Source organism: Ruegeria sp. CH10 (assembly GCF_056537125.1).
This window is the reverse complement of the sequence record NZ_JBQFQY010000002.1, coordinates 668158-724827: the sequence shown is the minus strand read 5'-3', so window position 1 is coordinate 724827 and position 56670 is coordinate 668158. Positions and strand designations below refer to the sequence as shown.

The window sequence follows — 56670 nt, the reverse complement described above, 5'->3', positions numbered from 1 at the left end:
TAGGGGGTGATCCCTTTTTGCGCAAATAAACTTGCTCACATCCGGCGAATATATGATCAAACCGGAAACCGTTTGCGTCAACGGTCGAGTTTGCTGTAAATTCAGAGTGTTGGATTTGCGGCACTTTCGTCACGATAGGATCGATGATCCATAGCAGGGGCAGGTTCCATAGAACGTTCGATTTTCCAGTTCATTTGGAAGTACTCAAAACGCGATCAGTTGATCCTGCTGGCCGTCACGTCAACGCTTTTTCCGCTGTTGTACCTGACGCTGGAACTGCCAAAGCGGATCATCAACGACGCCATCGGTGCCTCCAGCCCTGTTGTCAGTGTCATGGGCTATGACCTGCCGCAGACAACCTTTCTGATTCTGCTCTGCGGTGCGTTTCTGCTGGCCGTACTAGCGCACGGTTTGATGAAAATGCGCATCAACACCATGAAAGGTGTCCTGAGCGAGCGGATGCTGCGCCGGTTTCGCTATCAGTTGATCAACCGCGCCCTGCGTTTCCCGCAACCCTATTTCGAGCGGGTCAGCCAGGGTGAAATGGTCTCGATGGTCACCGCCGAAAGCGAGCCGATGGGCGGTTTGATGGGCGATGCAATCAGCCAGCCGGTGCTGCAGGCCGGGCAGATGATCACGATCCTGTCCTTTCTGTTTTTGCAAAGCGTGTGGTTCGGGCTTGCCGCCGTGGCGCTGATCCCGCTGCAGGCGTGGCTGATCCCCAAGCTGCAGCGCCAGATCAACCTGCTGAACAAGAAGCGTATTCAGGAAGTGCGGATTTTGGCCGCGCAGATTGGCGAAAACGCGGCCGGGGCCTCGACCCTGCGCGCCAATGGCGGTTGGCGGTATCGCCGGGCGATGATTTCGGAACAGTTGGGGCGTTTGTTCGGCATCCGGTTCGAGATCTACCAGAAAAAGTTCTTTATGAAGTTCATCAACAACTTCATCTCGCAGCTGACGCCTTTCATGTTCTATCTGGTGGGCGGTCTTCTGGTGTTGCAGGGCTCGGTCTCGCTGGGGGCGCTGGTGGCGGCCCTGGCGGCTTACAAAGACCTGAGCTCGCCTTGGAAAGAACTGCTGACCTATTACAACCAGACACAGGACATGTCGCTGCGCTGGGATGTGGTGATCGAACGGTTCGCGCCGCCGGGCATGCCGGATGAGACATTGTTCGAAGGTGAACCCAAGGCGCGCCCGCATCTGAACGGGGACATCGTACTGGATCAGGTCTCGGTTCGGGATATGGATGGCAATCAGGTGCTGGACGATCTGAACCTGACCTTCGCGGGTGGCCATACCATTGGTATCTCTGCCCCCAGCGAAGAGGATCGCCGCGCCGTGGCCGAGTTGTTGACACGCGAAATCCTGCCCAGTTCGGGCCGGGTTGAAGTCGGGGGCGAGAACCTTGCGACCCTGCATCAAAGCGTGGTGGCCGCGCGCATCGGATATGCCTCGTCACGACCGATCATGTTTCAGGGGACATTGGGCGATAACGTGATGATGCCGATGCGCCTGAAACCGCTGGCCTCCCAGGCCGAGGACCCCGACTTTGCCGAAACGCAGCGCGCAGGTAACAGCGCCGATCCATTTCGCACCGAATGGCTCGACCCGTCTCTGGCCGGTTTGAATACCCCGGATGAGTTGCGCGACTGGTGGCTGCATCTGATTGATGGGATGGGGTCCGGGGCGGCGTTGTTCCAGCGGGGGGCTGAACAGGTCTTTGACGCGGATGCGCATCTGCATCTGGCCCGCAAACTGGTTGAGCTGCGCCCTCTGGTTCAGAACGCGGTGCGCGAGGCCGGGCTGGATCAACAGGCGCTGGTCTTTGACTGGTGCACATACAACCCCGCTTTGCCGGTTGCGGAAAATCTGCTGTTCGCCACGCCGCGGGTTCCGGTCACGCAAGAACTGCTGGCCCAGCAGACCGTTTTCCTGGGTCAGCTGCGCGAGCTGGGCTTGGATGAAACTCTGATCAACCTTACGCGGGATGTGACCGAAATGCTGCGCCAGATCTTCGGACTGGACGGCACGGATCACCCGCTGTTCCGCAAGCTGGGGCTTGAGGCCAAGACCTATGAGACCGCGCTGGAACTGGTCGAGAAAACCCGGAACGAGGGCGTTTCTGGGCTGAATGACGAACAGCTGGCCAACCTGCTTGCGGTGCCCTTTGTGATCTCGGCGGAACAAATCGGGCCTGCCTTTACCGATGAGTTGAAGAACCGCATCCTGGAGCTGCGCCACAGCCATTCGGCAAAACTGCTGGACAGGTTGCTGGACGTGTTTGTGCCACTGGACAAAGACGCCTTTGCGCCGGGTCTTACGGTGTTGGAGAACGCCTTGTTCGGCAAGGTCAGCCAGATCGGCGGCGGTCGGTCGGATGAGGCACGCAAGGTGATCGTCGATGTGCTGGATCAAAACGGCGCGCGGCCCTTGGTGGTTGAACTGATCTATGACGTCCCGGTTGCAATTGGTGGCCAGAACCTGCCTGCGGTCTTTGCCGAACCGCTGGCCTTTACCCGCGCAACGATCAAAAAGCCGGATATCCTGATACTGGAAAACGCGCTGGCCAGCTATGACATGGCCACGCAGGTTGCTGTTTATAAAAACCTGCGTGAACTGTTGCCGGACACAACGGTCATCTACCTGAACGACCAGTTCGAAAACCCGGACGTGTTCGACATGTATGTCGAAATCCGCCAAGGTCGTGTGGTGACAGATGAACGGGATACCAAGGTCGCAGAAGACGGTGCCGCTTCGGCCGATCTGGCGCGCAAGCTGCGCGCGCTGGAGCAGACCCCGCTGTTTTCCGGCCTTGATCGTAGACAGCTGCGCCTGCTGGCCTTTGGTGCACGATGGTTCGATGCGAAACCGGGCGAGGTTGTGTTCCTGAAAGACGATCAGCCCACCGACGGTGCCTATGTGGTGCTGGAGGGCGAGGCAGGGCTTTACCTTCCGCAACCCGAAGATCCTGATCAGTTGATCGTCAAGGTCGGCCCCGGCGCCCTTGTGGGTGAGCTGGGCCTGATCCGCAAAGAGCCCCGCGCACTGAGCATGATCGCTGAAACACAATTGTCCTGCCTGCGCATTGGCGAAGAGGAATTCCTGGCCGTGGTTGAAAACGATGCCGCGACGGCGTTCAAACTGATGCAGGTGATCGCGGGCTACGTGTCGAACTAGAGCGTTTCGGGTTTTACCTGAATCACTCTGCGAAGCGAATGTCCCGAGAACGCCGCAGGCGTGGCAGGGTATTCATGTCTCAAGTTAAACCCGAAACGCTTTAGGCATCCGGCTTGCAGAACAGATCGTAAAGCAGCCCGATGACCTGCGCCGTGTTGCCATCCCGCAGCGAGTAGTAAATCGCCTTGCCCTCCCGGCGGGTTGAAACCAACCCATCATGGCGCAACCGGGCCAGCATCTGGCTGACGGCGGCCTGACGGATTTGCAGCAGCTCCTCAAGTTCGCCCACTGACTTTTCGCCTTCGCCCAGATGGCACAGGATCATCAGGCGCCCCTCATGCGCCAGCGTTTTCAGGAAGGCTGCGGCCTCGGCGGCGCTGGCTGTCATGTCCGCAGGCTTTTCGGGGCGGTCAGTCCGGATGTCTTGGGTCTGAGTGGTCACGCAGGGCCTATCTTGCAACTGAAAGTCGTTGAAATATGCCCCAGACCGTAGTTGTTTGTCACCCCTCGGTCGCCGGGGCACCGCCTTGGAACGCATTCCCGTTCGCATAGTCGCAGGGGTCTTCCTGCATTTGCAGATGTAAACCGTCGCCTGAATAAGGGTGCGCGCGGGCCAGATCTTCGTCCACTTCGATGCCCAGACCGGGCGCGGTCGGGGCGGTGACGAACCCGTTTTCGACGCGCAGCGTGCTTTTGATCAGGGCGTCGTGGAAGGGTGTCTCAATCGTCTCCAGCAGCAGCAGGTTCGGGATTGAGGCCGCCAGATGAATATTGGCCGCCCATTCCACCGGCCCGGCATAAAGATGCGGGGCCATCTGGGCGTTGAACACCTCGGCCATGGCGGCGACTTTCTTCATTTCCCAGATGCCTCCGGCGCGGCCCAGAGCGGGTTGCAGAATCTCAGCCGCATCTGCGCGCAGGACGGCACCGAATTCCGCCTTGGTGGTCAGCCGCTCGCCGGTTGCCACGGGGATGCGGACATTGCGGGCGACGCGGGCCATATCTTCGATCATATCCGGCGGTGTGGGCTCTTCGAACCAAAGCGGAGAGTAGGGCTCCAGCGCCTGACCCAGACGGATGGCCCCTGCGGTGTTGAACTGGCCATGGGTGCCGAACAGCAGATCGGCCTTGTCACCCACGGCTTCGCGGATCGCTTTGCAGAACGCCACGGACATTGAGATATCGGACATCGCAGGCATATGCCCGCCTCGGATCGTGTAAGGCCCGGCCGGATCGAATTTCACGGCGGTGAAGCCCCGCCGCACCATCTCGGCGGCGCATTCGCCCGCTTGTTCGGGCGAGGTCCAGAAATCGGTCAGGTTATGCTGGGGCAGGGGGTAAAGGTACGTATAGGCGCGGATGCGTTCATTCATCAGCCCGCCCAGCAGGGCATAAACCGGGCGGTCGCGATCCTTGCCCAGAATGTCCCAGCATGCGATCTCAAGCCCCGAGAACGCGCCCATGACGGTCAGGTCGGGGCGCTGTGTAAAGCCGCTGGAATAGGCGCGGCGGAACATCAGCTCGATATTCTCAGGGTTTTCGTCCTGCATATGCCGCTCGAACACATCGCGGATCACATGGCGCATCGCATCCGGCCCAACGGAGGAGGCATAGCATTCGCCCCAGCCTGTGATCCCCGTATCAGTGGTGAGCTTCACCAAAATCCAATAGCGCCCACCCCAGCCGGGCGCGGGCGGGGCGGTGACGATAATGTCGAGGTCCTGCAGTTTCATCCGCCATCACCCCCTGTCGAACAGGATCACGTTGCGCTTGGCCGATCCGGTCTTGGTGTCCTCGATCGCCTCGTTGATCTGGTCCAGCGACCACCGGCCAGAAATCAGCTCATCCAGTTTCAATCGTCCCTGAGCATAGAGATCGATCATCCACGGGATATCGCGCTGAATGACCACATCGCCCATTTTCGACCCGACCACGCCTTGACCCAGCGCCGCCAGCACCACCGGTTCATAGGTGGACATATCGCCCGAATGCGGCATGCCGATCATGATGGCCTTGCCACCCCGGCCCAGATAGCGGGGGGCCTGATCATAGGCTGGAATGGCCCCGACAGTGATCAGAACCGCATCTGCACCGCGTCCGCCCAGCGCTTTGAACGCCGCCTTCCACGGTTCCTTGAGGCTGGCCAGAACGCCATGGGTCGCGCCGAATTCCTTGGCGATTTCCAGCTTTTCTTCGGTCATGTCCACGGCCACGATGCGCCGGGCCCCGGCAAGGCGGGCCCCCTGAATGGCGTTCAGCCCAACACCACCCGCGCCGATGACCACCACGTCCTGCCCGGGCCGCAGTTGGGCCGCGTTCACTGCCGCACCAACCCCGGTGATCACTCCGCAGGACAGCAGGCTGGCCACGTCCTTGGGCATGGTTTCAGGTATCTTCACGATCTGACGGTGGCTGACCACGACCTTTTCAGCAAAGGCCCCGCAGGCCATCGCCTGATCCAGTGACCCGCCATCCGCTGTGCGCAGCGGGCCGTTGATCGAATCATAAGGCGTTTCGCAAATCGTCGGCTGACCACCCGCGCAAGAAGGGCAGGACCCGCAGGCGCGGATCAGGGTCACAACGACCGGGTCACCGGTCTTGAAATCACCAACCGCATCGCCGGTCGCGGTGATCACTCCCGCAGCCTCATGCCCGTAGACGGCCGGCAGATGGCCGCCCCAGGCCCCGCTGGCAAAGGTGATGTCCGAATGGCAGATCGCCACGGCATCCAGCGTCACCTCAACCTCACCCGTGGCCGGAGGGGCGATTTGTATGTCTTCGATGACCAGAGGTTCGTTAAACGCCCGGCACACGGCGGCTTTGATGGTTTGCATTCCTGTCCCTCTTTCCCTTTCGTCCACGGTGACGCGGGACGGTTTGGGCTGCAAGGCGGAAACCGTCAGAAAAGCGTCGTTCTTACGCCACGACAGGGCGGGCCCGCAAAAACAGGGCGCACCCGACGCACATCAGCAGCAACGCCAGCAGGAACGGTGCCCCGGGCAGGTAGACCGGCGCGTCCGGCTTGACGAACTGGGCGAACACCGTGGTCATCACAAGTGGGGAAATCACCATCGACAGCGCATGCAGGGATGTGAGCACGCCCTGAAGCTCGCCTTGTTGCGAATCCGGCGTGGCGCGAGAAGTCAGGGCCTGTAACGCAGGGGTCACCACGGCCCCGATTGCGGTGACAGGGATCAGCATCAGGGCGATGAAGCCATTGGTCAGGACGCTCAGCAACAGGAAGCTGATGATCTCAAACGCCATGCCGCAGATGATCGTGACCCGTTCGCCAAGATAGCGGGTCGCGGGTCGGATCAGGCCACCCTGAACGGCGGCCATGCCGATGCCGTAGACGCCCAGCGACAGGCCGATCATCTGCGGGGACCAGCCGAAACGCTCGGTGGTGAAATAGGCCCAGATGGCGGGGTAGACGTAGATCGACACGGAATACAGGAAGTAAACCCACAGCAACGGGCGGATACCGGGCAGGGCGGCGATGGCTTTCAGCGAGTTCACCGGATTGGCCCGGCGCAGGCTGAAGGCGCGGCGCGTTTTGTCGGTGACTGTCTCGGGCATCACCAGCAGGCCCGCCAGAAAGGTCAGGCCAGATAGGGCCGCCGCAGCCCAAAAGGGCGCGCGGGTGCCGTATTCGCTCAGCAACCCTCCGATCACCGGGCCCAGCACAAAGCCGATCCCGAAGGCCGCGCCCAGAAGGCCAAAGTTCGCGGCCTTTTCGTGGGGCTTGGACACATCCGCCATGAAGGCCGCCGCCGTGGCATGGGTGGCGGCTGTGATACCGCCCACAATCCGCCCGATCAGCAGCAGCCACAGGCTGCCCGCGACCGCCATTACCACGTAATCCAGCGCCATCACGCAGAGCGACACCAGCAGCACCGCGCGCCGTCCATAGGCGTCAGAGAGGTTCCCTAGAATCGGGCCAAAGATAAACTGCATCGCGGCAAAGGCGGTGCTGAGCACGCCACCCCAGATCGCCGCATCCGCCAGGGTTCCGCCCTGAACCTCGACAATGAGGTCGGGCATGATGGGCAGGACAAGGCCAATGCCCATGGCATCGACCATAACCGTGGCCAGAACAAACAAGAAAGGCAGGCGCATCAGGACCGCTCGTTGGGTTGCACCCGGACCCTAGCACGTCTGCTTTACCTGTGAAGCACCCGTGACGCAGGGTTACGCGGTGGGCAGTTTCCGTTCCAGATCATCCAGAATTTCAGCCAGATGACGCGGATGCGAGAAAAACGGGGAATGAGAGCTGTTGATCGTCGCGCGCAAAGCGTCCGGCGCGATGTGGCTCATCTGTTCTTGGTACTCCGGCGGGATGGTGTGATCGTCCGTGGCGCGGATATAGGCCTTTGGAACGCGCGCGAAATTCTCGGATAGCGACAGCGGCGTGTCCTGTGGCGCGATGGCCTGCGGGCACAGACGAGCAAGCGCACAAGGCACCGTCTCGGGCGGGCAGTCGTGATAGAACAGCGCCTGTACCCGGTCCGGCTTGACCGTATAGGACAGCCCATCGGTGGATTTCTCAACCGCATCGGTGATCAGCTGGCGCGGGGCGCGTTTGCGCATCTCGATCATCGACAGGCCGTTTTCGGGGACATAGGCGCACAGATAAATCAGTGCGCGCATGGCATCGGGCTTGGCCTCGGCCGCGGCGCTGATCGGATAACCGCCCCAGGAATGGCCAACGATGATCGTTTGCGGGGTCGAGGCCGCAAGGACCGCATCGCGGCACCCGTCCAGCGTGACATCGGCAATCGGGGTCGGGTCCGCGCCGTGGCTGGGCATGTCGATGGCGCGCGCGGTGTGGCCCAGAGCCTCAAGCGCCGGGATCAGATCGCGCCAGCACCAGGCACCATGGCCAGACCCGTGAACCAACAGAAAATCGGCCAAAACATTCTCCCTCAAATATGTCCGATATCCGTCAGAAAACCACGCAGCAGGGCGGCGTATTCTTCCGGTTGTTCGACGCAGGGCAGATGGCCAGCCCGGCGCATCAATTCAAATTTGGAACCGGGGATCAGATCGACCGTTTCGCGGACCAGATCGGGCGGGGTCGAGCCATCCTCGCTGCCCGCAATCCCCAGCGTGGGCAGGCGCAGCCCGCTGGTGGGGGTGTAGAAATCAGTGCCCGAAATGGCCGCACAGCAGCCCAGATAGCCGTCCACTGGTTGCCGCACCATCATGTTGCGCCACAGCAGATGATCCGGCGACGCGCGGAACGCTTTGGAAAACCACCGCTCCATCGTCGCATCAGCCAGCGCCTCGATCCCGCCTTGCCGCACCGCATCCATCCGGTCCTGCCAGATTGAGGGGATGCCGATCTTGGCCGCCGTGTTCGACAGCACCAGCGCGCGGATCTGGTCCATGCGTTTGACGGCCAGCCCCTGCGCGATCAGCCCGCCTATGGACAGGCCGACAAAGACGCAATCGCGCACGTTCAGATGATCCAGCAGAGCCTCGGCATCGCGTACCAGTGCACCCATGGAATAGGGTGCAGGGGGCTGTGACGACAGCCCGTGTCCGCGCTTGTCATAGCGGATTATGCGCAGGCCCTTGGGCAGATGCGGCAGCATCGCATCCCACAGGCGCAGATCCGTGCCCAGTGAGTTGGCAAAAACAACCGGCGCGCCGTCCGGGTCGCCGTCCAGACGATAGTGCAGTTGCACCTCGCCCATATCCAAGATGTGCATGACTCAATCCCCGGTGTCACACGTTCAAGTCTCAAAATGACCTAAAACGGGTCATTTGTCAGGTCAGGAATGCCAGAGCTTTGGCAAAGATGTCGGGATCGGCATTCCCGCCCGAGGCCACGACGATCACCGCGTCGCCCTCAATTTCGTCCCGGCGAAACAGGGCCGAGGCCAACGCGACCGCACCGCCCGGTTCAAGCACGATTTTCAGACGCAGGAAGGCATGTGCCATAGCCTGCAACGCCTCGTCCTCGGAAACTGACAATCCCGGTCCGCAGAGGCGGTTCAGGATCGGAAAGGTGATCTCTCCGGGCTGGGGCGTCAGGATGGCGTCGCAGATATTCCCGGCCGTGGCCGCGTTGCTTTGAACCTGCCCCGTGGCCAGCGAGCGTTTGACGTCATCGAACCCCTCAGGCTCGGCCGGTCGGGCGCGCAGGCCGGGGGCGTGCCCCTCAAGCGCCAGCGCGATGCCTGCGGACAGCCCACCGCCGCCGCAGCAGACCAGAACATCGGCCTGTTCCACACCCATCGCAGCAGCCTGACGCGCGATCTCAAGCCCGGTTGTGCCCTGTCCGGCGATCACCTGAGGTTCATCATAGGGACGGATCAGTGTCAGGCCGCGTTCTCGGGCCAGTGCCTCGCCAATCTCTTCCCGGCTTTCATTGGCGCGGTCATACAGGACGACCTCGCCGCCCAAGGCGCGGGTGTTGTCGATCTTTAGCTGCGGGGCATCCGCAGGCATGATGATCACCGAAGACGTCCCGTGCAAGGCCGCCGCATGGGCCACGCCCTGCGCATGGTTGCCCGAGGAAAAGGCGATCACGCCGCGCTGCCGATCCGCTTCGGGCAGGGCCGAGATCGCCGACCACGCGCCGCGAAACTTGAAACTGCCGGTATGTTGCAGGCATTCGGGTTTCACCAACACCCGGCGTCCGGCCAGTTCGTCCAGAAAGGGCGAAGTCAAAAGGGGCGTTTCGCGAACATGGCCTTGCAACCGTTGGGCTGCGGCCTCGATCATCTCCAGCGTGCTCATGCGGCGTCCAGTATTTTGTGAATCAGGTCCAGTGCGGGTGGTTCATCCAGAAACGGAACATGCCCGCGACCCGGAACCTCAACCGAGATAAGGCCGGGGTGTCGTTGGTGCATCTCGGCCAGAGTTTCTTTGCCCAACACGTCCGAGTTCGCACCCCGAATAACGCCGGTCGGGATGTCGCGCAGCGCTTCGAAGAACATCCAAAGGTCCGGGATCGCCCCGGCGGCGGCCTGTTCCAGCAATGCTTTGCGCAGGTTCGCGTCATAGCGCAGCGCCAAGCCTTCACCGGATTGTTCATATTGCACCTCAGCCTGTGCCCGCCACCGGCTGAGCGGTACGTCGGGAAATTGCGGGGCCATCACATGTTGCAGGGCCTGCGCGGCCTCATCATAGGTCTTGGCCACCGGCGCACGGCCAACGTAATCCATGATCTTGGCCATGCCCGAGGTTTCGATCACCGGCCCCACATCGTTCAGGACAACCGCCGACAACCTCTCGGGGTGGCTGGCGGCCAGCGCCATGGCGATCAGCCCACCGCGCGACGTGCCCAGAACGGCCACGCGGTCCAGCCCCAGATGGTCCAACAGCTCAATCGCGTCATGAGATTCGCGCAGCACGTTATAGTTCATGAAATCCGGGTCATGGTCCGACCGCCCACGCCCCCGGTAATCCATCATGATCAGGCGACGGTCGGACAGATGCGGAGCCACGAAGGAGAAATCCAGACTGTTGCGCGTTAGCCCCGCCAGACACAGCACCGGAGCCCCGGTCCCGGTGTTGCTGAAATACAGGCGTTTGCCGTCAGAAGTGGTGAAAAAAGCCATTAAACTCCAGCCAGTTGAGGGATCGTCGTCAGGTCGGACAGTACATGTGCTGGCGTCCATGGCAAGCGGTCCATCGGCTCGCCCGCGCGATTGACCCATGCGGTCACGAACCCATAGCCGCTGGCCCCGGCGGCATCCCATCCGTTCGAGCTGACGAACAGCACCTCATCGCGGGTGCCGCCAAAGCGTTTCTGCACCAGGTCATAGACGCTGGAATGCGGTTTGAAGATGCCGACGCTTTCGACCGATAGCACATCGTCCAGTACATCGCCGATCCCGGCTGATTGCACGGCGCCGTCCAGCATGGGTAGCGACCCGTTGGACAGAATCGCGGTATTCAGCCCTTTGGCTTTCAATTCGGCCAGCATCTGAGGCACCTCCGGATAAGCCTGCAACTCCCAATACAGGTCCAGTAGGCGTTGGCGCAGGGTGGCGTCCCCGTCCAGTCCGGTGGCCTCCAGCGCCCAGTCCAGCCCGTCTTGCGTCACATCCCAGAAATCCGCATGGGCGTCTGTGATTGCGCGCAGCCAGGTGTATTGCAGTTGTTTCAGCCGCCAGTGATTGGCCAACTCGGGCCATTTCTGCTGCAACTTCTCGAACCCCGGCTCGGCAGCGGCCTGCCGTGCTGCGGCGGCGACGTCGAACAATGTGCCATAGGCATCGAAAACGCATGTGGTGATTGGCATCAATTCCCCTCCCTCGGTTGCGGGCAGGTTGGCACAAGAGTTCATGGGGCAAAAGAGGGAAGGGTTTACATTACCGTGTCACCCCCTAGGGTTGGCCGCTTAACCCTTTGACGGCCGGAGGCCATTTATGACCGAGATCAAGCAAGGCGACACCGTTCGCATCCACTACACAGGCACGCTGTTGGACGGCAACGTGTTCGACAGCTCTGAGGGGCGCGACCCGCTGGAGTTCGTGGTCGGGTCAGGCCAGATCATTCCGGGGCTGGATACGGCCATGCCCGGCCTGACAGTGGGTGAGAAAAAGCGGGTCGAGATTGCCTGTGTCGATGCCTATGGCCCGATCAACCCCGCCGCCCGTCAGCAAATCCCGCGCGAAGGCATTCCGGCCGACATTCCGCTGGACCCCGGCACCCAGTTGCAGATGCAGACACCCGACGGGCAGGCCGTGCCGGTGACCGTGGTCGAGGCGGATGAGGCAACCGTGACGCTGGACGCCAACCACCCACTGGCAGGGCAGGATCTGATTTTCGATATTGAGGTTGTGTCGATCAACTGACCGGAATTGTGTCAGTCTTTTGGATCAGCCTGTGATCAGGCTGGTCCAGGATGTGAGGGCGGTGCGCACATCTGCCTGTGTGAAAAACACGAACAGCATCAGCAGCATGGTCAAGCCAAGCAGGGCAAGCCGCCCGCGCTGTCCAAGGAAACCCTGTTTGCGCCGGGACGCCCGCGAGGCGTTTGCGAGGATATTGTCAGCTTTACTCATACCGCTATCCCTGCCCGCGAAAAGTGGTCAAAACTTGGCGCGGGCGGGGAAAGATCGGGTCACATGTGATCGGGTTGTGGCATGCCCAGAACGTGGAAGCCGCCATCAACCTTGATAATCTCGCCCGAGGTGCAGGCACCTGCGTCCGAGGTCAGGTAAACGGCGGTGCCGCCAACCGCCTCAAGCGTGGCGTTCGACCGCATCGGCGCGTTCTGGTCGCAGAACTTGTAGGTCTTGCGCGCGCCGCCAATGGCCGCCCCGGCCAGTGTCTTCATCGGACCCGGCGAAATGGCGTTGACGCGGATGCCTTCGGGGCCAAGATCATTGGCCAGATAGCGCGTCGCCGATTCCAGCGCTGCCTTGGCCACACCCATGACGTTGTAGTTCGGAACAACCCGATTCGAGCCCTGATAGGTCAGCGTCAACAGCGTGCCGCCATTGTCCTTCATCAGCGGATAGGCGCGGCGGGCCACTTCGATAAAGGAATAAGCCGATACATCCATCGAATGTTTGAAATTCGCGCGGGTCGTGTTCAGAAAGCGCCCGGTCAGTTCCGATTTGTCCGAGTAGGCAATCGCGTGCACCACGAAATCGATCGTCGGCCAGCGTTCGCCCAGCTCATCAAAGGCACGGTCCAGCGAGGCATCGTCGGTGACGTCTGCGTCCACCATGAAATCGCTGCCCAGGCTCTGCGCCAGCGGCTCTAGCCGTTTTCCGAATGCTTCACCCTGATAGGTGAAGGCCAGTTCGGCGCCCGCCTCGTGCATGGCCTTGGCGATACCCCACGCGATCGAGCGGTCATTCGCCACGCCCATGATCAGGCCGCGTTTGCCTTTAAGAAGATCCGACATCACATTCACCCGTTATACTTTGACAGAACCATGGACCCGTTCGTGCCACCAAAGCCAAAGCTGTTGGTCATCACGCTGTCCAAACCTGCGTTTTCAACTACTTGAGTAGCAATTTCACCGGGCTCGATGCCTTCGGCCAGTGTGTCGACATTGATCGACGGAGTAATAAAGTCATTGTCCAGCATCAGCAGGCAGAAGATCGCCTCCAATGCGCCAGCGGCGCCCTGTGCGTGGCCGGTCATCGACTTTGTCGACGAGATTGGCGGCACGTTGCCCGCGCCAAAGATGCGGCGGACGGCCTCAACCTCACCCACATCGCCGACCGGGGTCGAGGTGCCGTGAGCGTTGATGTAGCCGACCTTGCGGCCTTCGGGGACTGTGGACAGCGCCAGGCGCATGGCACGCTCGCCACCTTCGCCGGACGGGGCCACCATGTCGTGGCCGTCCGAAGTGGCAGCATAGCCTGTGACCTCGGCGTAAATTTTGGCGCCGCGCGCAAGGGCGTGGTCCAGATCCTCAAGCACGACAATACCTCCGCCGCCCGAGATTACGAACCCGTCGCGATCCTGGTCGAACGCGCGCGAGGCTTTGTCGGGCGTGTCGTTATATTTGGACGACATCGCGCCCATCGCGTCGAACAGGCAGGACAGGGTCCAGTCCAGCTCTTCACCGCCACCTGCGAACATCACGTCCTGCTTGCCCAGCATGATCTGTTCTGCCGCGTTGCCGATGCAATGCAGCGAGGTCGAGCAGGCCGAGGTGATCGAATAGTTGATGCCCTTGATCTTGAACGCGGTCGCAAGGTTGGCCGAGATCGTCGAGCACATGCATTTCGGCACCGCAAAGGGCCCGATCCGCTTGGTCGCACCGGTTTTCAGCACGGTCTGATGCGCGGTCAGCATGGCGCTTGTGGACGGGCCACCGGACCCGGCCACCAGGCCGGTGCGCGGGTTTTGAACCTGATCTTCGCTCAGACCAGCATCGGCGATGGCCTGAGACATGGCGATATGGGCATAGGCCGCGCCGGGGCCCATAAAGCGCAGGGTGCGCTTGTCCACGTGCTCGGCCACATCAATCTTGAGCGTTCCGGCAATCTGGCTGCGAAAGCCGTGCTCGACCATCTGTTCGTTGGCTTCGATGCCGGACGTGCCAGCCTTTAGCGAGGCAAGAACCTCTTGGGCATTGTTCCCGATAGAGGAGACAACCCCCAAACCGGTGACAACTACTCGACGCATGTGCGTGCTCCTTATTTCAGGCCGGTCCGGCTCAGGCTTCGGACAGAACGACTTTCATGTCTTTGACGTCGTAAATCATTTCGCCGTCCGCTTCGACGATACCATCTGCCACGCCCATGGTCAGGCGGCGGGTCTGGATCGCCTTTTTGAAATCGATTTTGTAGGTCAGCATCTTGCGGTCCGGGCGCACCATGCCGGTCAGTTTGACCTCACCTACGCCCACGGCCATGCCGCGCCCCTGCCAGCCCCTCCAGCCCAGGTTGAAACCGGTCAGCTGCCACAAACCGTCCAGTCCTAGGCATCCGGGCATGATCGGGTTGCCGGGAAAATGGCAATCAAAGAACCACAGGTCAGGGGTGATATCGAACTCGGCCAGAACATGACCTTTGCCATGGGCGCCACCATCGCCTGAGATATCCGTAATCCGGTCCATCATCAGCATCGGCGGGGCGGGCAATTGCGCATTGCCGGGGCCGAATAATTCGCCACGGGCGCATTTCAGCAGATCATCCTTGTCAAAGCTGCTCGGGAATTGGGCCATTCTGCCGCCTCTCCTGCCAGGGGTCCGTTTCTTACATTTGGCCTCACCTAGCACCCGCATGCAAGGTCCTGCAAGAGCGGTTGCCGACATCCTGTTGTGTTCAGGGCATTCCTTGCGAATGAATTTCATTTGAAATTACCTGCCCTCAGCCCCTATATATAGGGCAGCAACGAACGGGTATCGGATACATGACACCTCAAAGCCAGAGCAGAGCCACAACTTGGTTAGTAGACGCCGGATTGCGTCCGACGCGTCAGCGAGTGGCCTTGGCCGAACTGTTGGTCGGGGATGGCCTGCACCGCCACGTCACCGCAGAAAGCCTGTTTGAGTCGGCGAAAAAGAACGGCGATGCGGTGTCGCTTGCGACTGTCTACAACACGTTGCGCGCCTTTTGCGATGCAGGGGTGTTGCAGGAAATCACCGTGGACGGTTCGAAAAGCTATTTTGACACCAATACCCACGATCACCCGCATTTCTTCTGGGAGGAAGAAGGCCGGCTCAGCGATGCCCCATCCGAGCAATTGGTGATTCAGCGCCTGCCCGAAGCCCCCGAGGGGGTTGAGATCGCGTCCGTGGATGTCGTGATCCGGTTGCGCAAGAAATAACATCACGTCACAAGCTGTGCCAAAGCGCGCTCGGCCGTGGCAATCTGTGTACCCGCCGGGCCGGTGCCGTGCCGCGCCAGCACCACGGGTTCGGCAGCGAACGGGTCCGAAATCGGCAGGCTCCGCAGAGGCATCTCATCATAACTGAACCCGGCGGGCGGGTTGGCATAGCTGACCGCGACGCCTTCGTTATTTGCGGCTAAACTGCGCTGAATTTCCAGCGACGCCGCGCGATGGGCTACTGTCGGGTTTTCCCCGATCTGCCGAAAAAGCCCCAACATATGATGGGCCGACAGCCCTTCATCGGACAGGATCAGTGGGTATTCGGCCAGGTCCTTGAGGCTAAGCTGGTCACGCGCCGCCAGAGGATGATCCGATGCAAGCAGCGCATGAGGTGCGCTTTTGAACAGGGTTTGCCGGGTGAATGTCGCGTCCATGCTGAGCCCGTAGGTGACGGCCAGATCGATTCGCCCGTCGATCAGGCCCGTGATCAGCCCTTCGAAATCATCGACCTTGTAGGATATGGCCACGTCCGGCATTCGGGCGCGCAGATGGCGCAGTGAGCGAGCCAGCAGAAAAGGGGCTAGATCAACGAAACAGCCCAGGCGCAGCCGCGCTTTGCGAGCGTTGGCCTCTTTTGCGTTCTCCAGCATTGCTGCGTTTGCCAACAGGCTCTCGGCCTCTTCGATGAAGCTGCGCCCTTGCGGCGTCAGCGCCATCGCCGCTCCGCGCCTGCGGGCAAACAGGGGATAGCCCAGCTGATCCTCGACCCGGGTCAGCGCGTTCGACAATGCTGGCTGCGAGACATTCAGGTGCTGCGCCGCCGCAGACAGGCTGCCATGCCGTCCGATGGCACAGACATATTCGTATTGGCGCAGGGAAATGTATAACATGAGCTTAAGTCTATCTTTGAAAGATATGACTTGAACAGAGGACTTTCCCGTGTGCACATCGCAAGCCTTACAGGTACGGAGACAGACATGACGCACCCTCTGGTCACGCAAGAGATGATCGGCACCTATCAGCGGGACGGCGTTGTCCTGATCAAAGGGCTGTTTGCCGATCATGTCGAAGCGCTACGCGAAGGCGTCGCGGTCAACATGGCCGAGCCGGGGCCTTATGCGTCAAACAATGAAAAAAGGGGCGAAACCGGCCTGTTCTTTGATGATTACTGCAACTGGTCGCGGATTGATCAGTTCCGGGACGTGATCGAGACCTCTCCGGTGGCCGAGGTTGCGGCAGATTTGATGCAATCGAAGACCGTGCAGATGTTCCACGATCATGTTCTGGTCAAGGAACCCGGTACCTCGATGGCGACCCCATGGCATCAGGACGGGCCGTATTATTTCGTCGAAGGGCAGCAAACGATCAGCTTCTGGTCGCCGCTCGACCCGGTGACACAGGCGACTTTGCGTTGCGTGGTCGGGTCGCACCGTTGGGAAAAAGAGGTGCTGCCGACCCGTTGGGTCAGCGAAGAGGGGTTCTTTCCCGACGAGGGTCAATACATCCCTGTGCCCGACCCGGATGCTGAGGGTATGAAGGTTGTCGAATTCGCGATGGAGCCGGGCGACGCCGTGGCCTTCAACTATCGCACGCTGCATGGTGCGCGCGGCAACCAATCGGACTGCCGCCGCCGGGCCTTTTCGCTGCGTTTGGTGGGGGATGATGCGCGTTATGTGGAACGTCCGGGCCGCACGTCCCCTCCGTTTCCGGGCCATGACATGACACCCGGCCAGCGCCTGCGCGAAGACTGGTTTCCGGTCCTGCTACGGCGTTAGGGCCTTAGAACCATTGGCCTGATTCGATCAGGCCAAGGTCCAGCAATTGGCCTGACGTCCACTGGAACGGCACCGAGTTGCGCCAGCAAAAAGTCGGTATGTCAAACGTGGAGCCGGCGTTGGTCTTCAACGCCTTGGCCGCCCTGAACGAACAGATCGCGGCGGTCATGTTGTGATGCCACGGGCAGGAATAGGTGTTGTATTCTGGTTCGTTGAACGTGTGGTCAGGGCGCCATTCCAGCCCTTTGCGCGATTTGAACAGGGCGATCCTGTCAATGCGGCGGCGTTCATAGGGGATGTGATCCTCGAACCGCCAGCGCAGGCCGCCGGACATGTCCAGCTGACGTTCAACCGGGTGGCCTTCGGCGTCGTGGCGGCTGTGGGCATAGTATCCGGTGCAGTCCAGCATCGCGCGGTCCGGGGAAACGCCGTTGGGAAAGGCGTTCAGATCGTCGGCATACAGATCGACGACATGGCTCAGCATCGCGTCGCGGCGTTCTTCGGTGTGGAAGGCCAGCAATTCTCCGACCGTGCGGGTCTCGCAAAACGGAAAGAACAGGTATTCAGCGTTGAAACAGTAATACATCCACAGGCCGGGCGCGGCCTGAATGATCCTGTTGATCGTCTCGAACACGACCTTGCCGGGCACGCAGGCCAGGGTAACGCGATGGATGCGCTCGGCCAGTTCGGGGTCCAGCGGGAATTCCTGAGGCATAAAGGCGATGACGGAGTTGAACCCCAGATGCAGGTGATGGCGCAGCGTGCTGTCGAGCTCGACCATATCCTCGGCAAAGATCAGCGCGACGGGGCCCTTGGCCAACGCCGATTTGCCTGAACTCAGGAAGGTATCGAGTGAGTCGTATTGCATCGCCTGTCCGGTTCCACTTTGCTGGAATCTGCGGCCAAAATCGGGTAATCCCCGCGGCATTGCAAGCGGCGTTCGTAAGGTATAGACGACGCCGATCCCGCGAACGCAAAGGCCATACCCATGTCAGAACCCAAAAAGCTGTACATCAAAACCTATGGTTGCCAGATGAACGTCTATGACAGCGAACGCATGTCCGAGACGCTGGGTGGGCAGGGCTATGTCGAAACCCAAAACCCCGATGATGCGGATATGATTCTGCTCAATACCTGCCATATCCGGGAAAAGGCCGCCGAAAAGGTCTATTCCGAACTGGGCCGGTTCAAGGGATTGAAAGCAGAAAAGCCCGATCTGAAGATCGGTGTCGCGGGATGTGTTGCTCAGGCCGAGGGCGAAGAAATCATGCGTCGTCAGCCTCTGGTCGATCTGGTCGTGGGGCCGCAGAGCTATCACCGTCTGCCCGAGATGGAAGCCAAGACCCGCACCGGAGCCAAGGCGCTGGACACGGATTTCCCTGAGGAAGACAAGTTCGAGAAACTGAAAAACCGCCCCAAGGCCAAGCGTGGCCCGACGGCGTTCCTGACTGTGCAGGAAGGCTGTGACAAGTTCTGTGCCTTCTGCGTGGTGCCCTATACCCGCGGGGCCGAGGTCAGCCGCCCGGCAGATCGCATCATCCGCGAGGCGCAGGATCTGGTCGAACGCGGCGTGCGCGAGATCACGCTGCTGGGTCAGAACGTCAATGCCTATCACGGTGCGGGTGCGAATAGCGACATGACGCTGGCCGGTCTGATCTGGGAACTGAACAAGGTCGACGGGCTGGAGCGCATCCGCTTTACCACGTCGCACCCCAATGACATGGCGGATGACCTGATCGAGGCGCACGGGACGTGCGACAAACTGATGCCCTATCTGCACCTGCCGGTTCAGTCGGGATCGGACCGCATCCTGAAACGGATGAACCGCAGCCATACCGCCGAAAGCTATCTGCGCCTGATCGAGCGCATCCGCGCGGCGCGCCCGGATATTGTGATGTCTGGCGACTTTATCGTCGGCTTTCCCGAAGAGACCGAAGAGGATTTTCAGGCCACCATGGATTTGGTGGAACAGGTCAAATACGGCTATGCCTATTCCTTCAAATACTCGACCCGCCCCGGAACACCGGCGGCTGAGCGGCCTCAGGTAGATCCGGTTGCCGCTGATGAACGGTTGCAGCGCCTGCAAGCCCTGATCACGCAGCACCAGCGTGAAATTCAGGACGCAATGGTGGGTCGCAAAGTGCGCGTTCTGTTCGAAAAAACAGGTCGTCTGCCCGGGCAAATGGTGGGCAAGTCCGAGTATTTGCACTCGGTCCACGTCTCAGGCGCCGATGTCGAAATCGGCGATTTGCGAGAGGTCATGATCACTGCCTCCGGGGCCAATTCACTGGCGGGTGAGCTGGTCTGATTTTCGCCTGAAAGTGCTGTCAGAAAGCCATAGTTGGCCCGTGTTTCGAATTTTAACTCTTGATTCACGACCAAAAACTATGTTCCGAGAAAGGCCAGATTTTTTCGGGTCGGGTGCGTCACGCCGGAAAGATCCAAAAACGTTCTGGCCCATTGGAAAGGTTGGAGCGATGGAGGTTACGAGTGAAAATTCTAACGCGTTTCTTTGCACCAAAGGGCTGGATTGTTTTTCCGGTTTCTTTGCTGATTTCGGTGATGTCCAGCGCCACAACCGCAGGCAATATTGAACCGGGGTTAAGCGATCCTCCGGTCATCAGCCCGATACGCTATGGCAGCGATGTGAAAGCGTTTTACCTGGGTCTGAGTGGCGGATATGCGACCGACGGAACCGACAGATTCGGTCTGAGAACACCGACCGATCTTTTCGAAGTCGGAGAGCTGGACCTGAGCGGCAACTATGGTGGTATCCGCGCGGGCTGGCGCGGGGTGCTTCCTTCCTTTGGTGGCCGCGACTATGTCTATGGCTTTGAACTGGGATATGATTTCGGAACGCTTGACGATGAAGTCATGACTCAGATCGGCAGCACCACTGTTTCCGGCGGGTCCGAGGTTTCAGACATTTTGTCCCTGCGGTTCCGCAACGGTCTGACCAACAAAAGTGGCCGGATTCTGTACTTTGTGACGGCCGGTTTTGTACAGGGCGATGTCACGACCTCAAGCAGCCTGACCTCTGGCGCGACGACACAATCATTTGGGGAAAGCGACAGCCGCAACGGGTTTTCCGTCAGTGTCGGAGCGGAGCACAAGCTGAGCAAGGATTGGTCCATCACCGGTGAATTCGAATATGTTCAATTCGAGTCGCAGGATGTTGTGTTTGGCAATGGGCTCTCGACGAAATCCACCCCACGTTACCGTGGGCTCAGATTCGGTCTGAATTACACGTTCTGACCGTTTGGCGTCTACGTGTCAGCGCCGCTCGGCGATTTTGTCATCCGTTTCGGAAAATTTGATTCTGTGGCTTGCGCCCACCAAGAGTTGTTGTCTACGCTCAGGGTGAAACGCCAAGACAGGAGAACGGATTGGCCATCGGTGCCCTGACCCCACCGCAAGATGACATGCCCCAGCGTGAGGCATTTGTTGAATTCCCTGACAACCGGTTGCTGATTGATTTGTGCGGCGAATATGACCGCAACCTCACCGAGATCGAACAAAAACTGTCTGTGCAGATCGTGCGCCGTGGCAACCAGCTGGTTGTCATGGGCGATGAAGATTCGCAGAAACAGGCGATTGAGGTGCTGCAGGCCCTCTATACCCGGCTGGAAGGCGGGCGCGACGTCGAGGCGGCCGATGTGGATCGCGAACTACGTATGGGTGGATCGGAAACCGGGACCGGCAGCCGTGATGGCGACCAGCTTGAGATGTTCAAGGGCGGCACCGTTGAGATCAAGACCCGCAAAAAACTGGTTGAGCCTCGCACAGATGCGCAAAAAGCCTATGTGCAATCGCTGTTCAACAACGAGCTGGCCTTTGGAATCGGTCCCGCAGGGACGGGCAAGACCTATCTGGCCGTTGCGGTTGGTGTGTCGATGTTCATCGGCGGCCATGTGGATCGCATCATCCTAAGCCGACCGGCGGTCGAAGCGGGCGAAAAGCTGGGCTATCTGCCCGGTGACATGAAGGACAAGGTCGATCCTTACATGCAGCCGCTCTATGACGCGCTGAATGACTTCCTGCCCGGCAAGCAGCTTGCCAAGCTGATCGAGGAGAAACGAATCGAAATCGCGCCTCTGGCCTTCATGCGCGGTCGGACGCTGGCCAATGCGTTTGTCGTGCTGGATGAGGCGCAGAATGCCACCACCATGCAGATGAAGATGTTCCTGACCCGTCTGGGCGAAGGCAGCCGCATGGTGATCACCGGCGACCGGTCGCAGGTTGACCTGCCGCGCGGGGTTCAGTCGGGGCTGCAAGACGCGGAGCGGCTGTTGAAAACGATCCCGAATATCAGCTTCAACTATTTCACATCGAAAGACGTGGTGCGCCACCCGCTTGTCGCCGCCATTATCGAAGCGTATGAGGCCGATTCAGGCCGTGAGACGGGGTAATCGTTCCGGGCTGCAGGCTTGGGACGGGATCGCATGAATCTTGAAGTAACAATCGAAGATGCGCGCTGGCAGGGGCTGGAACCCCTTGCCACGCGGGCGGTTGCGGCAGTGCTAGCCCATTGCGATCTGGATGCGGATCTGTGCGAGATCAGCCTGCTGGCCTGTGACGACGCCCGCATTGCGGAATTGAATGCCGAGTTTCGGGAAAAGCCGACGCCCACCAATGTGCTGAGCTGGCCCGCCGAAAATTTGGCCGCGGATCGGCCGGGCGAGGCCCCACTACTGCCCGAGCCGGATTTCACCGGAGAGATTCCGCTGGGCGATATCGCAATCGCCTATGACACCTGCGCGCGTGAATCGACCGAGGCAGGCAAGGCGATGGATGATCACGTCACGCATTTGATCGTTCACGGAACATTACATCTGTTGGGATACGATCACATTCGTGATGCTGATGCCAATTTGATGGAAGCGGTTGAGGTCGATATACTTGGCAAACTGGGTATTGATGACCCATATAATGTGTAGACAGGCCATTCAGGCCGATTATTTGGAACGGGAATATGGGCGATACAGACGGCAGTTCTATGGCGGCGCAGAGCGCGCAACCGGAGAACAGCGGTGAAGAGGTCAGAGAGAAAAGCGGATTTTTTTCTCGAATAGTGGATGCGTTTTCTCCTCAGGGTGAAGATGAGGAGCAAGTGGTCAATGGCCATGACGCCGATAAGGCGCAGCCGCGCGGCATGATCAACTTGCGCCGTATGCGGGTGGAAGATGTCGCCATCCCGACGGCCGAGATCATATCGGTCCCGTCAACCATCACCAAAGATGAACTGGCCCAGGTTTTTCGCGACAGCGGTCTGTCCCGCATTCCGGTCTATGATGGAACGCTGGATACGCCTTTGGGGTTTGTGCACCTCAAGGACTTTGCTCTGACTCACGGGTTTAATGGGGGCGGGGCCAAGTTTGATCTGGTGTCGATGCTGCGCACGTTGCTGTTCGTTCCGCCTTCGATGCCGATCGGCGTGCTGCTGACCAAGATGCAGACCGAGCGTCGCCATATGGCGCTGGTGATCGACGAATACGGTGGCGTTGATGGTCTGCTGACCATCGAGGACCTGATTGAGCAGGTTGTCGGTGAAATCGCGGATGAGCATGACGCCGATGAAGACCAGCTGTGGCTAGAGGAAAAGCCGGGCTGCTACATCGTTCAGGCCCGCGTGCCCCTTGAGGATTTTGAGGCCGAGATCGGACGCTCGCTGACCAGTCACGAGGATGTGGATGAAGAGGAGATCGACACGCTCGGCGGCCTCGTTTTCATGCTGTCGGGCCGTGTGCCTGCGCGGGGCGAGGTTGTTCTACATCCCGAAGGCCCTGAATTCGAAGTGATCGACGCCGATCCCCGCCGGATCAAGCGTTTGCGCGTCATGCTACCGGATCTGGCTGTATGAACCCTGTGAAGGGCTGGTCGTTTTGGGTAAGGCTCCTTCTGTCGGCCCTTTTGGGTGGGATAGCCGCATTTGGCCTTGCGCCCTTTGGCATTTGGGCGGCAACGCTGATCGGGCTGGTGCTGCTGGCGCCGTTGTTTCTGTCCACCGAGACACGTGGCCGCGCCGCATGGATCGGGTGGGCCTTTGCCACCGGGTATTTTACCCATGGCCTCAGCTGGATTGTTGAGCCGTTCTTTGTCGATGCGCAACGGCACGCATGGATGGCACCGTTTGCCCTGATTTTCATGGCAGGCGGGCTGGCCTTGTTCTGGGCGCTGGCCTTTTGGCTTGCGCGCCGGCCGGGACGGTCTGCCGTCGCGCAAGCTGTTTTCCTGTCCGTCAGCATATCCCTGTTGGAATGTGCCCGCGGTTACGTGCTGACGGGCTTTCCGTGGGCGGGTCTGGCACAGGTTTGGGTCGACACTTCGGCAATGCAGCTTTTGTCGCTGTTTGGGCCTTATGGCCTGGGGACGCTGACCTTGCTGATGACACTGCCGCTAGGTGCAGCATTGAGCCAGCGCCGTGGATTCGCGTTGCCCTTGGTCCTGACCCTTGGGTGCGTTGGGTTGGCGCTGGGCCACGCGTCAACGCGCCCGGTCGTCACCGAAACCGATCACATCGTGCGCCTGATCCAGCCCAACGCGCCCCAGCATCAGAAATGGGACCCGGACTATGCCCCGCTTTTCTTTGCGCGACAGATCGAGTTTACCGCCGCGGACCCAAGACCTGATCTGATCGTATGGCCCGAAACCTCGATCCCGGCCTGGCTGGGAAGTGCAGGACTTTATTTGGATGCGGTTGTCGATGCAGCCCAGGGTACGCCGGTGTTTCTGGGTATCCAGAGGGGAGACGGGCCGCGCATCTACAACTCGCTGATCTACCTGGATGAACAGGGGCAGCAAGCTGGCCTGTATGACAAACACCATCTGGCCCCGTTCGGGGAATATGTGCCCTTTGGCAACCTGATGGCGCGGTTTGGCATTCACGGGATGGCGGCCACGGCCGGGCATGGTTTCAGCTCGGGCCCGGGCGCCGCGCTGATGGAGGCGGGCAAGCTGGGCCGGGCCTTGCCTCTGATCTGTTATGAAGCGGTGTTCACTCAGGATGTGCTGTCTGCGCCGGGACGTGCCGATTTTCTGCTTCAGGTGACCAATGATGCATGGTTTGGGACGCGATCCGGACCGTTTCAGCATCTGGCACAGGCCCGGATGCGGGCAATCGAACAAGGTTTGCCGATGATGCGCTCTGCCAATACCGGCGTCTCGGCCATGATTGATCCCTTGGGGCAGGTGACGGAGGCGCTGGCGCTCGGGCAGGCCGGGTACGTGGATGCCCCGCTGCCTGTGCCATTCGAACCCACGATCTACGCCCGGATTGGGGATTGGCCAATTTTCGCCCTGCTCATTGCCGTTGTGGCGCTGCTTTGGCGCAACGCCCGGCGGGCGGCGGCATAAATACCGATTGACCCTTTTGAGCTTGGGGCGTATCCCCTCGCATGCCCGTCACAACGGCTTCCTGGCGTGATGGGGAAATCTAATGGAGCACATTCATGTCCCGACAGAACTACACTTTTACTTCGGAGTCCGTTTCCGAAGGGCACCCGGATAAGGTTTGCGACCGCATTTCCGACGCCGTACTTGACGCATTTCTGAATGAAGAACCCGAAGCGCGCGTGGCGTGCGAAACCTTTGCAACGACGAACCGCGTTGTCATCGGTGGAGAAGTAGGTCTGTCTGATCAGGAAAAACTGCACGATTACATGGGCCGCATCGAAGAGATCGCGCGCGCCTGTGTGAAAGACATCGGTTACGAGCAGGACAAGTTCCACCACGAAACCGTCGAGGTGACGAACCTGCTGCACGAGCAATCCGCGCATATCGCACAAGGCGTGGATGCGGCCGGTGACAAGGACGAAGGCGCAGGCGACCAGGGCATCATGTTCGGTTACGCCACGACAGAGACGCCCGCGCTGATGCCCGCACCGATCCAGTATTCGCATGCGATTTTGCGCCGTCTGGCCGAAGTCCGCAAAAACGGTACCGAGCCTGCGCTGGGCCCGGATGCCAAATCGCAGCTGTCCGTTGTCTATCGCGATGGCAAGCCCGTTGGCGTCAGCTCGATCGTGCTGTCGACGCAGCATTTGGATGAGGCACTCAGTTCGGATGACATCCGCGCTATTGTTGAGCCCTATATCCGCGAAACCCTGCCCGAAGGCTGGCTGTCGGCCGAGACCGAATGGCACGTGAACCCCACCGGCAAGTTCGTGATCGGTGGCCCGGATGGCGATGCGGGCCTTACCGGCCGCAAGATCATCGTGGACACCTATGGTGGCGCTGCGCCGCATGGAGGCGGTGCGTTCTCGGGTAAAGATCCGACCAAGGTGGACCGCTCGGCCGCATATGCCGCGCGCTACCTGGCCAAGAACGTAGTTGCCGCCGGTATGGCAGAACGCTGCACCATCCAGCTGAGCTATGCGATTGGTGTGTCCAAACCTCTGTCGATCTACGCGGATACGCATGGAACTGGTCAGATTGCCGATGCGGTGATCGAAAAAGCCGTCGGCCAGGTGATGGACCTGACCCCGCGCGGCATTCGCGAGCATCTGCAACTGAACAAACCGATCTACCAGCGCACGGCGGCCTATGGCCATTTCGGTCGTGAACCGGATGCCGATGGCGGCTTCAGCTGGGAACGCACCGATCTGGCGGACGCACTTAAGGCCGCCGTCTGATCGCTGTCAAAAGGTGCGCCCTCACGGGCGCGCTCTTCTTCTTGTTAAAAATACGGCGGGGGGTCGCAGCTGGTTGCGCCATTGGTCCGAGAAACCAATGGCGACGGGCTGGCCCCCACTTCCACCCCTTGCCACAAGGTCAAGCCCGCAGTAGAGGGCACCGACATGAGCACCCAGACACCCCAACGCCCCCGCAGAAACTTTTATGGCCGCTTCAAGGGCAAGACCCTGAAGCCCAGCCAAAAGACGTATCTGAGCGAAGACCTCGATGCGCTGTCCCCCGGCGCGGTCGATTGGGACAGCAATCCCGAACGCAAGCCGCTGGATCTGCAGAAGCTGTTTGGTGGGCGGGACGTCTGGCTTGAGGTCGGCTTTGGCGGTGGTGAGCATCTGGTGCATCAGGCCGCAAGCAATCCCGACATCGGCATCATCGGGGCCGAGCCTTACATCAACGGCGTCGCCATGCTGTTGGGCAAGATCCGGCAGGCGGGTGTCGAAAATCTGGCGGTTCATCCCGGTGACGCGCGCGATCTGTTTGATGTTTTGCCCGAGGCCAGCATCTCACGCGCCTTCCTGCTCTATCCCGATCCCTGGCCCAAGACGCGGCACCATCGCCGCCGCTTCGTGACGCCCGAGCATCTGGAACCGCTGGCGCGAGCGCTGAAACCGGGCTCGATCTTTCGTGTGGCCACAGACATTCCCGACTATGTGCGTCAGACTCTGGAAGAGGTGCCGCGCGCCGGGTTCGAATGGCTGGCAGAACGGCCCGCCGATTGGCGTGAACCGTGGGAGGACTGGATTTCCACCCGTTACGAACAAAAGGCCCTGCGCGAAGGGCGCACGCCGCATTACCTGACCTTCCGCCGCAAGGACTGATTGCCGCTGGACCATCTGGCCCCAATTCGCTAATCGGCTAAGGCACTGATAGCGAAAACAGGAGCCCCCATGTCCGGACACGGCACGCCCATCCCGATGACCTCGCATCCCTGCGGTCCGCTGACCGGAACGGCAGAGGTGCCCGGCGACAAGTCGATCTCGCACCGGTCGCTGATCCTGGGCGCAATGGCGGTGGGTGAGACGAAGATTTCCGGCCTGCTTGAGGGCGAGGATGTTCTGGACACCGCCAAGGCGATGCGCGCCTTTGGGGCCGAGGTCACGGATCACGGTGGCGGCGAATGGACGGTGCATGGCGTTGGCGTCGGCGGTTTTGCCGAGCCGGATCAGGTGATCGATTGCGGCAACTCGGGCACAGGTGTGCGGCTGATCATGGGCGCGATGGCGACCTGTCCGATCTCGGCCACGTTTACCGGCGATGCCAGCCTGAACAAACGCCCCATGGCGCGGGTGACGGATCCGCTGGCTCTGTTTGGCGCGCAGTCGGTTGGGCGCTCGGGCGGGCGTTTGCCGATGACCATCGTAGGTGCGGCGGAACCCGTTCCCGTGCGCTACGAAGTGCCGGTTCCGTCGGCGCAGGTGAAATCTGCCGTCCTGCTGGCGGGTCTGAACGCGCGGGGCAAAACGGTCGTGGTTGAAAAAGAGGCCACCCGCGACCATTCCGAGCGGATGCTGGCCGGGTTCGGCGCAGAGATCACCGTTGAGGATACCGATGAGGGGCGGGTGATCACCCTGACCGGGCGCCCTGAGCTGAAACCGCAGGTCATTGCCGTGCCGCGCGATCCGTCAAGTGCGGCGTTCCCGGTGTGCGCTGCGCTGATCACGCCCGGCTCGGATGTGCTGGTGCCGGGGATCGGCCTGAACCCGACCCGTGCGGGCCTGTTCACAACGCTGCGCGAGATGGGCGCGGACCTGACTTATGAGAATGAGCGTGAAGAGGGCGGCGAACCCGTTGCTGACCTGCGCGCGAAATACTCGCCCAACATGAAGGGCATCAACGTGCCGCCCGAGCGCGCGGCCTCGATGATCGACGAATACCCGGTTCTGTCCGTGGTTGCGGCCAATGCAACGGGCACCACGATGATGGGCGGCGTGAAAGAGCTGCGCGTCAAGGAAAGCGACCGGATCGACGCCATGGCGCGTGGCCTGCGCGCCAATGGCGTGACCGTGGATGAGGGCGAAGAATGGTGGTCGGTCGAGGGGCTGGGCATTGGCAATGTTCCCGGTGGCGGCACTTGCGAGAGCTTTCTGGATCACCGCATCGCCATGTCCTTCATGGTGATGGGCATGGGTGCGAAAACGCCGGTCTCGGTGGATGATGGCGGTCCGATTGCGACCTCGTTCCCGATCTTTGAGCCGTTGATGGCATCACTGGGGGCCAAGGTGGAACGCACGTGAGCTTTACGGTTGCCATAGACGGGCCTGCGGCGGCGGGGAAAGGGACGATCTCGAAAGGTGTCGCGGCGCATTTTGGCTTTGCGCATCTGGATACCGGGCTGCTTTACCGTGCCGTCGGGCGGCGCACGCTGGAGGGGCTGGATCCCATCGCAGCGGCGCAGGCTTTGACGGCTGAGGAACTGGAGCAGGGCGATTTGCGTACCGCAGAGATTGCGCAGGCGGCCTCAAAAGTGGCGGTTATCCCTGAGGTGCGTGCCGCCTTGGTTGATTTCCAGCGCGCCTTTGCGCGGCGGGTTGGGGGTGCGGTTCTGGACGGGCGCGATATTGGCACCGTGATCTGCCCCGAGGCCGAGGTGAAGCTGTTCGTCACCGCCAGCGCCGAGGTTCGGGCCGAACGCAGGTTTCTTGAACTCAGCGCCAAGGGTTCGGACGTGACGCGTGATCAGGTTCTGGCCGATGTGCGCGAACGCGATGCGCGGGATGCGGAACGCAGCACGGCCCCGATGAAACCGGCCGAAGATGCGGTGCAACTGGACACCTCGGACCTGAGCATTGCGGACGCTTTGGCGCAGGCTATCGCGTTGATCGAACAAAAAAAGCCCGCGACGCCGTAACGCCGCGAGCCTTCGCTTGGGGACGAATTACAGCTCGCCGACGGCGACGCTTTTGATCTTCGACCATTGGCCATCAGCGGTTTTTGCCGTGCCGGGTACGTCTTTCAAAAACGCGGCGCGGGTTTCGGCGTTCAGGAACAGATACAGTTTGCCGTCTGCAACCAGATACTGATCCGGGTCGCCGTCGAATTTCTTGCCGACCGACACGCCGAACGAACAGAAACCCCCATGCTGGGGCAGGTACGCGGCCGGGTTGGCCTCGAATGCCGCCAGATTTTCGGCGGAAGTGAAATAGTAGGACGCGCCGTCATAGGTCGCGGAGTGCGTTGCAAAGCCATCGACCGGGTTGCCGTCGTTCACCAGCGCAACAAGATCGACACCATGCGCGGCCAGCGGTGCGCCGGCAGCCGAGATGCCGTTCGATACGTTGATTTCATCTGCGGCAAAGGCCGGGGCGGCGATCAGGGGCAGGGTGGCGATGAGGGTTGTCAGAACCAGAGACTTCATGAGGATTTCCTTTCCTGTTCAGCGTTGGATCAGCCGGGCGGCCAATCGCTGAAACATAGTTAGGGGACGTGTTTTGAACGGGCTATCGCAGCAAGACCAGCAAGCCTTGCAGATCGTTCAAAACACCGGAGCTTCAGGAAATACTCCTCACCAAGCTTTGTTTGGCCAGTTATCCGCCGCGCTCCTATGCTGAACCCATTGCCTGCAGGAGAGAAGTGATGATCCGACTAGCCCTAATGCTGATTTTCATGGCCGGAAGCCTGGCGGCTCAGGACGCCCCCGAGGTCGAGCCGCCGATGGACTATGAGCGTCTGGGAAAGATACTGTTCGCGCTGGACCCCGAGGCTGAACCCAGCGGGCCGGGGTTCCAGCTGACGGTCTCGGATGTGCCGGTTCTGGTCGTCACGGACACCAATGCGGACCGGATGCGCGTGATGGTGCCGATCCGCAGCGCCGATGGGCTGACCGCCGAGGATATGCAGCGCATGATGCAGGCCAATTTCGACAGCACGCTGGATGCGCGCTATGCGATTGCCAACGGGACATTGTGGGCAGCCTATATTCACCCCCTGTCGCCTTTGCGAAAGGACCAGCTGATCTCGGGTCTGGCACAAACGGTGAATACGGCCAAGACGTATGGATCGCTCTATTCCGGTGGCGCGCATCAGTTTGGCGGCGGTGACAGCAACAACCTGCAACAGGAACTGATCGAGGACTTGCTGAAAAAAGGCGAGGAAATCTGATCTCGGTTTTTGGACCGCGACCGCTGTCCCGCGAATTCGGGGCATGTCCGGTTTGACTTGCAGCCCAAGTGCGAACCCGCTATAGAGCGCGCGTCGACAAGGCGATTTGAGCCATAAAACAATGAGACGAGCAGGGTCGGAAGCAACCGGCCCTCTTTGTTTTGTGGCATATGTCAGTTCGCCTGACCAATCCATTAAGACCGGCGGAGACAACCGCTCGGCCAGCAAAAACGTACTGTAAAGGAAAATGACGCCACATGGCTAACGCATCCATGGAGGAATTCGAAGCCCTCCTGAATGAAAGCTTCGAAATGGACACGCCCGAAGAGGGTTCTGTTGTCAAAGGTAAGGTTCTGGCGATCGAAGCCGGCCAGGCCATCATCGACGTCGGCTACAAAATGGAAGGCCGCGTTGATCTGAAAGAATTCGCAAATCCCGGCGAAGCCCCTGAAATCGCTGTTGGCGACGAGGTCGAAGTATACCTGCGCGCCGCAGAAAACGCCCGTGGCGAAGCTGTCATCTCGCGCGAGATGGCCCGCCGTGAAGAGGCATGGGACCGTCTGGAAAAAGCATACGCCGACGACCAGCGCGTCGAAGGTGCTATCTTTGGTCGCGTCAAAGGTGGCTTCACCGTCGATCTGGGTGGCGCAGTTGCGTTCCTGCCCGGCTCGCAGGTTGACGTTCGCCCCGTGCGCGACGCTGGTCCGCTTATGGGTCTGAAGCAGCCGTTCCAGATTCTGAAAATGGACCGCCGCCGTGGCAACATCGTTGTATCGCGCCGCGCCATCCTGGAAGAATCGCGTGCCGAACAGCGTGCCGAAGTTATCGGCAACCTGTCCGAAGGTCAGACCGTCGAGGGTGTTGTCAAAAACATCACCGAATACGGTGCATTCGTTGACCTGGGCGGCGTTGACGGCCTGCTGCACGTCACCGACATGGCATGGCGCCGTGTGAACCACCCGTCCGAGATCCTGACGATCGGCGAAACCATCAAGGTTCAGGTCATCAAGATCAACAAAGAGACCCACCGCATCAGCCTGGGCATGAAGCAGCTGCAGGAAGATCCGTGGGATCTGGTTGCTGCGAAATACCCGCTGGGCTCGGTTCATCAGGGTCGCGTCACCAACATCACCGACTACGGCGCGTTCGTCGAGCTGGAGGCCGGTGTCGAAGGTCTGGTGCACGTGTCCGAGATGTCCTGGACCAAGAAAAACGTCCACCCCGGCAAGATCGTTTCGACCAGCCAGGAAGTCGACGTCATGGTTCTGGAAATCGACGGCGCCAAGCGTCGCGTGTCTCTGGGCCTGAAGCAGACTCAGCGCAACCCGTGGGAAGTGTTTGCAGAAACACACCCCGAGGGCACCGAGGTCGAAGGCGAAGTCAAGAACATCACCGAATTCGGTCTGTTCATTGGCCTCGAAGGCGACATCGACGGCATGGTTCACCTGTCGGACCTGTCCTGGGACGAGCGTGGCGAGGATGCGATCCAGAACTACCGCAAAGGCGACATGGTTTCGGCCGTCGTTTCGGAAGTTGACGTTGAGAAAGAGCGTATCTCGCTGTCGATCAAAGCCCTGGGCGGTGACAAGTTCGCCGAAGCCGTGGGCGGCGTGAAGCGTGGCTCGGTCATCACCGTTGAAGTCACCGCGATCGAAGATGGCGGCATCGAGGTCGAATACGAAGGCATGAAGTCGTTCATCCGTCGTTCGGACCTGAGCCGTGATCGTGCCGAGCAGCGCCCCGAGCGTTTCAACACTGGCGACAAGGTCGACGTCCGCGTTACCAACGTTGACAGCAAGACCCGCCGTCTGGGCCTGTCGATCAAGGCACGCGAGATCGCCGAAGAGAAAGAGGCCGTGGAACAGTACGGTTCTTCCGACTCGGGCGCATCGCTGGGCGACATTCTGGGTGCCGCGCTGAAATCGGGCGACTAAGCCCGGGCGCATCCCTAAGACGAATTTCGGCCTCGCACCCCGGTGCGGGGCCGTTTTTGTTGCGAATCAATATGTTCCGATTTGCGGGCTTTATTCGCCTGTGGCACGTACATTAGGGGCTGAATTCGCGCGAAGAGGCAAGAAATCGCGTGAGTTTGAGGCAAATTCAAGACCGAATGGTCAGAGTCAACGTTCCCCCGAACCAAGTTTTTTTCTATACTGTTCAAAATAATAGAGATGATTAATCGGTCGCCTGGGAGGGTAGCGCATATGATCCGTTCAGAATTGATTCAGAAAATTGCCGACGAAAACCCGCATCTGTACCAGCGGGATGTCGAACGGATCGTGAATACCGTCTTCGAAGAAGTGACGGATGCCATGGCGCGCGGCGACCGGGTTGAGCTGCGCGGTTTCGGAGCATTTTCTGTCAAACAACGCGATGCGCGCGTCGGTCGAAACCCCCGTACTGGCGAGACCGTGCAGGTCGAAGAAAAATGTGTTCCGTTTTTCAAAACTGGCAAGTTGCTTAGGGACCGATTGAACGGTAAAGCCTAGGGCATGATGCGCTATATCCGATATGCTTTTCTGGCGATTCTGGGGATCGTTCTGATTTCGGTTTCGCTGGCCAACCGCGAGACGGTTGAACTGACACTCATGCCGGAACCCTTTGCCGAGCTTGTGGGTTTCAACCTTGGAACCTCGCTGCCGCTTTTCGTGGTGGTTCTGGGCGGCGTCGTGGCGGGCCTGATCATTGGTTTCCTGTGGGAATGGCTGCGCGAGCATAAGCACCGTCGGGATGCCACGGCCAAAACCAGCGAAGTGCGCAAGCTTGAGCGTGAGGTCAAAAAGCTCAAGAAAAAGCAGAACGAAGGCAAGGACGACGTTCTGGCCCTGCTGGACGAAGCCAGCTAAGGCGCTTGCATGACCGATACTGCTGTCAAAATCTGCGGTCTGACCGCCCCTGATCACGTGCGCGCTGCGGCTGAGGCTGGCGCGCGTTATGTGGGGTTTGTCTTTTTCCCAAAATCGCCCCGGCATCTTGACGTCGATGCCGCCGCCGCGCTGGCCCATCTGGTGCCTGCCGGGATCGCCAAGGTGGCGCTGACGGTGAATGCCTCGGATGAGGAACTGGACCGGCTTGTCGCAGATGTGCCGCTGGACATGTTGCAGTTGCATGGCAAGGAAAGTCCCGAACGTGTGGCCGAGGTCCGCGCGCGGTTCGGTCTGCCGGTGATGAAAGCGATCGGTGTGGCGGATGCCGATGATCTTGCGGCGATTGACCTTTATTCCGAGGTTGCAGATCAACTACTGATCGACGCGAAACCGCCATGCAATGCGGAATTGCCGGGTGGTAACGGGCTGGCCTTTGACTGGCGGTTGCTGGCCGGGCGCAAATACTGGCGGCGTCCATGGATGCTGGCCGGGGGCCTGACTCCGGACAATGTGGCCGAGGCGATGCGCATGACAGGGGCACGGCAGGTGGATGTGTCCTCGGGGGTAGAGAGCGCGCCGGGCGTCAAGGATGCCGGTCTGGTTCGGGTCTTTGTCGACGCCACGCGCTAGGCCTGGCAGTTACGTTTTGCCATGGCAAATCCCGATGCTACCTCCTATGAACAACGGGTAAGATGACGGAGACACCCATGGCCAACGATCTTTTCAATTCCTTCATGTCCGGCCCCGATGAGCAGGGCCGTTTCGGCATCTTCGGCGGGCGGTTTGTCAGCGAAACGCTGATGCCCCTGATCCTGTCGCTGGAGGAGGAATATGAGAAGGCCAAGGACGACCCCACCTTCTGGGCCGAGATGGACGACCTGTGGGCGAACTATGTGGGTCGCCCCTCGCCGCTGTATTACGCGGAACGTCTGACCCAGCATCTGGGCGGGGCCAAGATTTATTTGAAACGCGACGAACTGAACCATACCGGCGCGCATAAGATCAACAACGTGCTGGGTCAGATCATTCTGGCGCGGCGTATGGGCAAGACCCGGATCATCGCCGAAACCGGGGCAGGGCAGCACGGTGTGGCCACCGCCACCGTCTGCGCCAAGTTCGGGCTGAAATGCATCGTCTATATGGGCGCCCATGACGTGCAGCGTCAGGCCCCGAACGTGTTCCGCATGCGCCTGCTGGGGGCCGAAGTGATCCCGGTGACGTCTGGCCGCGGTACGCTGAAAGACGCCATGAATGACGCGTTGCGCGACTGGGTGACCAATGTGCGCGACACGTTCTACTGCATCGGCACCGTGGCCGGGCCGCACCCTTATCCGGCGATGGTGCGGGATTTCCAGTCGATCATCGGCAAAGAAGCCAAGGAACAGATGATGAAGGCCGAGGGCCGCCTGCCCGATACGATCATTGCCGCCATCGGCGGTGGATCGAACGCGATGGGTCTGTTCTATCCGTTCCTTGACGACAAAGACGTCAATATCATCGGCGTTGAAGCTGGCGGTAAGGGCGTGAACGAGAAGATGGAGCATTGCGCCTCGCTGACCGGTGGTCGGCCCGGTGTGCTGCATGGCAACCGCACCTATCTGCTGCAGGATGATGACGGACAGATCCTCGAAGGCTATTCGATCTCGGCCGGTCTGGATTACCCCGGCATTGGCCCCGAACATTCGTGGCTGCACGATATTGGCCGCGCGAAATATGTCTCGATCACTGATAAAGAGGCGCTAGAGGCGTTCCAGCTGTGCTGCGCGACCGAAGGCATCATTCCTGCGTTGGAACCCAGCCACGCGCTGGCCCATGTCATGAAGATCGCGCCCGATCTGCCCGCCGATCACCTGATCTGCATGAACATGTGCGGACGCGGGGACAAGGACGTACAGACCGTGGCCAAGTATCTGAACTTTGACATGTCCGACACCGAAGGCCGCTCGGCAGACTGACCACCGCAGGAGGGAAACCCATGAGCTATATCGCCATGAACCGCTTTAAGGTCCGCCCTGAGGCTGCCGCCGAGTTTGAGGCCATGTGGAAAGAGCGCGAAAGCCGTCTGAAAGAGCTGGACGGGTTTCAGGAATTCCGCCTGCTGAAAGGCCCCGAGGGCGAAGGCTATCGCCTGTATTCCAGCCACGTCATCTGGAATAGCGAGGATGATTTCCGCGCCTGGACGAAATCGCAGCAATTCCGCGATGCCCACAAGAATGCGGGCAACAAGGGAACGCAGTCTGCATTGATGGGCCCCCCTCAGTTCGAAGGGTTCGAAACGGTCCTGCACGAAAGCCGGTAAACACACACAGCCCCGACCCGCGTCGGGGCTTCTTCATACGACGGCGATCATTGTGCAGCGTGTTGTTGCAGTATCTCGAACGGCACGATTTGCAGGGCGCTTTGGTGTGTCGCCTCAAGATTGACCTGCGGCGCGCAGCCTTCGTCATGGGCCTGCAGGAAACGCCCGGCACACAGGCACCAACTGTCGCCGGGCTTTAACCCGGGAAAGTCGAACTCGGGGCGTGGTGTGCTCAGGTCGTTTCCGACATATTTGGAATAGGCCAGAAACTCGGCCGTCATGACCGCGCAGACCGTGTGGCTGCCCTGATCTTCGGCGCAGGTATTGCAGGCCCCATCGCGAAAGAACCCAGTCAAAGGGTCGGTCGAACAGGCGGCAAGCACGCCGCCCAAAACGTTTACGCTGTCCAGTTTTTGCATGTGATGACCTTACAGGCTTTGGGCGATGCTGCGAAACATTTCTATGTTGGCCTCGTTGACACCGGGGTCGCGAAACTTGCGGTCTGCTCCGGTTGAGACGATCAGAACACCGCGCGGCTGATCGAAGTAGATATATTGCCCATAGACGCCACGCGCCAGAAACTCGCACTCATGCGCGCCCACGGGGATCCACCATTGATAGCCATACCCGATCTCTCCTGGCTCGGTCGGTGCGCTGGGTTGCACGGATTCGGCGATCCAGTCGGCGGGGACCAGTTGTTGGCCATTGTGTTCGCCGTTTTGCAGGATCATCTGCCCAAAGCGGGCAAAGTCGCGGGTGGTGAAGTTCAGGCCGCCCAGAACAAAGGCTACTCCGGCCCCATCGGCGACGTAATACCCATCCCGCTCCAATCCCAAGGGCTGGATGATCTTTTCGGTCAGCAACTCGCTGACACTGCGCCCGGTGGCGCCCCGGATCACCATACCGACAACATGTGTGTCGATGGATACGTATTGCCATTGCGCGCCCGGTTCCACGAACGTGTCCTGCAATGAGGCGGCGAAGTCGTCCAATTCCCCACCCAATGCCACAACGCGGCCCATGCGGTTGATGTCGGATTTGGGGTCCAGATAATCCTCGTCAAACGTGACGCCGCTGGCCATGTTCAACACGTTGCGGATCGAGGCCCCATCATAGGCCGTGCCCGCCAGCATCGGTGCATATTGCACCACCGGATCGTCCAGCGACCCGATTGCCCCTTCGGCCATCAGGATGCCGAACAGCGCCGAGAGATAGCTTTTGGCCACTGACCACGAGATGCGGCGATCCTCGGGCGTGGTGCCCAGATAGTATTCCTCGAACCGGATCTGGCCGTCCTGCATCACCAGCAGAGAGGTCACGGCCCTGTCTTCGATCCATTGATCAGTGCCCTCGGGCAGATCGAACCCTGACCCATAGGGCAATTCCCAGGTCGGGCCATCCCCACGCGGGAGGTCGACTGTCAGGAAAGCCTCATCCATATGGGAGAAATTGTAGACGATCTTATCCTCAGAGAACAAAGAGTTCACAGCCATAAGGCGCTGAATTTCTTCGCGTTTCCAAACGCCGACAACAATCGCGGCCAGAACCAGCATCAAGGTGATGCGCAGCACCCATTTCAACAGCGTTCTCATATGTCTCCTCCCATATGTATGGGGCATTGGACCGCGCGCGGTGTCATTCCGCAATCAGGACGTTACGGCAAGGGCAAAAGGCCTATTTGAACTTGTCCAGCAGCTTTTGCATGGCCGACCTGTCGTCAACTTCGGGTTCCGGCTCTGATTTAGGGGCTGTTTTTTTGGCCTCGGCCTGTGTTTTGGAGGACCGGGGTGGGGCGGTGCGCTGGGCGACCGCGTTCATGAACTTGCCGCCGTCGCCATCGGCCAGATGACCTGCGCCATCCGAGACACCGCGCAGCACATCGTCCAGCCAATCAGCATCGGCCTTGGCAAAATCGCCCAAGACATAGGGCGAAACCATCTCTTTTCGCCCCGGATGACCGATCCCCAAACGTACCCGGTCATAGGCGGGGCTGATATGCTCATGGATCGACCGCAGCCCGTTATGCCCTGCATGCCCGCCACCCGCCTTGACGCGCACCTTGCCGGGGGCAAGGTCGAGCTCGTCATGAAAAACGGTCACATCGGTCGAGTCCAGCTTGTAGAACCGCATCGCCTCGCCCACGGCCTGGCCCGAGCGGTTCATGAAGGTTTGCGGCTTGATCAGCAGGACCTTTTCGCCGCCCAGACGCCCCTCGGCGATTTCGGCCTGAAACTTTGATTTCCAGGGGCTGAACCCGTGATCTTCAGCAATGCGGTCCACAGCCATAAAGCCAATATTGTGCCGGTTGCGGGCGTATTTTGATCCCGGGTTCCCCAATCCGACAAACAGTTTCATGGTCTCGTCCTTGTATGCTGCAGCAGGTTGATGCCACGGAACGCGCCCGGTTTCCAGCGTAGGCGGCAAAAGAAAACGGGGCCCGAAAAGGCCCCGTTTCAAACACCAGACGCTGTGTCCGGGTTTATTCTTCGGCTTCTTCCTGGCCGACGACTTCAACCTCGTCTGCGGCCACTTCTTCGCCTTCTTCATCGTCGCTGGTCGACAGGCCAGTCGGCGCCGACACGTTCGCGATTACGAAGTCACGGTCGATGGTCGGCTTGGTGCCTTCGGGCAGATCAACCGACGAAATGGTGGCAACGTCGTTGATCTCCATGCCGGTCAGATCGATGGTGATCTTCTCAGGAATGTCACCGGCGGTGCAGACCAGTTCAACCTCGGGACGGACAACAGTCAGAACGCCGCCCTTCTTGATGCCGGGCGCTTCTTCTTCGTTGATGAACTCAACAGGGATGAACAGCGCGATCTTGGTGGTCCGGCGCAGGCGCATCAGATCCAGGTGGGTCGGCAGGTCTTTGACAACGTCACGCTGAACGTCACGGCAGATGACGCGAACGTCTTCGTGGCCTTCAACCTTCAGGTTCCACAGGGTCGACTTGAACCGGCCCGCTTTCAGGCGCTTGAACAGGACGTTGAACGGGATATTGATCGGCAGCGGATCTTTGTCGCCACCAAAAACAATGCCCGGAACCATGCCGTCGCGGCGTGCTTGACGAGCGGCGCCCTTGCCTGTCCCCGTCCGTTCCAGAGCTACGAGATCAGGAATCTCACCAGCCATGATAAATCTCCAAATGTTAGGGCGGGCATCCTCCAAGGCTGTATGCCCGCGTGAAGCCGCGTCCTTAGCTTGATTCACCGGATTTGGAAAGGGCTTTTTAGAGCCAAGCTTTTTTGCGAGGCTCTGCCTCGCGCTCCGGGATATTTGAGGCCAGATGAATAAAGGATCCTTACTTCATCTGGCTAAAAAAATCCCGGGGGAGTCGCCCGGAACGGGCGGCGGGGGCAGAGCCCCCTAACTGCGGGATTACTCCTGCCAGCGGCCTCCGAAATCTTCGGGGACCAGCAGGTTATGCCGACCAAGGCCGTTCACGTCGCGCTCACCACACAGGGCCATTGTCGTGTCCAGTTCTTTCTGGATGACGTCAAGCGCGGTGGTGACGCCCTTTTGCCCCATGGCGCCCAGACCATAGACAAAGGCGCGGCCGATATAGGTACCTTTTGCGCCCAGCGCCAAAGCTTTCAGAACGTCCTGGCCGGACCGGATGCCGCTGTCGAGATGAACTTCGATATCACCACCCACTGCGTCCATGATTTCCGGCAACATCCGGATTGAGCTGAGCGCGCCGTCCAGTTGCCGTCCTCCGTGGTTCGAAACGACGATAGCGTCGGCCCCAAGCTTGGCGGCCATTTTCGCATCTTCGGCATCCAGAATACCTTTGAGGATCACCTTGCCGCCCCATTGCTCCATCAGCTTTTCAACCTTGGCCCAATCCAGACTGGGGTCGAACTGTTCCGCTGTCCAGGCCCCCAGTGACGAGGCGTCCGAGATGCCGTCCACATGACCGACAATATTGCCGAATTCGCGCCGGTGCGCGCCCAGCATCTCGATCCCCCAGGCCCATTTGGTCATCAGATTTGCGATGGTCTTGGGTGTCAGTTTCGGCGGTGCAGACAGGCCGTTTTTCAGGTCTTTGTGCCGTTGCCCAAGGATTTGCAGGTCCAGTGTAATGACCAAAGCCGAACATTTTGCATCCTTGGCGCGCTGGATCAGGCGGCTGACGTAATCGGTGTCCTTCATGGTATAAAGCTGGAACCAGAAGGGTTGGGACGTGTGCTCGGCCACATCCTCGATCGAGTTGATGGACATGGTGGACAGCGTAAAGGGAACGCCGAACTCTTCGGCGGCTTTGGCGGCCTTCATCTCTCCATCCGCGTGCTGCATGCCGGTCAGCCCAACCGGCGCCAGCGCCACAGGCATTGAAACGTCCTGACCAATCATTTGCGATGCAGTTGAGCGCCCAGCCATATCCACAGCCACGCGTTGCCGCAGGCGGATGTCCGAGAAATCCGAGCTGTTATCGCGGAAGGTCTGCTCGGTCCAGCTGCCACTTTCGGCATAATCGTAAAACATCCGGGGCACGCGGCGTTCGTAAATGCGGCGGAGGTCTTCGATTGTCGTGATAACAGCCATGTTTTGACGCCTTCGTATTTTTGGTCAGTTTTTCACGCCAATTTCTAACATGACAGGGGCCCACGTCCAGTGACCAAAAAAACCGCAGCAGGCCTATGCCGTGCTGCGGTTCGAAAAACACTCGGATACCGAGGGATCAGGCGGAATGCGCGCCGTCTGAAAGAGATTTTACAAAGTCCAGCACCTCGGGCACTGGTTTGCCCGCCGCGATCTGGCTGACAATCGCAGATCCGACAACAGCTCCGTCCGCGACGCTTGCTATTGCCCTGGATTTTTCGGGCGTGTTGATGCCGAACCCGACGATCACGGGCAGGTCTGTGGCGGATTTGATCCGGGCCACTTCGGGGCCGACATTTGTGGCCTGCGCTTCGGCGGCACCGGTGATACCGGTGATCGAGACATAATAGACAAAGCCCGACGTGTTCTGCAGCACGCGGGGCAGGCGTTTATCATCGGTTGTAGGTGTCGCAAGGCGGATAAAGTTCAGACCGGCGGCCTGAGCAGGCAAGCACAGTTCGTCATCTTCTTCTGGTGGCAGATCGACGACAATCAGGCCGTCGATCCCGGCCGCTTTGGCGTCGGCCAAAAAGGTATCGACGCCACGGCTGTAGATCGGGTTGTAATACCCCATCAGAACAATCGGGGTGGTGTCGTCGGTCTCACGAAAGGCGCGGGCCAGATCGAGTGTACGCTGCAAGGTCATGCCGCCGTCCAGTGCGCGTTGCCCTGCGGCCTGAATGGTTGGGCCATCCGCCATCGGATCGGTAAAGGGCAGACCCAGTTCGATCACGTCAACACCCGCAGCAGGCAACCCCTTTACGATTTCAAGCGAAGTGTCGAAATCGGGGTCGCCCGCCATGATATAGGCGACAAAGGCTTTTTTCCCGTCGGCCTTCAGGGCGGCGAACTTGGCGTCGATACGTGTCATCAGCTATCCTTGCAATCGGCTTTGGACCTGATGTGCAGTACCTTTGGCCGGAAATCAATCCCAGCCGCTCAGATTGGCTCAGAAGCCCAGATGATAGCGCAGGAACAGGGCATTGGCACCGGGATTGAAGCTTTCGGTGCTGGCGTTCGACAGGTGGGTGACCGCCAGCGAGACCTTGTTGCCGCTGTCCAGAGTGTACCCAACCCCCAACAGGCTGCGAATCTGAAAATTGCCGCCCAGATCGTTGTCATCATTCGGGGCGTTATAGTAGCCGGGCATCACGCTGAGTTCGGCAAACCAACGATCCGAGAACGTATAGACCCCGATAAGACCCGCCCCAATATGCGTGTCGCCATCCGTATCCACTGTCAGTGCTGTGCCCAGACCTGCGCTAAAGCGATTGGCCTGATGAAAAGGGCTGTGCTGATATTCCAGGGAAAAGATCGCCTGGTCCTCGCCATTGCTGTTAGAGAAATCTGCATAGCCGGCACCAAAAACGACGGATTGGGCTTGGGCGGCTGTGGCACCAAGCAAAAGGACGGTTGAGAGAAATAGGGATTTCATTTCTGGGTCTTCTCGTTGTCGTGTTCTTTCTGATACTTGGGTACGATGGGTGGGGGGGCACAACTCACGCAAGTGCAAATTCGGTCACAGATTGGTTATGTTGCAAAACCGACTCAGACAGGTTTTGACGCTCGGGTTGCGCATTTCACCTAACCTGCCTAGAAGACGCCGTCATATCGTTTCAGGAGGCCATGATGGGCTTTAAAATGGGAATCGTGGGTCTGCCGAATGTGGGTAAATCGACCCTGTTCAATGCGCTGACCAAAACCGCTGCCGCGCAGGCGGCGAATTTCCCGTTCTGCACCATTGAACCCAATGTGGGCGACGTTGCCGTACCTGACGACCGGCTGGACAAGCTGGCAGCGATTGCGACCTCGAAACAGATCATCCCGACACGCATGACCTTTGTGGATATTGCCGGTCTGGTAAAGGGGGCCTCGAAAGGCGAAGGTCTGGGGAACCAGTTCCTTGCCAATATCCGTGAGACGGACGCGATTGCCCATGTGTTGCGCTGTTTCGAAGACGGTGACGTGACCCATGTGGATGGCCGCGTGGACCCGGTGGCCGATGCCGACACGATCGAGACCGAGCTGATGCTGGCCGATCTGGAAAGCATCGAAAAGCGCCGCGCCAATCTGGTGCGCAAGCTCAAGGGCAATGACAAAGAGGCGCAGCAGCAGGACCGTCTGCTGGCCACCGCGCAAGAGATGCTGGAAAACGGCAAACCCGCGCGCTTGGTTGAGGTCTCGGACGAGGACGCCAAGGCGTGGAAGATGCTGCAGCTGCTGACCACCAAGCCGGTGCTTTACGTCTGCAACGTGTCCGAGGAAGAAGCCGCCGAGGGCAATGAATACTCGGCCAAGGTCGCCGAAATGGCCGCGGCGCAGGGCAATTCCCACGTCATTATCAGCGCCAAGATCGAAGAAGAGATCAGTCTGTTGGAAGACGACGAGGCCGAGATGTTCCTGACCGAAATGGGTCTGGAAGAACCCGGCCTCGACCGTCTGATCCGCGCCGGTTACGACCTGCTCAAGCTGGAAACCTATTTCACCGTCGGCCCGAAAGAGGCCCGTGCCTGGACCATCCGCACCGGCACCGCCGCGCCGCAGGCCGCTGGCGTGATCCACGGTGATTTCGAAAAGGGCTTCATCCGCGCCGAGACCATCGCCTATGACGACTATATCGCCGCCAATGGCGAGCAGGGCGCGAAAGAGGCGGGCAAGATGCGGGCCGAGGGCAAAGGCTACATCGTCAAGGACGGCGATGTGATGCACTTCTTGTTCAATACCTGACACCAACCGTGCTCTGACGGTTCGCAATACTGGTTCTACATAGTCTGGACAGATGCGGTTTGGCATATATGTCTTATGCCGGCCGCTGTTCTTTGCGGTTGCTGCAGAACCTGTTGGAGACTTTAAGTATGTCAGACGCCCCCGGGCTCACACCTCCTATTTCGTGGTCCACGCGGCTTGGGTTTCTTTTGCTGGTCATGGGCGGCGGCATTCTGATCGGCACAGTAACAGCGCCGGGCGCTTGGTATGCGGGTCTTGCCAAGCCTGTTTTCAATCCTCCGAACTGGGTTTTCGGACCGGTCTGGACCGTTCTGTACCTCCTGATCGCCATGGTTGGATGGCGGTTATTCACGTGGGATCGGGGAAGCTTGCTGATGAAGCTTTGGTGGGCGCAGATGGGGTTGAATTTCCTTTGGTCTCCGGCGTTTTTTGTCCTGCATCTGCCGTGGCTTGCTTTCGCTATTATCGTGTCGCTTTTCGCCGTGATAACGGGATTGATACTCGGACTTTGGCACAGGGATCGGGGGGCGGCGCTTGCGTTCATACCTTATTTGGCTTGGGTCGCTTTTGCCACAGCGCTCAATTTTGCGATTGCGGTCCTCAACTGATTGTCGTGCGGAGCCACAGCACCTCTTTTTACGCAAAGGTTATGCGGCTAGGGTTTGGGCCGGACATGCACCGGGAACTGTAAGACGTGATCGAAATCCGCGACCTTCAACTGCTCAGCGCGCTTGCGCGGCACAGACATTTTGCCAAGGCGGCCGAGGAATGCGGGATTTCGCAGCCGGCCTTCTCGATGCGGATTCGGAACCTTGAGGATCGGCTGGGTGTTTCAATCGTGCGCCGGGCCAACCGATTTCAAGGTCTGACCGAAGAAGGCGAGATGATCGTCCAGCGGGCGCGGCGTATCCTGGATGACACCAAAGCGCTGGAACAGCAGGTTCTGGCGGCCAAGGGCGAGATCACAGGCACGCTGATGCTGGGTGTGATTCCCACAGCCATTGCCTTTACCGGACGCCTGATCAAACGGCTGCGGGACGCGCATCCGCGCATTGTGACCCGGATCGAAACCATGTCCGCCAGCGCGATCCAGCACCGTCTGGATGAGGGCAGTCTGGATGCGGGCATCACCTATGGCGACAGTATCGGCCGGGATTTGCGTCAGGTTCAGCCCCTGTACGAAGAGACTTATGTTCTGCTGGCCCCGGCGCATATGATCGACAGCCCGGACCCTATCCCATGGGCCCGCGTCGCGGATTTCCCGCTCAGCCTGCTTGAGCCTCAGATGCAGAATCGCCGTATTCTGGACCGGATATTCGCGGAACAAGGGCTGCATCCCGATGTTGTGGCGGAAACCAGCGGCTTTACCGCCTCGATGGTGATGGCGCGCGAAGGGTTGGCGGCCACGGTGGTCCCGCGCGTCTTGGTGCGGGCGCTGGGCGATCTGAAGGGGACCAAAGCGCTGTCTTTGGTCGATCCGGTGGTCAGCAAACCCATTTGCCTGGCCACTTTGACCCGCGACCCGGAGCTGCCCACAATCGAGGCGTTGCGCGCTGTTGTCGCCTCATTGCGTTGATAAGTTTTCTTTATCGTGCGATTGAGATAAGCGATTTGACGATATGCTACTCTGATGAGAAAGAGTCGACTCTCATACGGAGGAAAGCATGGCACCCTTGGACACCAAGCCATCCGACGCAAAACAAGGCGTTTGGAAGTCAGGTAAAGGCAAAGGACGGCACACACCAAAAGGCCGTCAATTCACAGATCAGGCACAGGCCGACATTCTTGGTCTGCTGGGCGACCGCCCGCGTCGCCGTGATCTGCTGATCGAATTTCTGCATTTGATTCAGGATGAATACGGCCATATCAGCGCCGATCACATCGCAGCACTTGCGGTCGAGATGCGGATTGGCCAGGCCGAGATTTATGAGACGGCGACCTTCTATGCCCATTTCGATGTGGTGAAAGAAGATGAGGTGCCTCCGCCCGCGCTGACCATCCGTGTGTGTGATTCGCTGTCGTGTGAAATGGCCGGTGCCCAGCAACTGCAAAAGGCGCTGGAAGACGGGCTTGATCGGTCGCAGGTGCGTGTCCTCCGCGCGCCCTGCATGGGCCGCTGCGATACCGCTCCGGTTTTGGAGATCGGGCACAACCATATCGACCACGCGACCCCTGAAAAGGTGCAGGCCGCAATTGCTGCCGATGACACCCATGCCCATGTGCCGGACTACGAAGCCTTTGCCGCCTATGAGGCCAACGGCGGTTACGCCAAGCTGAAAGAGCTGCGCGAAGGCGGCGATTGGGAGAAGGTGCAGGAAGACGTTCTGTCCTCGGGCCTGCGCGGTCTGGGCGGCGCTGGCTTCCCGTCGGGCAAGAAATGGGGCTTTGTTCGCATGAACGAAGGCACCCGTTATCTGGCCGTGAATGGTGATGAGGGCGAGCCCGGCACGTTCAAAGATCGCTATTATCTGGAACGCACGCCGCATGTATTTCTTGAGGGCATGTTGATCGCCGCCTGGGCGGTCGAGGCACAAACCTGCTTCATCTATATGCGCGACGAATATCCGGCGGTTCTGGAAATCCTGCGCCGCGAGATTGCCGCGCTGGAAGAGGCCGGAATTGTTGAGCCCGGCTATATCGATCTGCGCCGGGGGGCTGGTGCCTATATCTGCGGCGAAGAATCCGCGATGATTGAATCGATCGAAGGCAAAAAGGGCCTGCCGCGTCACCGTCCTCCGTTCGTGGCGCAGGTTGGGGTCTTTAACCGCCCGACCTTGGTGCACAATGTCGAGACGCTGTACTGGGTGTCGAAGATTTGCCGCGAAGGGCCGGAATGCCTCAACAGCACTGAAAAGAACGGCCGCAAGGGTCTGCGCAGCTATTCGGTCTCCGGACGCGTGGCGCAGCCCGGTGTTTACCTGCTGCCTGCTGGGTCGACCATTCTGGACGTGATTGATGCCGCTGGCGGTATGGCCGAAGGGCAGACCTTCAAGGCGTATCAGCCGGGTGGGCCGTCCTCGGGTCTGTTGCCTGCGTCGATGGACGATATTCCGCTGGATTTCGACACGCTGCAACCGCATGGCACCTTCATCGGCTCGGCCGCTGTGGTGGTTCTGTCCGATCAGGACACCGCCCGCGATGCGGCGCTGAACATGCTGCGGTTTTTCGAAGATGAAAGCTGCGGCCAGTGTACGCCCTGCCGTGCTGGCTGCGAAAAGGCGGTGAAACTGATGCAGGCAGACAAGTGGGACACCGATCTGCTGGAAGACCTGTGTCAGGTCATGGGCGACGCCTCGATCTGTGGTCTGGGGCAGGCGGCCCCGAACCCGATCCGCCTGGTCATGAAACACTTCGCTGACGAAATCTGAAGGGAGACAGAGCCATGCTAGACGCAAGCCCAACCAAGACCGTCACCTTCAACCTGAACGGCGAAGATGTCACCGTGCCCGAGGGCTGGACCATCTGGGAAGCCGCCAAGGGCCAAGGGTTCACCATCCCGCACCTGTGCCACAAACCGCAGCCGGGCTATCGCCCCGACGGCAACTGCCGCGCCTGCATGGTCGAGGTGGAGGGCGAGCGCACGCTGGTTGCCTCGTGCATCCGTCCTGCGGCGGACGGTATGGTCGTAAAGACTGATAGCGACCGTGCCGAGAAATCGCGCGCCATGGTCATGGAACTGCTGGTCGCCGATCAGCCCGAGGAAGCCCACGACACATCCAGCCATTTCTGGGACATGGCCAAGCTGAACGATGTCAGTGACAGCCGTTTCCCGGCGAAAGAGGCCGAGAAAATTCCGTTGCTGGATGACAGCCACGTTGCGATGCGCGTCAATCTGGACGCCTGCATCAATTGCAACCTCTGCGTCCGCGCCTGCCGGGAAGTTCAGGTGAATGACGTGATCGGCATGGCTGGTCGTGGTCACACGGCGCAGGTGGTGTTCGATCAGAACGATCCGATGGGCGATTCAACCTGTGTGGCCTGTGGTGAGTGCGTTCAGGCCTGCCCGACCGGTGCGCTGATGCCTGCCACTGTGCTGGACGACCAGCAGAAGGGTGACAGTAAGGATTACGACTCTGAAACCGAAAGCGTCTGCCCCTTCTGCGGCGTGGGCTGTAAAGTCTCGCTGAAAGTGAAGGACGGCAAGGTCAAATATGTCGAGGGCATCAACGGCCCCGCCAACGAAGGACGCCTGTGCGTCAAAGGCCGGTTCGGCTTTGACTATATCCACCACCCGCACCGCCTGACCAAGCCGCTGATCCGGCGCGAGGACGCCCCCGAAAAGGGTCTGAACGTCGATCCCGCGAACCTGTCGACCCATTTCCGCGAAGCGACATGGGAAGAGGCGATGGACCTTGCGGCTTCCAAATTGGTGGCCCTGCGCGACGAAGATCCGCGCAGTGTTGCGGGCTTTGGCTCGGCCAAATGCACCAACGAAGAAGCCTATCTGTTCCAGAAGTTCATCCGCCAGGGCTTCCGCCACAACAATGTCGACCACTGCACCCGTCTGTGCCACGCGTCGTCCGTGGCCGCGCTGATTGAAAACGTCGGCTCGGGCGCGGTGACGGCTGCGTTCAATGACATCAAGGACGCCGACGTGGCGATCATCATCGGGTCGAACCCGATTGAAAACCACCCCGTTGCGGCCACCTATTTCAAGCAGTTCGCCAAGCGCGGCGGCAAGCTGATCGTGATGGACCCGCGCGGCGTTGGAATGCGTAAGTTCGCTGACGAAATGCTGCAGTTCCGTCCGGGCGCGGATGTGTCGATGCTCAACGCGATCATGAACGTGATTGTCGAGGAAGAGCTCTATGACAGCCAGTACATCCACCGCTGGACCGAGAACTGGGAGGCCGAGAAAGAGCATCTGCGCCAGTTCACACCCGAGGCGATGGCCCCGATCTGTGGCATCGAACCCGAACAGCTGCGCCGCGTCGCGCGCATCTTTGCGCAGGCCAAGGCCGGTCTGATCTTCTGGGGCATGGGCGTCAGCCAGCACATCCACGGCACCGACAATTCGCGTTGCCTGATCAGCCTTGCTCTGATGACCGGCAACGTTGGTAAACCCGGCGCGGGTCTGCACCCGCTGCGCGGTCAGAACAACGTGCAGGGGGCCTCGGACGCGGGTCTGATCCCGATGTTCCTGCCGGATTACCAGACCGTGACGGACGATGGCATTCGCGCCAAGTTCAACGAGGTCTGGAACTCGGACGACTTCTCGAACGAGAAGGGCCTGACGGTGACCGAGATCATCGATCAAGCCTATCAGGGCAACATCAAGGGCATGTACATCATGGGTGAAAATCCGGCCATGTCTGACCCGGATGTGAACCATGCTCGTGACGCGCTGGCCAAGCTGGACCTGATGATCGTGCAGGACATCTTCCTGACCGAGACGGCGAACTATGCCGACATCATCCTGCCCGCTTCGGCGCTGTATGAGAAGAACGGCACCGTGTCGAACACCAACCGTCAGGTCCAGCGGGTACGTCCGGCCGTGACACCTCCGGGTGAGGCGCGCGAGGATTGGGCGATTACCGTTGAACTGGCGCAGCGCATCGGTCTGAACTGGGATTACACAGATGTATCTCAGGTGTTCGATGAGATGAAACTGACGATGAACTCGCTCAACAACATCACATGGGACCGCCTGAAGACCGAGACGATCACCTATCCGTCTCTGTCGGAAACTGATCCCGGTCAGTCCATCGTGTTTGGTGACGGTTTCCCGCGCGCGGACGGCAAGGCCAAGTTCACCCCGGCCAGCGTCATCCCGCCCGATGAGGCCCCGGATGACGAATACCCGATGATCGCCACCACCGGCCGTCAGCTGGAACATTGGCACACCGGGTCGATGACCCGCCGGTCCAACGTTCTGGACGCGGTTGAGCCCGAGGCGAACTGCTCGATGAACCCGCGGACCCTGAAATTGATGGGGATCGAGCCGGGTGAGATGATCCGTTTGACCACCCGTCGCGGCTCGATCGAGATCATGGTGCGCGCCGACCGGGCGATTGCCGAGGATATGGTGTTCATCCCGTTTGCCTATGTCGAGGCGGCGGCGAATATCCTGACCAACTCGGCCATCGACCCCTATGGCAAAATCCCCGAGTTCAAATTCTCGGCGATCCGGGTCGAAAAGATCGAAGACGCCATCGCGGCAGAATAACTCTGAAAAGGCGGCCCAAGTGGCCGCCTTTTTCTTTGACAGCAAGATATTGTGACTTTTTGCGTTGCTACGAGATCTGGGGGATAAGAAAATGACCACACCTCCCGCCGGGCATGACGGCCCCTATGACGCGCCGGTCGAAGTTCGGGGGTTTCGCGTCTTGCCGGAATGGATCGATTATAACGGCCATATGAATGTCGGCTTTTATGGCGTGGCGTTTGATATGGGGCTGGAACGGTTGATGATCGACCATCTTGGGCTGGGGGAACCACAGGTCACAGCATTGGGGCAGGGGCCGTATATCCTGCAATCGCATATGAATTTCCTGCGTGAAGTGCAGCAGGACGAGCCGTTCTACTACCGGTTTCGCATGCTGGACGCCGATCACAAGCGAGGCCATTATTTTGCGCAGATGATCTCGGAAACGGACGATGCGCTCTGCGCCACACAAGAGGCGTTGTTCATGAATGTCAGCCATGACACGGGACGCTCTGCGCCATATCCGGACTGGGCTGCAGCGCGACTGGCCCGCATGGTGCAAGATCATGCCGAATTGGACACCGCGCCGCAGGTCGGACAAGCCATTGGTATTCGGCGCTGAAAGGCGTCAGTAGTCGCGCTCAAAGAACACGCCCAAACCGGTTTCACCGCGCCCGTCCACCGTGCCCCGAACGGTGAAATTGTCGTTCACATCCAGGTTCAGGTTCACTTCGGTATCGCCCTCGGTGTTGACGGTGAAATCGGTGTAGAGGTTGTCGCTCAGATAGGCACCGGCACCCAGACGCCCTGCGCCGCCTTCGCTGGCGCCGATATCCACCGTGTCCACCCCGGTCGAGTCGCGCAGACCCTTGGTCGCGTCCCCGCCAGCGCCGCTCAGCTGTGCCAGCGAGGCGGCCATCTGGGCGATCACAAAGGGTGAGATTTCAGAGAAACGGTTCCCGAACAGCAACAGGGCCAACGCCTCTTCGGGGGGGCGTTCGGGGTCAGAAAAAACATCGACCTCAGGGGCGTTCAGCGGTCCTGCGATTTCAATCGTGGCGGTCCCATCTGACGTGCTGGCCGAGGATTCGAACTCGATATAAGGGGTCAGGTCGCCTTGCAGGGTCACAATCCCTTTGGTCAGGGCAAGCCTGCGGCCCAGAATGTCAAAGTTACCCCGGATCAGTTCGATCTGCCCGGACGGGATGACCGAGGCCGTGGTGCCCCGAATGAAAATGCTTCCGCCCAGCTCGGCGTTGACACCGCGTCCGCGTACAAAGACGGCACGCGGGGCCAGCAGGCCGATATCCAGCGATATGCGCGAGTCGCTTGGGGCTGCGTCCTCTTCCACCACCAGACGGGCGCGTTCGCGGGTGATAAAGCCGGCTTGGCTTTCGTTGATATGTTCGATCTCGGGGATAGGGGCCGCACCGACTGCACCAGAGGCGGCGGCCAGATTGATGTTCGTTTCCTCAAAGGTGATCTGACCCGACAGGGCGCTGTTGCCTGCCAAAGCTCCGGACAGGGTGATCTCACCATTCAGTTGGGTTTCGTAAAGCAGCTTGTCGGTCAGCACCAACTGATTCAGCCGCGTGACGATGTTGGCGTTCAGCGGCGGGGTCAGGTCGATGGGCCCCGAGACAGTGAAATTGCCGCCTGCGCGCATACCTCCGCTCAGCGAAATGGTCGCGCGGCTTTGCGCCAGATCGACCGAGCCGCTGATGCCGGTTATCGTTTGCCCGATCTCAGGCAGCGCCAGTGACGTGCCCGATGTGGTGATCGTCCCGCTGAGAGAGCTGAGCGCAGGTTTACCCTTGAGGCGTAGATTGTGCCGGGCCGTGCCTTCGATCTGGTTGGGCGTGATAAAGAGATTGGCAATCCCCAGATTAACACCGCCCTGTGCCTGCAGGTCGGCCTCGCCCGAGTTTTCGTCGAACGTGCCTTTGACGGTGCTGTTGATGTCTGCGGGGCCATTGGCCGCGCCATCGATGGTCCAGACGCCGTTGCTGCGCTTGGCATTGCCGTTTGCTGTCACCGAACCGGGGAATTCGGGCGCAAATCGCTCAATCCTGTTCAGCTTGGCCTCGAAATCCACATCTGCCGAGCCATCCGCGTCAACCGTGCCGGTCGCGGCCGCGTAAGAACTTTCTGGCCCACTCAGCCGCAGCGTACCTTCAAGCCCAGCGCTGGTTGGGGCGGCATTGCCCTCCAGTGTCAGCGGGCCCGAGGCCAGGGTTGTCACCCGCGCCAGATCATCCAGCCGGGCCGAGAAATCCACCCCCCCGGCCTGACGATCAAGCTGGCCGGATGCGTTGGCGGACAGGGCGGTGCCCTGCAGGCTGAAGGTGCGGATATCCACCGCGCCATCGCCCCGCTCGGCGTCGACGGTCAGCGTTGTGCGGCCCTGCACCAGCTTGTCGACCAGTTCGATACCGGTCTGTATGTCATCTGCCTGAACGCCGCCCTGCACATCAAAGGTCTTGCTGGCCAGCGTCGCGTTGCCCTTGGCATTGGCCAAGATCGAGCCGCCCAAATCCAGTTGGGCCAGCCCGGAAAACAGCGACAGGTCGGGGGCGTTCACACGGGCGCTGCCGTCTATGGACAGATCGCCGGTCGGGTCATCGATGGTAGCTGCGACCTGCGCGGTCAGGGCGGTGCCATTCACCGTCGCCTGCCGGATATCGATCTGATCTGCGGTGCGCGCGCCATCCCATTTGAGTGTGGTGGTGCCGGTCAGCAGGGGGTCAATCTCGGACATGCCGGTTGTGACATCCTGCGCAGTGACGCTGGCGGTTCCGTCGAATTCCAGCGTCTGTACGGTGCCTTTCCCATCCAGTTGCGCCTGCAGCGCACCGCTGAGGTCACGCTGGGCCAGCCCGGAAAAGACCGACAGATCGGGTGCATTCAGACTGGCCTGGCCATCGATGGTCAGGTTGCCATCGGGTGTTGTCACATCGCCGCTGGCGCTGGCCTGTGCCGCCTCGCTGTTCAGGTCAAATTCGCGAATGGTGATGCCGTCGCTGCCACGGCTGGCGTCCAGTGTGATGGTCGTCTCACCTTTGATCACCGGATCGATATCGTCGCGCCCTGTGACCAGATCGCGCCCTTCGATGGTGACCTTGCCATCAAAGCTGTGCTCCAGCGGCGAGCCGGTTCCTTCCACGCGGGCTGATGCCGTTCCGCCCAGATCAAACTGCGCCAGCTCTGAGAAGCGTGACAGATCGGACGCCTCAAGCGTGGCCGATCCATCCACCGTCAGGCCCGTTGTCAACCCGTTGATCAGCGCATCCAGCGCCAGCGTATAGTCGGTTCCCACCAGCTCAAACCCCGACAGGTTCACCGACTGATCGCTGCCGTAGTCGAACTGCCCGTCCAGAGTGACCCGGTCCCCCAGCGCAATGTTCAGGGCCTGATCGCTCAGGTCGATTCCGTCGACGATGGCCTGCAGATCACCGGTCACGGTAAAGGCGTCGCCCTGTTCCAGCGTGCCTTGCGCCGTGATCCGGGCATTGTCCAGTTTCACTTGCGGTGCTGCAAAGGCCGAGGCGGTCAGGCTCAGGTCCCACAGATTGCCGTTCTTTTGGTCGAACAGCGCCGAAACCTGAGCCGCCTCGATCGAGGTTTCACCCCCTCCGCCCGGCAGAACCACCGTGTCGCCCTCGGGCGGGGTGATCCGACCTTGCAACGCGGCCAGTTGCAGGGTGCCGCCCTCTGCCAGTTGCAATTCACCCTTCAAATCCAACGCCTGTGTGGTCAGTTCCAGATCGGAAATGTCCAATGCGCCGTTCGGTTTGGTCTGACCGTCGACAAAAAGCCGGGTCTTGGTGCCAAAAAACGGGTCAATATCCTCGGTCAGGAATGGCGTGAGGTCGCCGCCCAGATCGGCGGTAAAGGCGATCCCGTCCGCTGCGCCGCTTTCCGCGGCCTGAAGTTCGACCTGACCCGTCAGTCGCGGCTGCTTATCGCTGCTCAGGGCGATGTCGGCGATAAAATCGGTCAGTGGCCCCTCGCCCTTGATGGTCAAACCAATCGGGGGGCTGTCGGGAATTTTCAGCGCGGTCGAGATCAACCCGCCCTCGGCCTCGTTCACATCCAGATCCAGCGTGATCTGACGCGATGAATTCTCGAACCCGGCCGTCAGCCGCACCCGGTCGCCTGCGCGGTCCAGACGGGTGACGTCGATGTTTGTGTCCAACGCCCCATCCGCCAGCGACAGGTTCCCGGTTACCGACAGCGCAGCGGACACACCGATCAGGGGTTCACCCAACAACAGCTCATCAATGCGGATTTCGCCGATTTCGACCGAAACGGGCAATTCGGGCAATTGAAAGGGCTGGGTTTCAGCCGACGGCGGCGGGGCCTCTTTCGTGGTGGTGCCGGGCGCGCGGGCAATGTCGATCTCTTGCGCGGTCAGAGTGTTGACCGAGAACCGCCCCCGGATCAGGGCCAGCCGGTTCCAGTCCAACTCGGCGTCCTTGATGGTCAGCCATACGCCTTCATCGTCGGACACGGTGATCTCTTGGATGGTCGCACGTGCGCTCAGCGCGCCTTGCAGGCCCTTGACGGTGACGTTCTGATCGTCACCCGACAGCGTGTCCTGCAGGAAACGTTCCAGCATGCTGCCGCCACCATCCTCGTCTTGTGCGAAGGCGGGCGGCGCGGTCAGGATCAGCACCGTGGTGACAACCGGATATGCGTATTGCCGTATCAAAATGCCTGTCCGATCCCGATATAGAACTGCAATCCGCTGCCCGTGTCGCCCTGCACCGGCAGGGCCAGGTCCAGACGCAGCGGGCCAAACCCACCCAGATCATAGCGCACACCCAGCCCGGCGCCCGAATGAAATTCCGCATCATTGCCGATGAAAGATGACGTATCCACGGTTCCGAAATCGTAAAACCCAACCAGAGAGATCGCGTCAGTGATTTTTCCCCGAACTTCACCCGACAACCCCAGGAAGGATTTGCCCCCGGCCACGCCCCCATTGACGGGAATGCCGAGGCTTTCAAAAGGTTGCCCGCGCACTGTCCCAGCCCCGCCCGAGAAGAACAGGAAATCTGGTGTCACACCATCCAGTTCCGGGCCAATCACAGATCCCAGCTGTACCCGGCCCGCCAGAACAATGCGCCCACCGGTGCCAAGGCTGGTATAGGCGCGACCATCGGCAAACAGCCGGATGCCGTTTTCAGTCCCGCTGAGCCCCGCAAAGGGCATGGCCTGCGCGTCCAGATAATAGCCCCGCGTGGCGCTGACCTTGCTGTCGCGCTGGTCCCACTCGGTCCGGAAAGGCAGGATGAAATAGCGAAACTTGCGCCCATTGCCAAAGGCGTCATCGGCGTCGGAAAACTGGAACCCGGCTGAGGCTTCGGCATATAGCCGATCCGAAAACGTACGGCGGGCACCATAGGCAACCGAGGCCACGCTGACATTGTAGTTCTCGGTATTCCGCCGCTCCAGCAGGGCGCTGTAGAACGTGTTGTCATCCGGGCCCAGCCGGTCGGGCTGATCCAGACGCAGGCCGATGCGACCATCCAGATCCTCCGACCCACCGATATTGCGCAGCGCGGCCTCGAACCGCAGGCGTTCGGCGCGGCGAAAGACGTTGCGATGCGTCCAGGTCGCGGTCACATCCAGCCCGGCATTTGACGCCAGTTCAACGCCAAAGGTCAGGCGACGCTTGGGCAGGTCTTCGAAGGTTGCATCGAAATCCAATGTGCCGTCGGGATTGGGGGTCTCACGTTCCTGAATCGAGACGACGCTGAACGTACCGGTGCGGCGCAGCCGGGTGCCCACCTTTTGAATTGCGGCAGGGGAGTAGACTTCACCCTCCGGAAAACCCGCGATCTTGTTGATCGAATGATGGCGCACATCGGTGTCACCCTTGATGAACATCCGGCCAAAGGTCAGGCGCGGTCCGGGGGCCAGATCAATCTCGGCATCCAGCCGGTTTTGCGCATGGCGGGCGATGACGGTCTGACCCTCGACCCCGGCCTTGGCGTGACCAGCATCGCGCCAGCCCTGAACCCCGGCAGAGGCGGCCTGTTGAATGGCGCCGGTTGTCGCCAGTTTCCCGGGTGCGAAGTCTTCGGGCAGGATCGTGTCGGCGGCAAGCGGGGCAACACGTGCGGTGCCGAATCTGAAGGTCGGGCCGGTCTCAATAGAGATCACAGCGCGGTTGAACGCATTGGGCACAGTGAGCGAGCTGATATCCGCGGCCTCTGTTCCATCCAGCTTGATGCTGACGACCGGGCTGAAGTACCCCTCATCATACAAAATCTGCACGATGGTGCGATAATCGGACAGGGCGGCTGACAGGATTTCCAGCGGCGTTTCAAGCCCGCGGTCTTCGGCGGTTACGACCGAAGATGTCTCCTCGATCCGTTCAACCAGAGCCTTTGGTGCGCCGGGCGCAGACAGGGTTGTTTCCAGTGCTGCCAGGGACGAGGGCAAAACGGTGGCGACCATGCCGGCAAGGCAAAGTTTCAAGAAGCCCCGTGGCTTGCTGTCCCGCATCTATTGGCTCCAACTGCCCCAAGTCGAAATCTGTTTTGCCGCGCGGTGCCGTGCGACGGCTGATTGACTATCAGTTAGACCATCAGTTGTGATGCAGGGAAAGAGCTTATCGAAGGCGGGATGGAATTAACCGGGCCTGTTGTCGTCAGGACCCGGCATTGCGAAACCAACGGATGATCGCTTGACGATCCTCGGGTTCCATATAGGTGATATTGGCGGGCGGCATGGCATGAGTCACACCTGCTTGCAGGTATATCTGCTTGGCGTTGCGGGCAATGTCCCCCTCGGTTTCCAGCAATACGCCTTTCGGGGCCCAGAGAATCCCCTCCCACACCGGTTCGCGCGCATGGCACATGGAGCAACGCCCAAGGACGATATCATGCGCTTCGTCGAACCCGTCGGCAGCGGCGAATTTCTGTTCGAACGGTGTCAGGGGCTGTGCCTCGGCCTCTTCCAGAGGTTTGTACATCGGCGCGGTGGACAGCCACATGATGGCGATGAACAGAATGGCGGTGACAGCCCAGGTCCAGGTCGGATTCCCAGCACGGGCATGGCAGGTGTTGAAGTAATGCCGGATGGTCACGCCCATCAGAAACACCAGCGCGGCGATGATCCAGTTATACTCGGTCGCAAAGGCCAGCGGATAATGGTTCGACAGCATCAGGAACACCACCGGCAGCGTCAGATAGTTGTTGTGGGTTGACCGCAGCTTGGCGATCTTGCCGTATTTCGGATCGGGTGTGCGTCCGTTTTTCAGGTCATCTACCACGATGCGCTGGTTCGGCATGATGATGAAAAACACATTGGCCGTCATGATCGTGGCGGTGAACGCCCCCAGATGCAGCATCATCGCGCGCCCGGTGAAAATCTGGTTGTACCCCCAGCCCATCGCCACCAGCAGCACAAACAGCAGCACCATCAGCAGGGTCGGGTGCTGCCCCAGCTGCGACTTGCAGAGAAAGTCATAGACCAGCCAGCCCACCGTCAGCGATGCCGCCGAGATCAGGATGCCTTGCCACAGCGCCAGATCGGCCTTTTCCGCGTCGATCAGATAAAGCTCACCCCCCACCCAATAGACGATCATCAACAACGCAGCACCGCTGAGCCAGGTGGCATAGCTTTCCCATTTGAACCAGGTCAGGTGGTCGGGCATGCGTTCGGGCGCGACCAGGTATTTCTGGATGTGATAAAATCCGCCGCCATGCACCTGCCATTCCTCGCCATCCGCCGGGCCGGGTATGTTGCGGTTCAGGCCAAGGTCCAGTGCGATAAAGTAAAAGGACGATCCGATCCATGCGATGGCGGTGATCACGTGCAGCCAGCGCACGGCAAACGCCATCCAATCCCAGAACACGGCGAATTCGAACATAAGGGGCCTCTCCGACAGGGTCCTGTCACACTAGGCAAACGGGCTTTTCTTCGGTATTCCCGTATATTGTCAAACTGTATCAAAAAAAACGATAAGATGTCCTATCTCGACAATATCCGTACCTTTGTCCGTGTTTATGATCTGGGCAGCATGT

54 protein-coding genes and 1 riboswitch (1 of these 55 only partly in view) are annotated in these 56670 nt (G+C 60.0%); of the genes, 28 read left to right on the top strand and 26 right to left on the bottom strand.

What is annotated here, in order from left to right; all coding sequences use genetic code 11:
• The first annotated feature begins 180 nt into the window (after window positions 1–180).
• Window positions 181–3177, top strand: coding sequence for an ABC transporter transmembrane domain-containing protein (locus ACRZ94_RS09945; RefSeq protein WP_480652910.1), 2997 nt, complete (start codon window positions 181–183; stop codon window positions 3175–3177).
• A 100-nt stretch (window positions 3178–3277) separates the two neighbouring features.
• On the opposite strand, the gene ACRZ94_RS09940 is transcribed toward ACRZ94_RS09945, so the two are convergent.
• From ACRZ94_RS09940 to ACRZ94_RS09900, 9 genes are all read right to left on the bottom strand, one after another.
• Window positions 3278–3565, bottom strand: a complete 288-nt coding sequence (locus ACRZ94_RS09940) for an ArsR/SmtB family transcription factor (RefSeq protein WP_480652908.1) — start codon at window positions 3563–3565, stop codon at window positions 3278–3280.
• A 112-nt stretch (window positions 3566–3677) separates the two neighbouring features.
• Window positions 3678–4910 carry a mandelate racemase/muconate lactonizing enzyme family protein gene (locus ACRZ94_RS09935; RefSeq protein ID WP_480652788.1) on the bottom strand — a complete coding sequence of 411 codons (1233 nt, stop codon included), beginning with the start codon at window positions 4908–4910 and terminating at the stop codon, window positions 3678–3680.
• Window positions 4911–4916: 6 nt separating this feature from the next.
• Complete coding sequence (locus tag ACRZ94_RS09930) at window positions 4917–6011, bottom strand: Zn-dependent alcohol dehydrogenase (protein ID WP_480652787.1); 1095 nt, start codon at window positions 6009–6011, stop codon at window positions 4917–4919.
• Window positions 6012–6093: 82 nt separating this feature from the next.
• Window positions 6094–7293 (bottom strand): TCR/Tet family MFS transporter, encoded by a 1200-nt coding sequence (locus ACRZ94_RS09925; RefSeq protein WP_480797236.1) that lies wholly within the window; start codon window positions 7291–7293, stop codon window positions 6094–6096.
• A gap of 72 nt (window positions 7294–7365) precedes the next feature.
• Window positions 7366–8088, bottom strand: coding sequence for an alpha/beta fold hydrolase (locus ACRZ94_RS09920; RefSeq protein WP_480797235.1), 723 nt, complete (start codon window positions 8086–8088; stop codon window positions 7366–7368).
• Window positions 8089–8099: 11 nt separating this feature from the next.
• On the bottom strand, window positions 8100–8888 hold the full coding sequence (pcaD, locus tag ACRZ94_RS09915) for a 3-oxoadipate enol-lactonase (protein WP_480797234.1): 789 nt from the start codon (window positions 8886–8888) through the stop codon (window positions 8100–8102).
• Between the two features lie 58 nt (window positions 8889–8946).
• Entirely contained in the window at window positions 8947–9921 is a 975-nt protein-coding gene (locus ACRZ94_RS09910) for a threonine ammonia-lyase (protein WP_480652780.1), read from the bottom strand.
• On the bottom strand, window positions 9918–10745 hold the full coding sequence (locus ACRZ94_RS09905) for an alpha/beta fold hydrolase (RefSeq protein WP_480797233.1): 828 nt from the start codon (window positions 10743–10745) through the stop codon (window positions 9918–9920). The genes ACRZ94_RS09910 and ACRZ94_RS09905 overlap by 4 nt, the downstream gene beginning before the upstream one ends.
• The gene (locus tag ACRZ94_RS09900) at window positions 10745–11431 is read right to left on the bottom strand and encodes a haloacid dehalogenase type II (RefSeq protein WP_480797232.1); all 687 of its coding nucleotides are present in this window, start codon (window positions 11429–11431) and stop codon (window positions 10745–10747) included. Before ACRZ94_RS09900 ends, ACRZ94_RS09905 begins: the two co-directional genes overlap by 1 nt.
• 127 nt (window positions 11432–11558) lie before the next feature.
• Between ACRZ94_RS09900 and ACRZ94_RS09895 the strand changes: the two genes are divergently transcribed.
• Window positions 11559–11987: an FKBP-type peptidyl-prolyl cis-trans isomerase gene (locus ACRZ94_RS09895; protein ID WP_480652774.1), complete on the top strand. Its 429-nt coding sequence runs from the start codon at window positions 11559–11561 to the stop codon at window positions 11985–11987.
• Window positions 11988–12011: 24 nt separating this feature from the next.
• On the opposite strand, the gene ACRZ94_RS09890 is transcribed toward ACRZ94_RS09895, so the two are convergent.
• Genes ACRZ94_RS09890 through fabA form a run of 4 tightly spaced genes read right to left on the bottom strand, consistent with a single transcriptional unit; the run spans window position 12012 to window position 14824 of the window.
• The gene (locus ACRZ94_RS09890; protein WP_480652772.1) at window positions 12012–12197 is read right to left on the bottom strand and encodes a hypothetical protein; all 186 of its coding nucleotides are present in this window, start codon (window positions 12195–12197) and stop codon (window positions 12012–12014) included.
• Between the two features lie 59 nt (window positions 12198–12256).
• Window positions 12257–13048, bottom strand: coding sequence for an enoyl-ACP reductase FabI (locus ACRZ94_RS09885; protein ID WP_480652770.1), 792 nt, complete (start codon window positions 13046–13048; stop codon window positions 12257–12259).
• A 5-nt stretch (window positions 13049–13053) separates the two neighbouring features.
• A complete protein-coding gene (fabB, locus tag ACRZ94_RS09880; protein ID WP_480797231.1) occupies window positions 13054–14283 on the bottom strand; it encodes a beta-ketoacyl-ACP synthase I in 1230 nt (409 codons plus the stop codon).
• 31 nt (window positions 14284–14314) lie between these two features.
• Entirely contained in the window at window positions 14315–14824 is a 510-nt protein-coding gene (fabA, locus tag ACRZ94_RS09875) for a bifunctional 3-hydroxydecanoyl-ACP dehydratase/trans-2-decenoyl-ACP isomerase (RefSeq protein WP_037310912.1), read from the bottom strand.
• A 188-nt stretch (window positions 14825–15012) separates the two neighbouring features.
• Between fabA and irrA the strand changes: the two genes are divergently transcribed.
• Window positions 15013–15429: an iron response transcriptional regulator IrrA gene (irrA, locus tag ACRZ94_RS09870; RefSeq protein ID WP_480797230.1), complete on the top strand. Its 417-nt coding sequence runs from the start codon at window positions 15013–15015 to the stop codon at window positions 15427–15429.
• A 2-nt stretch (window positions 15430–15431) separates the two neighbouring features.
• On the opposite strand, the gene ACRZ94_RS09865 is transcribed toward irrA, so the two are convergent.
• Entirely contained in the window at window positions 15432–16322 is an 891-nt protein-coding gene (locus ACRZ94_RS09865) for a LysR family transcriptional regulator (protein WP_480797229.1), read from the bottom strand.
• A gap of 87 nt (window positions 16323–16409) precedes the next feature.
• On the opposite strand from ACRZ94_RS09865, the gene ACRZ94_RS09860 reads away from it, so the two are divergent.
• A complete protein-coding gene (locus ACRZ94_RS09860) occupies window positions 16410–17207 on the top strand; it encodes a phytanoyl-CoA dioxygenase family protein (RefSeq protein WP_480797228.1) in 798 nt (265 codons plus the stop codon).
• A 4-nt stretch (window positions 17208–17211) separates the two neighbouring features.
• On the opposite strand, the gene ACRZ94_RS09855 is transcribed toward ACRZ94_RS09860, so the two are convergent.
• Window positions 17212–18075: a hypothetical protein gene (locus tag ACRZ94_RS09855; RefSeq protein WP_480652761.1), complete on the bottom strand. Its 864-nt coding sequence runs from the start codon at window positions 18073–18075 to the stop codon at window positions 17212–17214.
• A gap of 120 nt (window positions 18076–18195) precedes the next feature.
• On the opposite strand from ACRZ94_RS09855, the gene miaB reads away from it, so the two are divergent.
• The 10 genes from miaB (at window position 18196) to cmk (ending at window position 28743) form a co-directional block, all read left to right on the top strand.
• On the top strand, window positions 18196–19515 hold the full coding sequence (gene miaB, locus ACRZ94_RS09850) for a tRNA (N6-isopentenyl adenosine(37)-C2)-methylthiotransferase MiaB (protein WP_480652758.1): 1320 nt from the start codon (window positions 18196–18198) through the stop codon (window positions 19513–19515).
• 182 nt (window positions 19516–19697) lie between these two features.
• Complete coding sequence (locus tag ACRZ94_RS09845) at window positions 19698–20462, top strand: outer membrane protein (protein ID WP_480652756.1); 765 nt, start codon at window positions 19698–19700, stop codon at window positions 20460–20462.
• Between the two features lie 131 nt (window positions 20463–20593).
• Window positions 20594–21616, top strand: coding sequence for a PhoH family protein (locus ACRZ94_RS09840; RefSeq protein WP_170545099.1), 1023 nt, complete (start codon window positions 20594–20596; stop codon window positions 21614–21616).
• A gap of 33 nt (window positions 21617–21649) precedes the next feature.
• A complete protein-coding gene (gene ybeY / locus ACRZ94_RS09835; protein WP_480652754.1) occupies window positions 21650–22144 on the top strand; it encodes an rRNA maturation RNase YbeY in 495 nt (164 codons plus the stop codon).
• Window positions 22145–22179: 35 nt separating this feature from the next.
• Window positions 22180–23067: a transporter associated domain-containing protein gene (locus ACRZ94_RS09830; RefSeq protein WP_480652752.1), complete on the top strand. Its 888-nt coding sequence runs from the start codon at window positions 22180–22182 to the stop codon at window positions 23065–23067.
• Window positions 23064–24560 (top strand): apolipoprotein N-acyltransferase, encoded by a 1497-nt coding sequence (gene lnt / locus ACRZ94_RS09825; protein WP_480652750.1) that lies wholly within the window; start codon window positions 23064–23066, stop codon window positions 24558–24560. The genes ACRZ94_RS09830 and lnt overlap by 4 nt, the downstream gene beginning before the upstream one ends.
• A 42-nt stretch (window positions 24561–24602) precedes the next feature.
• Window positions 24603–24650: riboswitch (SAM-SAH riboswitch) on the top strand.
• A 5-nt stretch (window positions 24651–24655) separates the two neighbouring features.
• Window positions 24656–25837 (top strand): methionine adenosyltransferase, encoded by a 1182-nt coding sequence (metK, locus tag ACRZ94_RS09820; protein ID WP_480797227.1) that lies wholly within the window; start codon window positions 24656–24658, stop codon window positions 25835–25837.
• Window positions 25838–26002: 165 nt separating this feature from the next.
• Window positions 26003–26713, top strand: coding sequence for a tRNA (guanine(46)-N(7))-methyltransferase TrmB (gene trmB / locus ACRZ94_RS09815; RefSeq protein WP_480797226.1), 711 nt, complete (start codon window positions 26003–26005; stop codon window positions 26711–26713).
• A gap of 69 nt (window positions 26714–26782) precedes the next feature.
• Entirely contained in the window at window positions 26783–28129 is a 1347-nt protein-coding gene (gene aroA, locus ACRZ94_RS09810) for a 3-phosphoshikimate 1-carboxyvinyltransferase (RefSeq protein ID WP_480797225.1), read from the top strand.
• Window positions 28126–28743: a (d)CMP kinase gene (gene cmk, locus ACRZ94_RS09805; RefSeq protein WP_480652742.1), complete on the top strand. Its 618-nt coding sequence runs from the start codon at window positions 28126–28128 to the stop codon at window positions 28741–28743. Before aroA ends, cmk begins: the two co-directional genes overlap by 4 nt.
• A 27-nt stretch (window positions 28744–28770) precedes the next feature.
• Here cmk and ACRZ94_RS09800 read toward each other — a convergent pair whose 3' ends face one another.
• Window positions 28771–29250, bottom strand: coding sequence for a YHS domain-containing (seleno)protein (locus tag ACRZ94_RS09800; RefSeq protein WP_480652740.1), 480 nt, complete (start codon window positions 29248–29250; stop codon window positions 28771–28773).
• 218 nt (window positions 29251–29468) lie between these two features.
• On the opposite strand from ACRZ94_RS09800, the gene ACRZ94_RS09795 reads away from it, so the two are divergent.
• The 7 genes from ACRZ94_RS09795 to hmuQ all read left to right on the top strand — a co-directional run bounded on the left by ACRZ94_RS09795 (window position 29469) and on the right by hmuQ (window position 35159).
• Window positions 29469–29993, top strand: coding sequence for a hypothetical protein (locus ACRZ94_RS09795; RefSeq protein WP_480652738.1), 525 nt, complete (start codon window positions 29469–29471; stop codon window positions 29991–29993).
• 257 nt (window positions 29994–30250) lie between these two features.
• On the top strand, window positions 30251–31927 hold the full coding sequence (gene rpsA, locus ACRZ94_RS09790) for a 30S ribosomal protein S1 (RefSeq protein ID WP_170377709.1): 1677 nt from the start codon (window positions 30251–30253) through the stop codon (window positions 31925–31927).
• Window positions 31928–32197: 270 nt separating this feature from the next.
• Window positions 32198–32482, top strand: coding sequence for an integration host factor subunit beta (gene ihfB, locus ACRZ94_RS09785; protein WP_037310872.1), 285 nt, complete (start codon window positions 32198–32200; stop codon window positions 32480–32482).
• A gap of 6 nt (window positions 32483–32488) precedes the next feature.
• Entirely contained in the window at window positions 32489–32839 is a 351-nt protein-coding gene (locus ACRZ94_RS09780; RefSeq protein WP_480797262.1) for a lipopolysaccharide assembly protein LapA domain-containing protein, read from the top strand.
• Window positions 32840–32848: 9 nt separating this feature from the next.
• Window positions 32849–33490 carry a phosphoribosylanthranilate isomerase gene (locus ACRZ94_RS09775; RefSeq protein ID WP_480797224.1) on the top strand — a complete coding sequence of 214 codons (642 nt, stop codon included), beginning with the start codon at window positions 32849–32851 and terminating at the stop codon, window positions 33488–33490.
• Between the two features lie 77 nt (window positions 33491–33567).
• Window positions 33568–34815, top strand: a complete 1248-nt coding sequence (gene trpB / locus ACRZ94_RS09770; protein WP_480652734.1) for a tryptophan synthase subunit beta — start codon at window positions 33568–33570, stop codon at window positions 34813–34815.
• A gap of 20 nt (window positions 34816–34835) precedes the next feature.
• Window positions 34836–35159 carry a heme-degrading protein HmuQ gene (hmuQ, locus tag ACRZ94_RS09765; RefSeq protein ID WP_480652732.1) on the top strand — a complete coding sequence of 108 codons (324 nt, stop codon included), beginning with the start codon at window positions 34836–34838 and terminating at the stop codon, window positions 35157–35159.
• Between the two features lie 47 nt (window positions 35160–35206).
• Here hmuQ and ACRZ94_RS09760 read toward each other — a convergent pair whose 3' ends face one another.
• The 7 genes from ACRZ94_RS09760 to ACRZ94_RS09730 all read right to left on the bottom strand — a co-directional run bounded on the left by ACRZ94_RS09760 (window position 35207) and on the right by ACRZ94_RS09730 (window position 41197).
• The gene (locus ACRZ94_RS09760; RefSeq protein WP_480652731.1) at window positions 35207–35578 is read right to left on the bottom strand and encodes a DUF2237 family protein; all 372 of its coding nucleotides are present in this window, start codon (window positions 35576–35578) and stop codon (window positions 35207–35209) included.
• A gap of 9 nt (window positions 35579–35587) precedes the next feature.
• Window positions 35588–36751: a serine hydrolase domain-containing protein gene (locus ACRZ94_RS09755; RefSeq protein WP_480797223.1), complete on the bottom strand. Its 1164-nt coding sequence runs from the start codon at window positions 36749–36751 to the stop codon at window positions 35588–35590.
• An 82-nt stretch (window positions 36752–36833) separates the two neighbouring features.
• On the bottom strand, window positions 36834–37514 hold the full coding sequence (gene pth, locus ACRZ94_RS09750) for an aminoacyl-tRNA hydrolase (RefSeq protein WP_480797222.1): 681 nt from the start codon (window positions 37512–37514) through the stop codon (window positions 36834–36836).
• A 124-nt stretch (window positions 37515–37638) separates the two neighbouring features.
• Window positions 37639–38292 (bottom strand): 50S ribosomal protein L25/general stress protein Ctc, encoded by a 654-nt coding sequence (locus ACRZ94_RS09745; protein ID WP_480652725.1) that lies wholly within the window; start codon window positions 38290–38292, stop codon window positions 37639–37641.
• A gap of 246 nt (window positions 38293–38538) precedes the next feature.
• The gene (locus ACRZ94_RS09740; RefSeq protein WP_480797221.1) at window positions 38539–39705 is read right to left on the bottom strand and encodes an alpha-hydroxy acid oxidase; all 1167 of its coding nucleotides are present in this window, start codon (window positions 39703–39705) and stop codon (window positions 38539–38541) included.
• 136 nt (window positions 39706–39841) lie between these two features.
• A complete protein-coding gene (gene trpA / locus ACRZ94_RS09735) occupies window positions 39842–40633 on the bottom strand; it encodes a tryptophan synthase subunit alpha (protein ID WP_480652721.1) in 792 nt (263 codons plus the stop codon).
• 78 nt (window positions 40634–40711) lie between these two features.
• Entirely contained in the window at window positions 40712–41197 is a 486-nt protein-coding gene (locus ACRZ94_RS09730; RefSeq protein ID WP_480797220.1) for an acyloxyacyl hydrolase, read from the bottom strand.
• A 194-nt stretch (window positions 41198–41391) separates the two neighbouring features.
• On the opposite strand from ACRZ94_RS09730, the gene ychF reads away from it, so the two are divergent.
• From ychF to ACRZ94_RS09700, 6 genes are all read left to right on the top strand, one after another.
• Window positions 41392–42489, top strand: a complete 1098-nt coding sequence (gene ychF, locus ACRZ94_RS09725; protein ID WP_480797261.1) for a redox-regulated ATPase YchF — start codon at window positions 41392–41394, stop codon at window positions 42487–42489.
• Window positions 42490–42617: 128 nt separating this feature from the next.
• On the top strand, window positions 42618–43097 hold the full coding sequence (locus tag ACRZ94_RS09720; RefSeq protein ID WP_480652716.1) for a TspO/MBR family protein: 480 nt from the start codon (window positions 42618–42620) through the stop codon (window positions 43095–43097).
• 86 nt (window positions 43098–43183) lie between these two features.
• Complete coding sequence (locus ACRZ94_RS09715) at window positions 43184–44065, top strand: LysR family transcriptional regulator (protein ID WP_480652714.1); 882 nt, start codon at window positions 43184–43186, stop codon at window positions 44063–44065.
• Between the two features lie 88 nt (window positions 44066–44153).
• Window positions 44154–45857 carry an NAD(P)H-dependent oxidoreductase subunit E gene (locus tag ACRZ94_RS09710; RefSeq protein WP_480797219.1) on the top strand — a complete coding sequence of 568 codons (1704 nt, stop codon included), beginning with the start codon at window positions 44154–44156 and terminating at the stop codon, window positions 45855–45857.
• A 14-nt stretch (window positions 45858–45871) separates the two neighbouring features.
• Window positions 45872–48655 (top strand): formate dehydrogenase subunit alpha, encoded by a 2784-nt coding sequence (gene fdhF, locus ACRZ94_RS09705; RefSeq protein WP_480797218.1) that lies wholly within the window; start codon window positions 45872–45874, stop codon window positions 48653–48655.
• A 91-nt stretch (window positions 48656–48746) separates the two neighbouring features.
• On the top strand, window positions 48747–49256 hold the full coding sequence (locus tag ACRZ94_RS09700) for a thioesterase family protein (RefSeq protein WP_480652708.1): 510 nt from the start codon (window positions 48747–48749) through the stop codon (window positions 49254–49256).
• A gap of 6 nt (window positions 49257–49262) precedes the next feature.
• Here ACRZ94_RS09700 and ACRZ94_RS09695 read toward each other — a convergent pair whose 3' ends face one another.
• From ACRZ94_RS09695 to ACRZ94_RS09685, 3 genes are all read right to left on the bottom strand, one after another.
• Window positions 49263–53345 (bottom strand): translocation/assembly module TamB domain-containing protein, encoded by a 4083-nt coding sequence (locus tag ACRZ94_RS09695; protein ID WP_480797217.1) that lies wholly within the window; start codon window positions 53343–53345, stop codon window positions 49263–49265.
• Window positions 53342–55147, bottom strand: a complete 1806-nt coding sequence (locus tag ACRZ94_RS09690; protein ID WP_480797216.1) for an autotransporter assembly complex protein TamA — start codon at window positions 55145–55147, stop codon at window positions 53342–53344. The genes ACRZ94_RS09695 and ACRZ94_RS09690 overlap by 4 nt, the downstream gene beginning before the upstream one ends.
• 145 nt (window positions 55148–55292) lie before the next feature.
• On the bottom strand, window positions 55293–56516 hold the full coding sequence (locus ACRZ94_RS09685) for a urate hydroxylase PuuD (RefSeq protein WP_480797215.1): 1224 nt from the start codon (window positions 56514–56516) through the stop codon (window positions 55293–55295).
• Window positions 56517–56612: 96 nt separating this feature from the next.
• On the opposite strand from ACRZ94_RS09685, the gene ACRZ94_RS09680 reads away from it, so the two are divergent.
• On the top strand, window positions 56613–56670 hold the start of the coding sequence (locus ACRZ94_RS09680) for a LysR family transcriptional regulator (RefSeq protein WP_480652700.1). 863 nt of this gene lie beyond the right edge of the window; only the first 58 of its 921 coding nucleotides appear in the window; it begins with the start codon at window positions 56613–56615; its stop codon lies beyond the right edge, outside the window.

Excerpts from the sequence above, each read along its gene's own strand:
- ACRZ94_RS09940 (WP_480652908.1), bottom strand. The coding sequence starts at position 3,565 with ATGACAGCCAGCGCCGCCGAGGCCGCAGCCTTCCTGAAAACGCTGGCG.
- ACRZ94_RS09935 (WP_480652788.1), bottom strand. The coding sequence starts at position 4,910 with ATGAAACTGCAGGACCTCGACATTATCGTCACCGCCCCGCCCGCGCCC.
- ACRZ94_RS09930 (WP_480652787.1), bottom strand. The coding sequence starts at position 6,011 with ATGCAAACCATCAAAGCCGCCGTGTGCCGGGCGTTTAACGAACCTCTG.
- ACRZ94_RS09925 (WP_480797236.1), bottom strand. The coding sequence starts at position 7,293 with ATGCGCCTGCCTTTCTTGTTTGTTCTGGCCACGGTTATGGTCGATGCC.
- pcaD (WP_480797234.1), bottom strand. The coding sequence starts at position 8,888 with ATGCACATCTTGGATATGGGCGAGGTGCAACTGCACTATCGTCTGGAC.
- ACRZ94_RS09910 (WP_480652780.1), bottom strand. The coding sequence starts at position 9,921 with ATGAGCACGCTGGAGATGATCGAGGCCGCAGCCCAACGGTTGCAAGGC.
- ACRZ94_RS09905 (WP_480797233.1), bottom strand. The coding sequence starts at position 10,745 with ATGGCTTTTTTCACCACTTCTGACGGCAAACGCCTGTATTTCAGCAAC.
- ACRZ94_RS09900 (WP_480797232.1), bottom strand. The coding sequence starts at position 11,431 with ATGCCAATCACCACATGCGTTTTCGATGCCTATGGCACATTGTTCGAC.
- ACRZ94_RS09895 (WP_480652774.1), top strand. The coding sequence starts at position 11,559 with ATGACCGAGATCAAGCAAGGCGACACCGTTCGCATCCACTACACAGGC.
- ACRZ94_RS09890 (WP_480652772.1), bottom strand. The coding sequence starts at position 12,197 with ATGAGTAAAGCTGACAATATCCTCGCAAACGCCTCGCGGGCGTCCCGG.
- ACRZ94_RS09885 (WP_480652770.1), bottom strand. The coding sequence starts at position 13,048 with ATGTCGGATCTTCTTAAAGGCAAACGCGGCCTGATCATGGGCGTGGCG.
- fabB (WP_480797231.1), bottom strand. The coding sequence starts at position 14,283 with ATGCGTCGAGTAGTTGTCACCGGTTTGGGGGTTGTCTCCTCTATCGGG.
- fabA (WP_037310912.1), bottom strand. The coding sequence starts at position 14,824 with ATGGCCCAATTCCCGAGCAGCTTTGACAAGGATGATCTGCTGAAATGC.
- irrA (WP_480797230.1), top strand. The coding sequence starts at position 15,013 with ATGACACCTCAAAGCCAGAGCAGAGCCACAACTTGGTTAGTAGACGCC.
- ACRZ94_RS09865 (WP_480797229.1), bottom strand. The coding sequence starts at position 16,322 with ATGTTATACATTTCCCTGCGCCAATACGAATATGTCTGTGCCATCGGA.
- ACRZ94_RS09860 (WP_480797228.1), top strand. The coding sequence starts at position 16,410 with ATGACGCACCCTCTGGTCACGCAAGAGATGATCGGCACCTATCAGCGG.
- ACRZ94_RS09855 (WP_480652761.1), bottom strand. The coding sequence starts at position 18,075 with ATGCAATACGACTCACTCGATACCTTCCTGAGTTCAGGCAAATCGGCG.
- miaB (WP_480652758.1), top strand. The coding sequence starts at position 18,196 with ATGTCAGAACCCAAAAAGCTGTACATCAAAACCTATGGTTGCCAGATG.
- ybeY (WP_480652754.1), top strand. The coding sequence starts at position 21,650 with ATGAATCTTGAAGTAACAATCGAAGATGCGCGCTGGCAGGGGCTGGAA.
- ACRZ94_RS09830 (WP_480652752.1), top strand. The coding sequence starts at position 22,180 with ATGGGCGATACAGACGGCAGTTCTATGGCGGCGCAGAGCGCGCAACCG.
- lnt (WP_480652750.1), top strand. The coding sequence starts at position 23,064 with ATGAACCCTGTGAAGGGCTGGTCGTTTTGGGTAAGGCTCCTTCTGTCG.
- metK (WP_480797227.1), top strand. The coding sequence starts at position 24,656 with ATGTCCCGACAGAACTACACTTTTACTTCGGAGTCCGTTTCCGAAGGG.
- trmB (WP_480797226.1), top strand. The coding sequence starts at position 26,003 with ATGAGCACCCAGACACCCCAACGCCCCCGCAGAAACTTTTATGGCCGC.
- aroA (WP_480797225.1), top strand. The coding sequence starts at position 26,783 with ATGTCCGGACACGGCACGCCCATCCCGATGACCTCGCATCCCTGCGGT.
- ACRZ94_RS09800 (WP_480652740.1), bottom strand. The coding sequence starts at position 29,250 with ATGAAGTCTCTGGTTCTGACAACCCTCATCGCCACCCTGCCCCTGATC.
- ACRZ94_RS09795 (WP_480652738.1), top strand. The coding sequence starts at position 29,469 with ATGATCCGACTAGCCCTAATGCTGATTTTCATGGCCGGAAGCCTGGCG.
- rpsA (WP_170377709.1), top strand. The coding sequence starts at position 30,251 with ATGGCTAACGCATCCATGGAGGAATTCGAAGCCCTCCTGAATGAAAGC.
- ihfB (WP_037310872.1), top strand. The coding sequence starts at position 32,198 with ATGATCCGTTCAGAATTGATTCAGAAAATTGCCGACGAAAACCCGCAT.
- ACRZ94_RS09780 (WP_480797262.1), top strand. The coding sequence starts at position 32,489 with ATGCGCTATATCCGATATGCTTTTCTGGCGATTCTGGGGATCGTTCTG.
- ACRZ94_RS09775 (WP_480797224.1), top strand. The coding sequence starts at position 32,849 with ATGACCGATACTGCTGTCAAAATCTGCGGTCTGACCGCCCCTGATCAC.
- trpB (WP_480652734.1), top strand. The coding sequence starts at position 33,568 with ATGGCCAACGATCTTTTCAATTCCTTCATGTCCGGCCCCGATGAGCAG.
- hmuQ (WP_480652732.1), top strand. The coding sequence starts at position 34,836 with ATGAGCTATATCGCCATGAACCGCTTTAAGGTCCGCCCTGAGGCTGCC.
- ACRZ94_RS09760 (WP_480652731.1), bottom strand. The coding sequence starts at position 35,578 with ATGCAAAAACTGGACAGCGTAAACGTTTTGGGCGGCGTGCTTGCCGCC.
- ACRZ94_RS09755 (WP_480797223.1), bottom strand. The coding sequence starts at position 36,751 with ATGAGAACGCTGTTGAAATGGGTGCTGCGCATCACCTTGATGCTGGTT.
- pth (WP_480797222.1), bottom strand. The coding sequence starts at position 37,514 with ATGAAACTGTTTGTCGGATTGGGGAACCCGGGATCAAAATACGCCCGC.
- ACRZ94_RS09745 (WP_480652725.1), bottom strand. The coding sequence starts at position 38,292 with ATGGCTGGTGAGATTCCTGATCTCGTAGCTCTGGAACGGACGGGGACA.
- ACRZ94_RS09740 (WP_480797221.1), bottom strand. The coding sequence starts at position 39,705 with ATGGCTGTTATCACGACAATCGAAGACCTCCGCCGCATTTACGAACGC.
- trpA (WP_480652721.1), bottom strand. The coding sequence starts at position 40,633 with ATGACACGTATCGACGCCAAGTTCGCCGCCCTGAAGGCCGACGGGAAA.
- ACRZ94_RS09730 (WP_480797220.1), bottom strand. The coding sequence starts at position 41,197 with ATGAAATCCCTATTTCTCTCAACCGTCCTTTTGCTTGGTGCCACAGCC.
- ychF (WP_480797261.1), top strand. The coding sequence starts at position 41,392 with ATGGGCTTTAAAATGGGAATCGTGGGTCTGCCGAATGTGGGTAAATCG.
- ACRZ94_RS09720 (WP_480652716.1), top strand. The coding sequence starts at position 42,618 with ATGTCAGACGCCCCCGGGCTCACACCTCCTATTTCGTGGTCCACGCGG.
- ACRZ94_RS09710 (WP_480797219.1), top strand. The coding sequence starts at position 44,154 with ATGGCACCCTTGGACACCAAGCCATCCGACGCAAAACAAGGCGTTTGG.
- fdhF (WP_480797218.1), top strand. The coding sequence starts at position 45,872 with ATGCTAGACGCAAGCCCAACCAAGACCGTCACCTTCAACCTGAACGGC.
- ACRZ94_RS09700 (WP_480652708.1), top strand. The coding sequence starts at position 48,747 with ATGACCACACCTCCCGCCGGGCATGACGGCCCCTATGACGCGCCGGTC.
- ACRZ94_RS09690 (WP_480797216.1), bottom strand. The coding sequence starts at position 55,147 with ATGCGGGACAGCAAGCCACGGGGCTTCTTGAAACTTTGCCTTGCCGGC.
- ACRZ94_RS09685 (WP_480797215.1), bottom strand. The coding sequence starts at position 56,516 with ATGTTCGAATTCGCCGTGTTCTGGGATTGGATGGCGTTTGCCGTGCGC.